The sequence below is a fragment of the Streptomyces sp. NPDC052236 genome (assembly GCF_044548015.1).
Classification (GTDB): domain Bacteria; phylum Actinomycetota; class Actinomycetes; order Streptomycetales; family Streptomycetaceae; genus Streptomyces.
The window spans coordinates 282,933-328,620 of sequence record NZ_JBIUBL010000008.1 but is presented as its reverse complement, the minus strand read 5'-3'; the positions used below and the strand labels follow the sequence as shown (position 1 = coordinate 328,620).

Below are 45,688 nucleotides of genomic sequence, written 5' to 3'. Positions count from 1 at the left end.
GCCCTTCTGGTAACGAGGTTACGCAAAGTGGCCGCGGGCGCCGACAGCACCATTACCCAAACGGCCTCTATCGAGATGCCGCACAGCACAGACCACCCGAAGAGACCAGCCATCTTGCCTGGAGAAGCACTCCGTCCTTCCCCTTCGCTGGTAGGGCGTCGTGCCATGTCCCATTGACATCTGCAGCAGTGCCGAGCCAGAGGAATCGACTGAATAGGCCCCGGCGACCACACACGGTCACCAACCCGGGTGGACCCTCGAAAAACGGGCGACCGTTGAATAGGCGAGCTCACCAGAAACGCGGCTCCGGCGGCGGCCGTCCGCCGAAGTTCGACAAGGCCGACCACCGCGAGCGCCACGCGGTCGAGTGCGGCATCAATCGCCTCAAAAGGCACCGCGCCGTGGCCACCCGCTACGAGAAACTCGCCGTGCGCCACGAAACGACCGTCCTCGTCGCGGCCATCAACGAGTGGCTGTGACAAGCACATTCGATCCATGTCCCTGTGCGGTACGGGTAGTGGTGGCGCGGCACGAGGCCCCAAGTCAGTCGATAAGCGGGTCCTCGAGCACGTGGACGAGAACCCGGCCCTGAAAGCCTTCGGGGTCGGGGCTGGACAGGCCGGCCGTGGTCGCCAGCGCTTTCCACAGCGCCCACCCGCGTGCGCGTCGCCAGGCGTCGTCGGGAAGGCCGACGGTCTCCCGGAAAATCTTCCGCTCGTCACCGACGAAGTAAGTCCAGGCCATGACGAGGTCGCAGGCGGGGTCACCGATGCCGCAGGTGCCGAAGTCGATGACCGCGGACAGCCTTTTGTTGGTGGTGAGCAGGTTGCCGACGGCGACGTCGCCATGGAACCACGTCGACGGGAACGGCCAGGCCGAGGTCAGCGCGCTCGCCCAGATGGCCTGGCAGGCAGCGACATCGACGACATCCTTGAGCTTGTCGAGGGCGTGCTCGACCTGGTCGCTGTAGACGCTGGGGTGGCAGCCTCGGAAGTAGGAATGACGGCCGCTGGCCGGTCCCTGCCGCGTGGGCACCTTTCGGAGGGCGGTCAGAAAGGTCCCGAGGTCGCGTGCCAGCTGAGTGCGGTCGACGGCCGTGGCGGCCTCAACAGTGTCTCCGGGCAGCCAGTGGCGTACCGACCACGGAAACGGATAGCCCGCCGCCGGGCGACCGGTTGCGACCGGGGCCGGAACAGGTATCTGCAGATGCTTGGCCAGGGTGGGCAGGCAGCGGTCTTCCTTTTCGATGCCGGCTACGTAGCCTTCGGCGCTGGGCAGGCGTACGGCCAGCCGGTCGCCGAGTCTGAAGGTCCGGTTGTCCCAGCCTTGGCGGGCCACGGACTGGACCGGGAGATCGCCCCACTCGGGGAACTGCTCGGAGACCAGTGCGCGTACGAGGTCGACGGTGATGTCAGTCACGGGCTCAGTCTGCGTGATCTTCTGGACGACGCCCACCACGCGTGGTGCCTGCAGTAAATCAAGCTGACAAACACGAATGGTAGCCCCGAGCAAACTCTGGACGGTATTACGCCGGAATGGCCCCCACGAACCAAGATCATTCCACGTCTGAGATCCACTTTCGACACACGCCCTGGTTCCTCGCCGAGGCGGAGGCGGGGCCGTGGCTACTGCGTGAAGAGGAGGGGTTATCGTCTGCACGTCACCCGCATATCTGGGCTGACCTGTGAAGATGTATGTGGGAGGGGCGAGTCGTCGATGGGCAAGAAGACCGAGGAACTCGAAGTGGAAGTTGACGAGTTGGCTCTGTCACTCGTCGGATGGCAGGTCGAGAACGTGCGGGCGCGGCTTGTCACGGACAGCTTCGACGACACGCACTTCCAGGAGATCGTCGTATCGGGCACGGCGCGGTTCCTGCGTGAGGACTGGTCCGACCGTTTCCAGCGGGGCGAGGACGACGACTACCCGCCCACCCTTCTGCTGGGGCTGAGCCCGGCGGACCGGCCCGAGTTGGTCAGCTACACGCACGCCCTGCTGGAGAGGATCAAGAAGGTCGGCAAGCGGCCGGTGCGGTTCTCCAAGTCCAGCAGCACCTGGGAGTGCTCGAAGCGCGTCAAGCCCGACAAGATCAAGCTCCAGGTCACCTCCTTCGACCTGGGCGAAACCGACCTTGATCTGATCTGGCCCTCGTCGAAGACGAAGCCGGTGCCCGTCGAGCTGATCGACGAGACGGTTCATGAGGCCGTGCGGCTCAAGCCCACCGCCTGTGACGCCACGATCGTCGGCAAGGGGCACGAGGGCTCGTTGCAGGTACGTCTCGGTGGGTTCGCCGAGTTCGGATCGGCCAGGGAGCTGCTGGCCGACTTCATCGCCATGGAGTCGTGGCGGGGCGACGACATCGAGGGCGAATACGACATCCAGGCCGAGTGCCCCTTCGAGGTCTCCATGCCCGGACTCGCCGTCGAGGTGCTGGATGGAACCGACTTCCTGCTCGACAAGCGCGAGGTGTCGCTGTACGGGAGGGTTCCCGTGGGGGAGGGCGCCGCGCTGCCGTCGCGTCAGCCGCGCTGGATCGCCCAGTGCTCGTTCGACCTGGACGACTTGTCCGGCGATCCGACCCGCGTCGTGGTGCGCATGCTGGACGCGGACGACCTGTGACCGGCCTGATGGCAGCCGTCGCCGCCCTGCAGGAGACCCTCGTACGCGAGCATGTGCAGGCACCGGGGCTCTTCCGCGAGATCTCGCGGATGGAGGAGCTGCTCGCCGACACCTACCGCGACCGGGTGCCGTACGAACTGCTCCAGAACTCCGACGACGCCGGCTCCACGTCCGTGGTGGTCGAGGACCTGGGGCAGGGCCGGTTCCGCTGGAGCAACGACGGCCGGCCCCTGGACGCGGCGGACGTGGAGGCGCTGTGCCGCAGCGCCAACTCCACCAAGTCGCGCGGCGGTGACTCGATCGGGTACCGGGGCATCGGCTTCAAATCACTCGCGGCGATCGCCTCCCGGATCGAAGTCCGCTCGGCGGACGTGCGTTTCGCGTTCGACAGGACGGCCGCCGCGGCGCTGCTCGGCGACCCGGACGAGAAGGCGGTGCCGCTGATCCGGATACCCACCGAGGTGCACACGGACGCGCCCGCCGACGGCGTGGCCTTCACCGTCATGTGCCGGCCCGACGCCACGGGAGCACCCGGCGTGCTCGACCCGCTCAGCGTGCTGTTTCTGCGGAACGTGACGCGGATCCGGACGTCAACCGCGACCGCACGTCAGGACATCCTCATCGAACGGGACACCTCGCGGGTCGTGCTGCGCCTGGGCGAGGACGAAGCGGCGTTCGGTCTGCTGCGGCACGGTGTGGCGACCGTGGCAGTGCCGCTCGACGCACGCGCTCTCGCCATGACCGGCGTACGCGGCCGTCTGGCATGCTTCCTGCCGCTCCAGGACGAAGTGGGCCTGCCCGTCATCATCTCAGGCGACATCCTCACCGATCCGTCCCGCACCCACGCGGTGACGGCGGACGAGTCGACCCGCCGGGTCCTCGCCGACGCCGCCCGGGCGATCGCGGAGCGGCTGCGCTCGCCCGGCGACCCCGCGTTCGAGCGACTGTGGCAGTTGGTCCTGGACGGCGAGGACCTGCGCAGCGTGATGGTCTCGACCACCGCATCCGCCGGCAAGCTGCTCGTGACGTCGCTGAGAGAGGAGATGACCGCTCGGCGGCCGTCGTTCGCCCACTCGCCACTCCCGCTGGAGCCGCAGGACGTGGCCGTCATCTTTCCCGGCGGCGCCCCTTCGGCGCTGTACGAGCCGCGCAGTCAGGCCGCCGCCCGGACGCTGAAGGCGGTACTGGGCCTGCGCAGCATCGACTTCGCCGCCGCCCTGGCCGAGACGGACCCCACCATGCTGTCCGACGCGCTGCGCTCGCGACTCAGTGAGTATTTCAAGGAACTCGCCCGCACACACGGCCGGAAGCTCACCGAGGCGGAGAGCAGGCTCGTGCACAAGACCGCCTCGCAGGAGGAGACGCCCGCCGTCCCGGACCCGGCCGAAGGAATCTGTGTGACGAAGGCGGCCCCTCGCTCTGACGGCTCCCTGGCGTCCGTACTGAAGCGATGGAGGGTGGCAGAGCTCGCGGCGAAGGAATACCTCAACCAGCTCGGTTGGACGCTGCGCGATGTCAGTGGACAGAACGTCGGCTATGACCTTGAGGGAACGGATCCGCAGGGCAAGCCCGTACGGATCGAGGTCAAGAAGGTGGACCGGCCCGATGCGCGGTTCGCCATGACCAACAACGAAATGTCTCTCATGCTGATGGAACCGGGCGGCTATCTGCTCGCCATCGTTGTCGGCGACGGCCGTCACGCCCAGCTGATGCTGCTCGACCCCTCGCGGGACGACCTCCCCAAGGAGCGCGTCTGCCGCCGCTGGGACTGGGAGTTCACCGACTGGTCACGGTTCGCCGAGACGATCGGCAGCGCGTGACGTCTTCGCGGCCGGAGACCGGGCAGCGGCCCGGACCACGCCCTCCTCGTTGCGGCTGGTGATCACCCTGCAGGTGACGTTCGGGTCGGTCTCACCGCCGCCTTCAGCTCGTTGAGGAAGTCGGAGCCGGTGCGCGGCGACCAGGAGCTCGACCCCAAGGTGCGGGAAGCAGTCATGCAGCGTGCTGCGGCGGCGCGCGGAATCACCGAAGACCACACGTCCACCTGGCTAGTGCCATGACGGGGGAGGTTCTCCGCGCCGGCAGTACTGTCTGCGCATGACTGAGCTGCCCTGTAGTTCGGATGCGCTGGTTGTACGTACCGACTTCTCCCGTGACGCCGCGTGGGAAGCTCTGAGGGTGGCGCTGTCCTTGCCGAGCGACGACGGCTTCATGGCCTGTGTCGAACTCGTCGACGACCGTCAGTTCGCAGGGGTGACTGCTGAGGAGGCGCTCGGTCTGCTTCCGGTTGGGTATCGGCCTCCGCTCCTGATCCTGGCGGATGCGATGGCCCTGGCCTCAAAGGAGCTGCCACTGCTCGTCCTGGATCTGTGGGAAGAACACGGGCGTTGCATCCGTGTCGTGGCAAGGGAGCTGTGGGGTATCGAAAACAACCTGTCGATCTCGAACATGGACTTCAAGGACTTCGCCGCGGCCGTCGATGAGGACGGGGTGTTCCGAGGCTTCTGACCTTCGGCCGTCACTCCGCTTCGGCGAGGGGGCGTCCGCCCCGCCGATGCCCTTCTCACTGCGGATGCGCGTGCGTTCGCGGCGTTGGGCGGCGAGGACGACGGGATAGCGGACATTGACGTGGCACCGGTGCAGCTACGTGTGCAGGGCCCTGGTCTGCACCGAGTGGTTCGAGTGGTTTGAGTGGTTTGAGTTGGCGATGGTGAACTGCCGCAGTGGCCCGAAGTAGGCCTCGATCAGGTTGGCCCAGGACGCGTCGGTCGGAGTGAAGCACAGCTCGACCGGCGCTTCTTTACCCAGGCGCGGATCTTCTGGCCCCGGTAAGCGGACAGCCAGATCACGTAGATGGGGCCGTCCGGGCAGGCAGCGCGGATCGACTTCAGTGGGGCCAGTGTATTGACGGCAGCCGGCGGCCGGCGCCGCGAGCGGGCGGACGGGCGTCTGGTCCGGCATTCCTTGCCGAGCCGGTTGGTGAGTCGTCGGCACCGGTCCTCACCGACGACCTGGCAGTGCTCGACATGCTGACCGGGGCAGCACTGCGCACCTCGCTGCTCACCCCTCGCCAGAATCCATTCGCCCAGCCGACCAAGATCCGGGCCATTCACGGGCCAACGTCCCATGGACAGCCGCCACGGTGCACCCAAGTTCGGCTCGGCCCAGCGCCTGGTGTGCAAGTACCCGATCCATGCCGAATGTCGAGGTTCAACGCTGCGTAGTCAGCACCAAACCAGCACGGGAGTCAGCACCGGGCCCCCAAACCATGCCGAACAGCGCAACTCAGACAGGCGTCTGTTGGCCTTCCCTGCGCCCCTCAGAGCAACGTCGACGCGCCTCGCATGTTGGCCCCGCGCACACCGGGCCCAAGAACTATGGTGTCCCGCCACATGGGCCGCTGACCTGCGCGTTTCTACGGTGTGGCAACACGGAAACGTCCCCGCCAACTGTCCGGAAGTGGTGTTCATGGCCGCCCCCGCATCCGCTCCCCCAGCGCCCAGTTCCCTCAAGCGCATCGTCGCCGCGAGCCTCGTCGGGACCACTATCGAGTGGTACGACTTCTTTCTGTACGGATCGGCCGCCGCGCTGGTCTTCAACAAGCTGTTCTTTCCCGGCTCCGATCCGCTCGTCGGAACTCTGCTCTCCTTCCTCACCTACGCCGTCGGGTTCGCCGCACGACCGCTCGGGGCGCTCGTCTTCGGGCATTACGGCGACCGCCTCGGCCGTAAAAAGCTCCTGGTGCTCAGTCTGCTGCTGATGGGCGGGGCGACCTTTGCCATCGGGTTGCTGCCGACGCATGCCACCATCGGCAGCGCCGCGCCCGTGCTGCTCACGGTGTTGCGGCTGGTGCAGGGGTTCGCCCTCGGTGGTGAGTGGGGCGGAGCCGTCCTGCTGGTGTCGGAGCACGGCGATGCCGAACGGCGCGGGTTCTGGGCGTCCTGGCCGCAGACCGGCGCGCCCGCCGGGCAGTTGCTCGCGACGGGGGTGCTCTCCGCGCTCACCGCTCTGATGTCGGACGGCGCGTTCATCTCCTGGGGCTGGCGTATACCGTTCCTCCTCTCCGGGGTGCTGGTGTTCATAGGCTTGTGGATTCGTCTCTCTGTCGATGAATCGCCAGTCTTCAAAGCCGCGCTGGCGCAGGCCGCGGAGCGCAAGGCGGCGGGGCGGGAGGAGAAGCTGCCGCTCGTCACCGTGGTCCGCCATCACTGGCGTGAGGTGCTGGTGGCCATGGGCGCGCGGATGGCCGAGAACATCAGCTACTACGTCATCACCGCCTTCATCCTCGTGTACGCGACGACCGCCGTTCAGCTGAGCAGGCAGACCGCGCTCAATGCCGTACTCATCGCCTCCGCCGTGCACTTCGTGGTGATCCCCGCATGGGGCGCACTCTCGGACCGGATCGGGCGCAGGCCGGTGTATCTCATCGGTGCCATCGGTGTCGGCGCCTGGATGTTCCCCTTCTTCGCACTCATCGACTCCGGGAGCTTCGGCAGTCTGCTGCTCGCCGTCACGGTGGGACTCGTCCTGCACGGGGCTATGTACGCCCCGCAGGCCGCCTTCTTCTCCGAGATGTTCTCGACGCGCGTGCGCTACTCCGGGGCCTCCATCGGCGCACAGTTCTCCTCGGTCGCGGCCGGGGCGCCCGCGCCGTTGATCGCGACCGCACTGCTCGCCGACTACGGCTCATCGACACCGATCGCCCTGTACGTCATCGCCGCGGCGCTGCTCACCGTCGTAGCCGTCGGCTGCGCGAAGGAGACACGTCACCGGGATCTGACGGCCGTCGAGGAGGAGGGGGGAGAGCCGGTGGTGCACCCGCCCGTGGTCAGCCCCACTCGGCCGACGGACGCGCCGGCGGACGCGCGGACCGGAACTGCCTGAGGCTGCGACAGCAGGGTCGCACTCGTCGACACCGCACCGCGCGGGCCCGGCCGGGTCTGCGCGGCGCCCGCGTTCAGTGCGCGACGGCCGTGGACATCGCATGCAGACGCAGCGCCAACTGGATCTCCAGCGATCTGGCCGGTGACTGCCAGTCAGAGCCGAGCAACCGGCCTATTCGCTCCAGCCGCTGGGCCACGGTGTTCACATGGACGTGCAGGTCGTCCTTCGTACGGGCCGGGCTCATCCCGCTCGCGAAGTACGCGTCGAGCGTGTGGACCAGGTCGGTGCCGCGGCGACGGTCGTAGTCAATGACCTCGCCCATCGTGCGCCGGACGAAACCGTCGATGTCGCCGGGATCGGCGAGCAGCAGGCCGAGGAACCCCAAGTCCGGTGGAGCGGCGCCCTGACCGGAGCGGCCCAGCAGACGCAGGGCGTCCAGGCAGCGCCGCGCCTGCGCGTACGCGTCCGCTATCGGGCTCGGGTCGCCGACAGGGGCGGGGACCGGCAGGGACGCGCCGACGGTGACCAACTCCCGCAGCGTGCCGCCCAGTTGTCTCGCGGTCTGGCGGGCTAGGTCTGCCGCGCTGTCGTCGGGGCCCAGTGGCAGCAGCAGTACGGCACCGCCGTCACGGGCCGCGGCCAGGCCCGAGTGAGTCGCGGCCAGGTGTGAAGCGGCGGACCACAGGCGCTGCCGGTCCGCGATCCGGCGGTCCGCCGTCTCCTGTCGGCCTGTCTCCCGGTCGGTGGCGTTGGCGGCGTTGGTGGCATTGGTGGCGGGGCCGTCGATCCGGGCCGCCAGCACCACATGCGGGGCGTCGAGGTCCGCCCGCAACCGCGCCGCCCGTTCGCGCAGCAGCCGGGGGTCCCGGTCGGGCGCGTCCAGGAGATCATCGAGCAGTTCTCCCCGTACGCGCTGTTCGGCGTCGTGGGCGGAGCGACGGGCGAGCAGCAGCAGTGAGGTGACCATGGCGGCGCGCTCCAGGGTGCGCTGGTCGACGGGGTCGAGGTCGGGATGGCCGCGCAGCACCAGAGCCCCCAGCAGCTCGCCACCAGCCGACACGGCTGCCACCCACTCGCCTCCGTGCCGTATCGCGCGGCCGTCCGCGCCTGCCGCCTCAAGATCGGTGTCCGTGAACTCGACTCTTCCTTCGAGGACTTCGGAGAGCGCGGCGGCCACATCATGGACACCGCCGCCGCGCAGCACCACCTCGGTCAGCCGGTCGTGGACCTCCGCGGCCCGTTCGATGACGCCGCTGTGGTCCCGGATGATCTCATTGGCCCGCTCCAGCTCGGCGAGCGCCGAGCGGGTCTCCGCCAGCAGGTTCGCGGTGTCGATCGCGACGGCGGCGTGGGCGGCGAAGGAGCCGAGCAGCGCGACCTGTTCGCGTTCGAAGACTCTGACGCGGCGGTCGGCGGCGAAGAGCACGCCGATGACCTGGCTGCCGAGCAGCAGCGGCACTCCGAGGATGGCCACCAGGCCCTCGTCCTTCACGGCCGTGTCGATCGTCCTGGTGTGCTCGAAGCGGGCATCGTCGAAATAGCTGTCGGTGACATACGGACGGGCAGTCTGGGCGACAAGGCCGCCGAGCCCCTCGCCCATGCCCAGCCGCAGCTGCTGGAAGCGCGCTGATACCGAGCCCTCGGTGACCCGCATATAGGTGTCGCCCGCGGCCGGGTCATGAGGCTCAAATAGGCGACCTCCGAGCCCAGCAGCGAGCGGGCGCGCTGCACTATCGCCCGCAGGACGGCGTCCAGATCGCGCAGACCCGCCAGGTCGTGCGCGGTCTCGAAGAGCGCGGACAGTTCGGCCTCGCGCCGGCGCCGGCCCTCCAGCTCGGCGCGCACCCGCAGTGCGAGCTGCTTGGCGTGCTCCAGCGAGGTGAGCGTCTCGGGTCCGGCGCCGCTCGCGCGGGCGAGCAGCACCGGCCGGTCGTACGCCTCCGAGGCGGCGCCGTGTGCGAGGAGCTCCAGGTAGGAGGCTTGATCGAGGGACATGGACACAGGATTCCTGCCGTACGGGTGCTCGCGCCAGCCCTGTGGACGACGCAGCCGTTGTGGACAACTGCGTCACTCCTGAGGGCCTGGTGGTCGGGCCGTCCAGACCTAGTGGGCTGTCCTGACCTAGTGGGCCGTCCAGCCGCCGTCGAGGGCGAGTGAGGTGCCGGTGATGAAGGATGCCTGCGGCGTGCACAGATACAGCACCGCTTCGGCGACCTCCTCGGGCTCGATGAGCCGCTTGATCGCGGAGTCCTTCAGCAGCACTTCGGCGAGTACCCGGTCCTCGGCAACGGAGTGGGCCTCCGCCTGATCGGCGAGCTGCCTCTCCAACAGTGGCGTACGCACATAGCCGGGGTTCACGCAGACTGATGTCACCCCATGCGGAGCGCCCTCAAGGGCCGCGGTTTTGGAGAGCCCCTCAAGACCGTGTTTGGCGGACACATACGCGGACTTGAAAGCAGAGGCGCGCAGCCCATGCACGGAGGAGATATTGACGATCCGCCCCCAACCCTGCGCGTACATGTGCGGCAGCGCGCCTCTGATCAGCCGGAACGGCGCTTCCAGCATCACGGTGAGCACGGTGTGGAAGACGTCCGGCGGAAACTCCTCGATGGGCCGGACCAGTTGCAGCCCCGCGTTGTTGACCAGGATGTCCGCCCCCGCCGCCACCGCCTCCGCCGCGTCGAGATCCGTGAGATCCAGGACCTCCGGTTCGACGGCCCCGGCCAGCCCCAGTCCGGCCGAGTGCGCGGCAAGCGCGTCGAGTCCCTCGCCGTCCCGGTCCACGGCCCTGACCTTCGCTCCGGCAGCCGCGAGCCGCACCGCGCAGGCGCGGCCGATGCCGCCGGCCGCGCCCGTGACCAACGCGGTACGGCCGCCGAGATCGAGAGCGACGGGAGAGGGGCGCGGCCGGGGCAAGGGAGAGGGCCGGGGGATGGGACGGGAGACGGAACGGGGGGCGGAACCTGGTGTGGTGGTGGCGGCGGTCATGCCTCGCACCCTAGGCAGGGATCACTCGCCACCCGATATGGTCACCACCCATACTTCACAGCTCAGGGGTGGGTTCGAACCATGCTGGTTCCTCGTTCAGCGCCTGCTTGATCCGGAACAGCGCGAATTCCTCGAGCTCCGGCAGCGCGTCCAGGGCGAACCACCCCACCTCGAGCGACTCGTCGTCGTTGACCCGCGCCTCGCCGCCCACCGCCCGGCAGCGGAAGGCGATGTCCATGTACTGGCAATTGTCGCCGTTGGGGTAGATGACCGGCCGCAGCGCCTGGACGAGTACGACCCGCTCGGCCACACAGTGGACCGCGGTCTCCTCGTACACCTCGCGCACGGCCGTCACGGCCGGCTGCTCCCCCGGCTCCGGAATCCCGCCGACGATCGACCAGCCGCCGGTATCCGCCCGCCTCGCCAGCAGCACTCGCTCCTCGTCGTCGAAGACGACCGCGCTGACGCCCGGCAGAAGAAGCAGCTGATGGCCCGCACTGGCCCGGAGCTCGCGAATGAAGTCAGGAGTTGCCATGACCTCGACCCTAACCGCCCTCGGGCGCGGCGCCCCGCTCCTCCTGCCGCTGCGGCTCCTCGCGCCGCTGCCCCCGAGCCCGTACGGCCTGGGCGGCGACCCAGCCCGCACCGCCGGCGGCGAGCAGCACCAGGATCCCTTCCGGCCAGCTCCCCAGCCGGGTCGCCGGAGTGAGCGACGAGCGCAGCGGGACCTCCGCGACCAGGGCGTCCGGGGTGAACATCTTCGTCTTCTGGACGATCTTCCCGTCCGGCATGATCACCGCGCTGACCCCGCTGGTCACCGGGACGACGACGGAACGCCCGTGCTCCACGGCCCGCACCCGCGACATCGCCAGCTGCTGATACGTCATCTCGCTGCGCCCGAAGGTGGCGTTGTTGCTGGGTACGGAGATGAGCTGGGCGCCGTTCGTGACGGTGTCCCGCACCGCCCCGTCGAACGCCGCCTCGAAGCAGGTGACCAGCCCGACCTTGGTCCCCGCCAGATCGAAGACGCCCACCTTGTCCCCCGGCCCGAAGTCGCGGCTCACCCGGTCCACGTCCGAGTTGAAGAGCCGTACGACGGGCCGCATCGGGATGTACTCACCGAACGGCTGGACATGCCGCTTGTCGTAGGTCTCGACGGGGCCGCGCACGGGATCCCACTTGATCAGGGTGTTGCGGAGCGTGCCTGTCTCGGGGGTCACGACCGCGCCGACCACGGTCGGCACACCTATGGCCTTCACCGCCTGGTCGATGACCAGGCGGGCATCGGCATTGCGGTACGGGTCGAGGTCCGAGGAGTTCTCCGGCCACAGGACGAAGTCCGGCCGGGCCACCTTGCCCGCCTTCACATCCGCGGCAAGTTCCTCGGTGCGGCGGGCGTGGTTGTCGAGGACCGCGCGCCTCTGGGAGTTGAAGTCGAGCCCGAGGCGCGGCACGTTGCCCTGGATCGCGGCGACGTTGGCGGTGCCGTCCTCGGCGGAGGCGTCGACGAGCGGCAGCGCGGCGAGGGCCCCGGTGACCGGCAGGAGCAGCGTGAGCAGCGCGGCGGCAAGGGGGCCGCGTGGCAGCTCGCCGGTACGCCGGTACGCGCGGGCCCTGCGGACGGTCTCGTACAGGCCGAAACCGCACAGGACGACCGCGAAACTGAGCAGCGGTGTCCCGCCGACCGCCGCGAGCGGCAGGAAGACGCCGTCCGCCTGCCCGAAGGCGATCTTGCCCCAGGGGAAGCCGCCGAAGGGGGCACGCGCGCGTGCCGCCTCGCCCACGATCCAGACGGCCGCGCCCCACAGCGGCCATACCGGGAGCCTGGAGAGGGCCGCGATCCCCATGCAGGCGAATGCGATGAAGACGGACTCCAGCGCGACCAGCGCCACCCATGGCACCGGGCCGACCTCCTCGCCGGTCCACATGAGGAGGGGCAGCAGAAACCCGAGTCCGGCGAGGTAGCCGAGGCCGAACGCGGGCTTCAGGCGGCGTCCGTACAGCGTCCAGCCGAGCAGGGCGAAGGCCGGCAGCGCCAGCCACCACAGGGGGCGTGGCGGGAAGCTCGCGAAGAGCAGCACCCCGGACAGCACGGCAACACCGGGCCGCAGCAGCCGTCGCTGCAGCGGTCGGCCGGCGGAGGCGGCGGGCTGGGGGGTGTCGACGGTGGTGATGGTGGCGCTCACCTGCCGGAGTCTACGGCGGCGAGCTGTGCCACGGCAGTCCGGTCCCGTGTGCGGTCCGCAGCCCGCCCGAAAGTCGGGTCCGCATCAAGTCCACGTCGGGTCCGCATCGGTCCGCACCGGTCCGCATCGACTGCCGTAACGTTCCTGCGCATTCCATCCACAAACCCCTGTCACTGCCGTTAGCGTGTGCGCCAGTCCCTGCTACCCGACTCTGTGATCTGTGTGATCTGTTCGGCTGTCGGCGGGGCCCGTCACAGGTCGGGGGGGCGACGGGATGGCTGCACCGGACGGCCGGTCCACCGCGCGGGAGCGCGGCAGCGCGACCGATGTCGCCGGCGTTGTCATCCTCAGTGGCTGCGCCGTGTGGTCGCTGATCAGCGCGGTGGGCCGTGAGGCACGGCCCGAGGGTGCGCTGCTCGCCGTGTTCGCCGTCGCCGCGGGCTACGCCTGCGGCCGTATCTGCGGCACCCTCCTGCCGGTCGCCGCCGCGTCGGCCACCGCACTCGCCGCACTCGCTCTGGCCATCGCCTCACGCCAGGGAGTGCCGGGCGCGGCGGTCGGCTCGCCCATCCAGCCAGGCCACACAGCGGCTGCCGCCGCGCTGCTGGTCCTCTCCGCGGGCGCGGCCTGCTGCGCGGCTGCCGCCGCCCGTTCGGTAGCCCTGGCGCTCGGACTGCGGATGCTCGCTCTCGCAGTCGCCTGTACCGCGCTGGCGCTGGGTTCCGGCCCCGCCTTCGCGGCTGCCATCGGCATACTGCTCTGCTCGCTCGCGGCGGTCCGGATGCGTCAGCGTGGGGTAGCGCTCACCGGTCTCGCCCTCGCGACCGGGCTGGTGGTCGCCACGTCGTGGGGTGTGGCCGAGAACGCTCTCCCGGACGGGCTGACGGTCTCCCTGGAGGGTCAGCTGACGCAGAACCGGGTGGCGCTGTGGCAGGACGCGGTCGCTCTCGCCAGGGAGGATCCGGTACGGGGCGTGGGCCCCCACCGTTTCGGCGTGCTGAGCACCACCGCACAGCAGTCGGCCGGCTCCGACGGAAAGCCGCATTCCGCCCCCTTCCAGCAGGCGGCCGAACAGGGCGTGGTGGGCGTGACGCTGCTGGGCGCGGCGTTCGGCTGGATCTTGTACGGATTGTGGCGCTCGCCCCGCTCCACGCCCGTGGTGCTCAGCGCGGGAGCCGCGCTCACCGCGCTGGCGGTCCTGGCGGGCATCGGCAACTCACTCAGCTTTGCCCCGGTGACGGCGGGGACGGGGCTGCTCGCGGGGCTCGCGACGGCTCGTGTCGCGAGCGACAGCTCCACGGCTCGCGGTACGCACATCGCCCGGCCGACGGACGAGGCGAAGGCGGACAACCGGACGACGCTCTGACTTCGAGAACGCCAGCGGGTCCCGGGCCCTCAGGCTTTGAAGGTCTTGCCGGTCGCCGTCTCCGTGCCGGTCGTCCCGGTCGTCCCGGTCGTGCCGGTCGTGCCAGCCTTGCCGGTCGTGCCAGCCTTGCCGGTCGTGCCGGTCGTGCCAGCCTTGCCGGCCGTGCCAGCCTTGCCGGCCGTGCCCGTCTTGCCGGCCGTGCCCGTCTTGCCGGTCGTGCCCGTCTTGCTGATCTTGACGGGTCTGCCGATCCCCGCGCGCCGGAGCCGTTCGCGGATGACTCGTACCGCGTCTTCCGCCTCGTCCACGGTGACGGTGAAGATCCGGCCGTCGCCCAGCGTGACGACGACGCCCTCACCACGGCGTACCACCACGGCGGTGCCCTTCTCGGGCCGCCAGCGGTAGCCCCAGCCGCCCCACTGCCTCGGGGTGACCTTCGGAGCGAACTCCGCGCCCACCACATGGGCCAGCGGGATCCGCCGACGCGGCAGGCCGATATGGCCGCAGCGCACCTCGACCGCATCGCTGTCCACCTTTACCGCCACATGGACGAATGCGAGGGTCCCGTAGAGGATCAGCAGCCCCGCCGCCACACACCCGATCACGGACATCAGCAGGGGGACGATGCCGGAGGTCCAGTTGGAGTCGACGGCCAGCTCGATGCCGAGCGCCATGCAGCCCGCGCCCGCTGCGGCAAGCAGCCACTGCGCACGGTTGGTCGCACGGCCGGTCCAGACGGCGGGCGGGGGTTCTTGGGGATGGTCCTCGGCACGGGATGGGTCCCTCATGGCTAGCAGCGTACCCAGATTCCCGACGCGCGCCTGTGGCTCGGCAGAAGGATCAGATACGGAGCGTCAGTGGCGACCAGCGGTACGGAGCCGCGCGCCGAGGGCCTACGGGAGCGGTCCAGAGCCGTACGAAGCGGACCGGAGGCTATCGGCGGGCGGGGCTTACGGCCTGGAGCAGGCGGCCTTCGGCGTAGGCGAGGGCGTGGTCGGGCAGCGCGGATTCGCGCCCGCTGAGCACTACCGTGAGAAGTGAGCTCGGCGGCGCGTCGGGCGTGGGCAGCTCGCCGAGACGACGCAGCGCCTGGGCGGCGACCGCTCCGGCCGATCCGTGCAGGACCACCGGCGGCAGGCCGCGGGGCTGTACCGCTGCCCGGATGCGTTCCGCGACCAGCTCGTAATGGGTGCAGCCCAGGACGACGGCCCTTACATCGCGGGGCGTGAGGGCAGCCGCTACGGCCACCGCCCGGTCGATGGCGTCCTCGTCCGCCTGCTGCACAGCGTCCGCGAGTCCGGGGCAGGGCACCTCAGTGACGGCGACCGAGCCGGCGAAGTCCCGGATGAGGCCACGCTGATACGCGCTGCCGGTGGTGGCGGGCGTGGCCCAGATGGCGACGGGTCCGCCGCCGGCCGAGGCAGGCTTGATCGCGGGGACGGTGCCGATGACCGGGATCCCCGGCTCCAGCTCCGTACGGACGGTGGCGAGCGCGTGCACTGAGGCGGTGTTGCAGGCAATGATCAGCGCGTCGGGGCCGTGCGCGGCGGCGGCGCGGGCCACGGCGAGGGCGCGCACGGTGAGATCGTCCGGTGTACGGGGGCCCCAGGGCATGCCGTCGGGGTCGGAGGAGAGGACGAGATCCGCGTCCGGCCGCAGCCTGCGCACGGCGGCGGCAGCGGCGAGAAGGCCGAATCCGGAGTCCATGAGCGCGATCTTCACTCGGTCACCATAGTCGACCGCCCTCGCGACCCCGCGTCATGGGGCAGACTGCGGCGAATGAGCGCCCTTGCCTGGATCTCCGTGGCCTCGCTGACCGCATGGGGATGGCTGCTGCTCGGGCAGGGCTTCTTCTGGCGTACGGATCAGCGGCTGCCCCGGCGTCAAACCCCTGACCAGTGGCCGGATGTCGCCATTGTCGTGCCCGCCAGGGACGAGGCGGAGGTGCTGCCGGTCAGCCTGCCGTCACTGCTGGCGCAGGACTACCCCGGTCGTGCGGAGATCGTTCTCGTTGACGACGGCAGTACGGACGGCACCGGGGAACTGGCCCGCGCACTGGCCGAGCACCACGGCGGTCTGCCACTGCGGGTGGTCTCCCCCGGCGAACCGGAGCCCGGCTGGACGGGAAAGCTGTGGGCGCTGCGGCACGGCATCACGCTCGCGCGGGCGCAGGGGCGAGAGCCGGAGTATCTGCTGCTCACCGATGCCGACATCGCGCACCGCCCGGAGAGCCTGCGCGAGCTGGTGGCCGCGGCCCGTACGAACGGTCTTGACCTCGTCTCGCTGATGGCGCGGCTGCGGGTCGCGACCGGGTGGGAACGGCTTGTGGTGCCCGCCTTCGTCTACTTCTTCTCGCAGCTCTATCCCTTCCGCCGGGTCAACCGACCGGGGGCGCGGACGGCTGCCGCGGCGGGCGGCTGTGTGCTGCTGCGTACGGATGCGGCCGAGCGGGCGGGTGTACCGGCGTCGATCCGGCAGGCGGTGATCGACGATGTGTCGCTGGCACGCGCGGTCCAGAACTCCGGCGGCCGGATCTGGCTGGGGCTGGCCGACGAGGTAGACAGTGTGCGCGCCTATCCAAAGCTCGCGCATCTGTGGCGGATGGTGTCGCGCAGCGCGTACGCGCAACTGCTGCACAGCCCTCTGCTGCTGGCGGGCACGGTGGTGGGGCTCGCGCTGGTGTATCTCGTGCCGCCCGTCGCGCTGTGCGTCGGTGTGCTGACGCGGGACGCGGTCGCCGCCTGGGCCGGAGGTCTGGCGTGGGCGGTGATGACAGGGACGTATCTGCCGATGCTGCGCTACTACCGGCAGCCGCCGGCGCTCGCGGCTCTGCTGCCGTTCACCGCGCTGCTCTATCTCCTAATGACCGTCGACTCGGCGGTGCTCCACCACCGGGGTCGCGGCGCGGCATGGAAGGGGCGCACATACGTCCGTCCAGAGGCCGCGCCGGACCGGTGACGCCCTCATCGCGGGCGGCGTCGCCCGCCGGTGGCGTCACTTGCCGTTGGCTTCATTTGCCGTTGGCCTCATTTGCGGCCGGGTGTCCAGTTCATGCCCCAGCCGTAGGTGTAGTCGATGGTGCGCTGCGGGCTCACGCCGCGTTCGGGGACCAGGAAGCGGGCCTCGCGCTGGACGACGAGGTCGGAGCCGGTGTTGGTGATCAGCGCGAGCGCGCAGACGGTCGACGGTACGGTGCACTCGCCGAGCGAGAAGTCGATGGCGGCGCCGTGCTGCGGCTGGAGTGTGACGGTCGCGTCCAGGTCGGCGAAGCTCCGTGCGCCTTCGTAGATGGTCACGAAGATGACGACCCGGCGGAGCATGTCCTTGTGGTCGAGGTTGATGGTGAGGTTCTCGCCGGATGTGCCGCCGGTGCGGTCGTCGCCGTCGAGATGAATGAACGGCGGCTGGTGGAGCGCGCCATAGGCGTTGCCGAGCGCCTGAACGACACCCTTGCGGCCGTCGGTGAGTTCGTAGAGAGCGCACAGGTCGAGGTCGAGGTCGCCATGCATGGCGATGGCGCGGCCGAGCTTGGCGCCCCAGCCCTTGAACTGCTTGCGCACCTGCCAGCTGAGGTTGACCCGCATGGCACCGGAGGTGCCGCCCTGTTTGGTGAGGGAGACGGAAGGCGTGTCCTTCGTCAGGGTGACCTTGGTGAGGCGTACGGGAGCGGAAGCAGGCGCGGCGGGCGCGGGCGCGGACGGCGGCGAGGCGGGCCGCGATACGGGCGCCGAGGGCGTCACCGGAGCCGCGACGGGCACCTCGGCAGGCCCCGCCTGCTGCGTTTCGTCGACCGTGATGCCGAAGTCCGTCGCGAGACCCTGAAGGCCGGAGGAGTAGCCCTGCCCCACCGCCCGGAACTTCCACGCACCCTGTCGCCGGTAGAGCTCGCCGAGCACGAAGGCCGTTTCGACGGTCGCGTCCTCGCTGTCGTACCGGGCGATCTCGGCGCCGGACGCCGCGTCAAGAACTCTGATGTACAGCCCGGGAACCTGTCCGAAGCTGCCGCTGTCGGCGGAAGCCGCCAGTACGATCCGCTCGATCTCGGGCTCCACGCGCGCGAGGTCGACCGCGACTTCGTCGGTCACGCTGCCCGCCGCGGTCCGCTTTCCCTCGTGGCGTACGGCCCCGGATCCATGCGTCGGCTGGTTGTAGAAGACAAAGTCCGCGTCGGAACGGACCTTCGCGGAAGCGAGCAGGAGTGCCGAGGCGTCGACATCAGGCACTCCCGGCCCTGAGCGCCACCCCAATTCGACGCGTACCTGCTGCGCCGACACCGGACTATTGGATCCTTTTAGCATGGACATGCTCGCCCCCATCGCGAGTCGGCGTGTTCGGAACATTCACCGTGCCGCCAAACCTATGCCCGAAGAGCCTTCCTCTGTGCCGACCGGTCGGTAACCCTCGCTCAGCTCGCCCTTTACACGATCCGCACGTCGCCGGGCGACCGTTTTCCCCAGATTCGCTCGTATTAGGGACACGCAGTCACTCACATCTGCCGAAACAACCCTCTTATCGGGCTCCCCAACCAGCACATCGTGGGCTTAACTTATGTGCCATGACCTCCCCCCGCGCCACCTACGGCGGCGGTTACTATTCCGCACCGTCGTTCCCCGACACCCCCATCTACGACTCCCTGGTCGCGGAGCGGGGCACACCTCAGATCGCCCCGATCCGGGTGCCTGCCGCGTATGACACCGGCAGCAGTTACAACAGCTACCTACCCGCGCTTCCTTCGGCGCTGCCCGCCCTTCCGCCGGGCCCTTCGCAGTCCGCTCCCGCCTACGGCTATCCGCAGCAGATGCAGCAGCCGGTACCGCTGCAGCAGGCGCCCGCGCCGTACCTCCCTCAGCAGGCTCCCGTACCGCCCCGCGGCTATCCGGGCCCGCAGGGCCAGGTTCAGGGCCAGGGTCTGGGTCCGGGTCAGCCTCAGCAGCAGCGGCCTCAGCCTCAGCGCCCTCAGCAGCCGCGTCCGGCGGGCACCGGCTACGAGGCGATGCGCCCCGCGGCGGCTCGTCCGGCACCGGCGCCCGCTTCTTATGACGACCCGTACAACCGCCCGTACCAGAGCCGGGGATATTGAGACGCCGGATGTCAGTGGGGGCTGGCAGGATTGGGGCATGCCGAACCCACTGGTTCATTCCATCCACGTCCACCCGGTCAAATCAGTGGCGGGGTGCGCACCGGGCGAGGCGGCCGTGGAGCCATGGGGACTTGCCGGGGACCGCAGGTGGACACTGATCGACCCGTCGGCGAAGGTGGTCACTCAGCGCCAGCGGCCACGCCTGGCACTGGCCGCCGCAGAGTCGCTGCCCGGCGGGGCAATCCGGCTGAGCGCGCCCGGGACCGAGCCGCTGACGGTGGCCGTCCCCGAGCCCGTGTCCACCACGGCCGTGGACGTCTTCGGGGACAAGGTTGAAGCGGTGCCCGTCGGGGGGCCGGTGGACGCCTGGTTCAGCGACTACCTCGGCACAGAGGTGCGGCTCGTCCATCTCGACGATCCGGCGCGCCGGCGTCCGGTTGCTCCTGAGTACGCCCTCCCGGGAGAGACCGTCAATTTCAGTGACTCCTCTCCGCTGCTCGTCGTCACACTCGCCTCGTTCAACGCACTGAACTCCCTCATCGCTCAGGGCGATCACGCCGACGAGGGCCCGCTGCTCATGAACCGGTTCCGGCCGAATATCGTCGTGGACGGCACCGCCCCCTGGGCCGAGGACGGCTGGAAGCGAATAGCGATTGGCGAGGTCGCCTTCCGGGTGACCAAGCCGTGCGGCCGGTGTGTCATCGTCACCACCGACCAGCGCACCGCTGAGCGCGGCAAGGAGCCGCTGCATACGCTCGCCCGCCACCATCGTTTCGGCAACCGGCTGGTGTTCGGGCAGTGCCTCGTGCCGGAGCGCCGGACCGGGTCCACCGGGTCCACCGGGTCTCCAGCCGCCATCGGTACCGTCCGCGTCGGTGACGCCGTGACTGTCCTCGCGTAACGCCCTGGCAGGACCGGTCCGGCCAGTTCGGCTCGTCTCACGGGAACCTGACACGCGGACAGACGCGTTGAAGGAGTGGGGCCGAAGGGGGGTGAGGGCGAGTGCGAGCAGCTACCGGAACCTGGCGCTGGCGGCACAATCCCCTGTGCCGTGCCACCGATCTCCTGGAAGCGTGGGTGGCGCTTGTCGCCGCGCTGCTGCTCCTGGCCGCCGCTCCGGCGGTGGGCTGGGTCACCGGGACCTTGACGGACGAGGCGCTGCGGCAGTCGATACGTGTCCAGCGCCAGCAGCGTCATCCGGTCACCGCGACGGTGGTCAGACCGGCGCCGGCGCCGAAACCCTCCCCGTACGACTCCGAGTCCGCCGGAGGCGGCAAGCGCAGGGCGGTCGTCGCCAAGTGGACCGCGGTGGACGGCAGCAGGCACACCGGCACGATCACTACCGTGGGGCGGGCCATGCCCGCGGGCGACACTTTCACCCTCTGGACCGACCGCGCGGGCCGGATCGTCAATCGCCCCATGGATGCGGCGACCGTTCGGGTGCATGCCGTGCTGGCGGGGATCGGGGCGTCGCTCACCACCGCGGGGCTTGTCGAAGGCACCAGGCGACTGCTCGTATGGCGGCTGATACGTAACAGATACGCGCGCCTGGACCGGGCCTGGGCCGCGGCGGGCCCGGACTGGGGGCGTACGGGCGCGGGAAACTGACCCGTACCGGCCGCCGGTCACATCGGGCGGGGGCGTACAGGACCCGGGCCGGTCCCGGCCGGGTCTGTCCATGGTCCGGGCTCTGGGTCTGACGTCCGGGCATCCAGGCATCCAGGCATCCGGGCATCCGGGTATCCGGGCATCCGGGCATCCGGGGGTCGGGGGCCGGCGGCTGAGGTCCGCCCCCGGCCCCGCCCGGTCTCGGTCAGTCCGGGTCCGGGTCCGGGTCCGGGTCCGCCCGGTCTCGCCCCGGTCCCGTCCCGTCAACTGCCGCCGCTCGCGCGCGCTACGGTTGTGCGACCCCCTCGGGGGTAAGGGGGCGTCCCTTTACGAGACGCGGCGGCGCAGAATCACGAGGTGGGGGCAGAGCAGCACGATGGCACAGGGCACGGTCGTCCAGGTGACGCACACCGGCACATCGCGGTGGCGGCGCCGCACAGGCGAGTACTTCACCCTCGCCGCAGCCCTGGAGGCCGCGGGCGACGGCGACATCCTCACCGTCGCCCCGGGCACGTACCGCGAGAACCTCATCGTCCAGCACGCGATCATCCTGCGCGGCTCGGAGGCCGCGGTCGGCTCGGTGCGGATCGCGCCCGCCGACGGGGTGGCGATCACCGTGCGCGCCTCCGCCACCATCCAGGATCTCCAGGTGGAGGGGCAGGACACCACTGCCCCCGCGCTCCTGGTCGAGGAGGGCACTCCCGAGCTGATCGATCTGCGGATAGTCACCCGCTCCGCCGCCGGGCTCGAGGTGCGCGGCGCGGCCCGCCCCACCGTCCGCCGCTGCACCGTCGACAACCCCGCAGGCGTCGGCATCGGCGTGCTGGACGGCGCGGGCGGGCTGTTCGAGGAGTGTGAGGTCGTCGCGGCCGGCCAGTCGGGCATCTCCGTGCGCGGCGGCGGGCATCCGCGGCTGGAGCGCTGCCGGGTGCACCACGCCTCGGGCGCGGGCCTGAGCGTCACCGGCGAGGGCAGCGGCCTTGAGGCCATCGGCTGCGAGGTGTACGAGATCAAGGGCACCGGCGTCCTGATCGCCTCGCGCGCCTCGGCGCATCTGACCGACTCCATCGTGCACCGCACCTCCGCCGACGGCATCACCCTCGACACCGACGCCGCACTCACCCTCTCCGACTGCGATATCTACGAGATCCCCGAGAACGCGATCGATCTGCGCTCCCGCTCCGTGCTGACGCTGACCCGGTCCACGGTGCGCCGCTTCGGCCGCAACGGCCTGTCCGTCTGGGACCCGGGCACGCGCGTGGACGCCAACCAGTGCGAGATCCACGACAGTACGGGCGACTATCCGGCCGTCTGGGTCAGTGATGGAGCGACCGTCGTCCTCGACTCCTGCCGGGTCCACGACGTACCGGACGCGATCTTCGTTCTCGACCGCGGCTCGCGCGCCGATGTCGTCGACAGCGATCTGTCCCAGATCCGCAATACCGCGGTGTCGGTGAGCGACGGCGCGACCGCGCAGCTCGACGACTGCCGGATACGGGAGGCCTCCACCGGCGCCTGGTTCCGCGACCACGGCAGCGGCGGCACGCTCAACGGCTGCACCATCGACGCGGCGCAGACCGGCGTGATTGTCACCAAGGGCGCCGATCCGCTGATCGAGCGCTGCACGGTCGTCTCGCCCGCCGAGGCCGGTTTCTATGTGTCGGCGGAGGGGCGTGGCACGTTCCGCGGCTGCCGGGTCACGGGCAGCGGCGGCTACGGCTTCCATGTGATGGAGGGCTGTCGTACGACGCTGAGCCGCTGCCGCACCGAGCGGAGCGCGCGCGGGGGCTACGAGATCCCGGAGAACGACGGTCCGCTCATGGAGGACTGTACGAGCGACGAGAGCGGCGTCCGGCCCGGGGAGGATCAGACCACGACCGCGCCGACGGTGCTCACCGCGACCCAGTCCTCCCCCGGGCTGCTCTCGGCGGTCCCCGATCAGCGTGCGGCGGAGGCGGCGGCGCCCGCTCCCGCCGCGGAGCCCGTACGTTCCTCCGGCGCCGTCCTGGGCGAACTGGACGCGCTGGTCGGCCTGGACAGCGTCAAGCGCGAGGTCCGTACGCTCACGAACATGATCGAGGTGGGCAGGCGCCGCCAGGCGGCGGGCCTCAAGGCCGCATCCGCCCGCCGCCACCTGGTCTTCACCGGCTCCCCCGGCACCGGCAAGACGACCGTGGCCCGGCTGTACGGCGAGATCCTGGCCTCCCTCGGCGTGCTGGAGCGCGGTCATCTCGTCGAGGTCTCCCGGGTGGACCTGGTGGGCGAGCACATCGGCTCCACCGCGATCCGCACCCAGGAGGCGTTCGACCGGGCGCGCGGCGGAGTGCTCTTCATCGATGAGGCGTACGCGCTCTCCCCCGAGGACTCCGGGCGGGACTTCGGCAAGGAGGCCATCGACACGCTGGTGAAGCTGATGGAGGACCACCGGGACGCGGTCGTGGTGATCGTCGCCGGGTACACCTCGGAGATGGAGCGGTTCCTCGCGGTCAACCCGGGCGTCGCCTCGCGCTTCTCGCGCACCATCACCTTCAGCGACTATGTGCCTGAGGAGCTGCTGCGGATCGTGGAGCAGCAGGCCGAGGACCACGAGTACCGGCTCGGCACAGGCACGGGCGAGGCGCTGGTGAAGTACTTCACCGCGCTGCCGAAGGGGCCCGCGTTCGGCAATGGCCGTACCGCGCGCCAGACGTTCGAGTCGATGGTGGAGCGGCACGCGGGCCGGGTCGCCGAGCTCACGGAGATGGACACCGACGACCTGACCCTGCTCTACCCGGAGGACCTGCCGGAACTGCCCTGAAGCGCAACTCAAGCGCCCCCGGCCGCTACCCCACAGCGCCCTCCGTCCGCTGCTGCTGATGGGGAAGGGGTGCCGGGGCGATCTGGTCGAGCAGGTCGAGCAGGTCCCGGCGTTCGATGGCGAACGCCGGGTCGGCCTGGTACTCGGAGTGGCCCAGTATCGGTTCGGGCAGCGGATTGCGGTCCGAACGCCCGTACGCCACCGGGTCCTTGAGTGCCTCCCGGTCCACCCGGGGCTCCTCGCCCTCCGCGGCGACCCGCACCGGCCCGCCGATCGGGTCGGTGCGCCGCCACAGATTGCGCCAGCAGTGCACATCGCCGCGGAACTCGCGCAGGGCGGCGGGTCCGAAGTAGGCGGGGAACCAGCGGCCGTACAGCCGCTCCAGCGGGCTTCCGTACGTCAGCAGAGCCACCCGGCGGCGGGTGGCCGCGGGCAGCTGCCAGACGGCGGCCGCGGCCAGCACGCTGCCCTGCGAGTGACCGGAGATGACGAGCCGTCCGCTGGTGCTCCGGGTCCAGGCGTACATCCGCCAGGTCAGGTCTGGAACGGCGCGCTCCGCATAGCAGGGCGGTGCGAAAGGGTGCGCGGCACGCGGCCAGAAGGTGCCGACGTCCCAGAGGATGCCGATGGTGCGCCGGGCCGAGGCGTCGCGGTAGGCGCGGCGGCCCCAGGTGACAAACAGTATGAAGCCGAAGCCGATCAGCCAGGAGCCCATCGCCTGCGCCGCGTCCGCCGCGGACTCGACGAAGCGCGGGCTGCCGCTGAACGCCTCGCCCGGCACCTCACCGCTCGCCCACGCACCGGCGACCGCGCCCGCGCCGAGCAGCAGCGTCGCGCCGGCGACGATGCCGATGAGCCGGGGGGCCACGTCGGTGAGGGCGGCGCGGGCCCACGTGCCCGCGATGCGCTTGCTACGGGCGGAATCCGGGCGCCGCACCTCGTAGTCGGCCTCGATCCGGCCCGCGAGCCGACGGCTGGACCGCCAGGTGTTCACGGCCAGACCAAGGCCCGGGACGAGCACGACGATCAGCAGCACCGGGATGACCGAGGCCTGCCAGCTGAGCAGCACCGGCGGCCCCGCGATGGTGCCTTCCCCGTCCATGCCCGGGGTGCCCGGACCGTCCAGCCAGTCCGCGACGCGCTGGGCGAGGCCGCCGCTCATCACTCCGCCCAGGGCGCAGGCGACCATCGCGACGGCGGGCCCGCCCAGTCCGGACAGTGCGGCGCGCGTGTGGCACGCGCGACGCTGGAGGACGTACGCGGCGACAGCGAGGGCGCTGACCAGCGCGCCCTGGGTGAGGGCGATGACGCGGAAGGTGACATCGCCGGGGAGGTGGGCGCCGGAGGCCCAGCCGGGGCGGGACCAGGCCGCGTACAGCACCGACACGGCGAGCAGCGCCAGGGCGGCGCCGGGCAGACAACGGACGGCGAGGCGATCGAGCCGGGCGTCCAGCAGCGTCTCGCTGCGGCCACGGCGCAGGACCACCCAGAGGACGGCCGCCGCGCCCAGGACGAGTGTCGACTCCAGGACCCTGCCGCAGATCTCCAGCAGTGTGCTGGACGCGCCGCGGTCGTGGCGGGCGGCGGCCCCGCCGACCGCGGCGGCGACGGTCAGGAACCCGGCGGCGGTGTGGGCGGCACGCAGCCGGGCGACGAGCCGGCGGCCGTACCAGAACCCCGGCCTGCCGAGGGCGGACCGCACGGTCTGCTGCTGCTGTTTCTTCTCCTCGTCGTCCTCCGCTCCGATGTCGCCGATGCCGCCGTTCTCGCCGTTCTCGCCGTTGTAGTCGTCCGTCCCGTACTCGCCGGTCGGTGGCCGCTGGGATTCGTACGCGCTCCAGGTGCGGTTGGAGAGGTACCAGAGCAAACCGACCACCGCTGTGGGCGCTGCCGAGGCCAGCGCCAGCCGCCTGCCCGGCTGTGACCACCAGCCGCCCTGATCGCTCGACAGGAAGCCGAGCCACGATCTGCCCCGGCTGCATTCGGGCGAGCCCGCGCACTGCCATGCCACCAGATCCAGCGCGACCTCGCAGGCGGCGGCCGTGAGCAGCACGGTGAGGCTGAGCGCGACGAGCCGCACCAGCACTCCGTACAGGCGGGTGGTGCCACTGAGGCCCTTTGCCTTGGGCCGCATCCAGTGCGCGAGGTTGACGACCATGAAGGGAACCAGCAGCAGCCACAGAGCCCGCGCGCCATTGCCCGAGGTGAGGTTGGACCAGCAGTACGCCTCCGGGATCGGCCGGTCCCGGTATCGCTCGGGGTGGAGTTCTGCCTCCGCGTCGTCCGTACGCCGGTAGATGGCGGCCTTCTCGTCGCCGGTGATCCGTACCGTACGGGGGTCGCGGAGCATCTCCTGCGGGGTGGCCCCGCCGACGCCGTGGACCAATAACTCCAGGGCAGGTTGTCCGCTCCGCGGGACCGGTGTGTCAAGGGACACTTCTGTTGCTCGCTCTCTCAATGGGAAGATTGATCAGCGCGTGGTCGCGCGGCGGTTCATAACCAGAGTCCCGGATCGTGGCAGTTCGCCGCGCGGGTCTCACGGAATCTCCCCGAGCCCGGGCCGCCTTGCCCGTGCAAGGATGAGAAACCTTGCCCACCGACGGTGGGCCACAGACGACAGACGACGTACGAATACGTACGGCGATGTACGACGAGAGGACCGGCCCCGGCGGTGAGCGACAACCAGAACCTGCTCGCGGAGCAGCGGCGCGCGCTGATCCTCGATGAGGTGCGCAGGCGCGGCGGGGTACGGGTCAATGAGCTCACCCGCAAGCTCAATGTCTCCGACATGACAGTGCGCCGGGATCTGGACGCCCTGGCCCGGCAGGGGGTCGTCGAAAAGGTCCACGGCGGCGCGGTGCCGGTGGTGGAGGCCACGGCGCACGAACCCGGCTTTGAGGCGAAGTCGGCGCTGGAGCTGAGCGCGAAGCAGGACATCGCGCGGGAGGCGGCCAAGCTGGCGGTGCCGGGCAGCGCGATCGCGATCGCGGGAGGCACGACCGCGTACGCGCTGGCGCAGCAGCTGGTGGATGTGCCCGAGCTGACCGTGGTGACGAACTCGGTCCAGGTCGCGGACGTGTTCTACGGCGCACAGAGGTCACCGGCCGGTACGGGGCCGCGCCCCGGGGCCGCGACAGTGGTGCTGACCGGCGGCGTCCGGACGCTGTCGGACACCTTGGTCGGGCCGGTCGCCGACGCGGCGATCCGTTCGCTCCACTTCGACGTGCTCTTCATCGGTACGCACGGCATATCGGTGGAGGCGGGCCTGTCCACGCCCAACCTCGCCGAGGCGGAGACCAATCGCCACTTCGTACGGTCGGCGCGGCGGGTCGTGTTGATCGCGGATCACACCAAGTGGGGGACGGTGGGGCTGAGTTCCTTCGCCTCGCTGGATGAGGTCGACACTCTGGTGACGGACTCGGGGCTGTCGCCCGAGGCCCGCGCGGAGGTGGCGGAGTATGTGCCGGGGCTGGTGGTGGCGGGCCGGACGAGCGAGTCGAGGTGACCGCCTTCAGGATCACGCGTGCCGTCACACTGCCGGCCGACGAGGTCTGGGCGCGGGTCACCGACTGGTCGGCGCACGCCGCTCAGGTGCCGCTGACGGCGGTGTCCGTGGTGACGCCGCCGCCCACCGGAGTGGGGACGGTGTTCGTCGCGCGCTCCGGGATCAGCCGCTTCGGCGTGCGCGTCGGCTTCGACGATCCGATGGAGGTCGTCCACTGGGAGCCGCCTGAAGCGGGCGGCAGGGACAGCGGGCGTGGCGGGGACGGCCGCTGCCGCCTGGAGAAGCGCGGCCGGGTGATCACGGGCTGGGCCGAGATCGAGGTGTGCCCGCGGGGTTCCGGGGCCGTGGTGGTCTGGGCGGAGGAACTCCGTATCAGCGTGCTGCCGCGGCTGTTCGACCGGCTGGTCCGCCGGGTGGCGCGGCGGGTGTTCGGCCGCGCGCTGGACGGACTCCTCACCGGCCGGGGCGTGCCGGGGAGTCCAGCGGAGCACTCGGGCGACTCCGACAACATCGCGTAGGGCGCTGGAATAAAGCCCAGGCACGCCGTTGCGTAAAGGTGGACGTCTACGGACAACTGACGGCTCGCCAGCTATGGTGTGCGAGCCCTGCTGCCCCCTCTCAGCCGGAGGTACGGTCCGTGACACGCCGACTGCGCCCGGTGGAGCTCGACTTCGCCGCATCCGCCCCACTGCGCCTGGTCTTCTCGGTCGAGGTGACGGCCTCGCCCCGGGCCGTGTACCGGGCGCTCGCCGAAGATGTCACGGGCTGGCCCTCCTGGTTCACCGCCGTCGCCAGGGCCACACCCACCGACGGTGGCGCGGGCCGCGAGATCAGGCTCAGAGGCGGTGTGCGCCTCGCCGAGACCATCGTCGCGACGCAGCCCGGTGAGCTCTACGCGTACCGCGTGGACGAGACCAACGTCCCCGGTCTGCGGGCGCTCCTGGAGGAGTGGCGGATCACCGCCACCGCGACCGGCACCCGCGTGCGGTGGACCTTCGCGGTGGACGCCCCCGCCCCGATGCGCGGCGTCATGCGGCTGGGCAGGCCGGGCATGGGTGTCTCGTTCCGGGGCGCGGTGCGTCGTCTCGACCGGATCCTCGCCCGCTCCACCGCACCGTGAGACCCATGGATCAGCAGGGCCAGACGCCGGTGGCCAGGACATGCTCGATCGCCGCGGTGTACGGGACGATGTCGAGGCCCTGCTCGTCCAGCCAGGCATCGGAGTAGTACTTGTCGAGGTAGCGGTCGCCCGGGTCGCAGAGCAGCGTCACCACGCTGCCCTTCCGCCCCTCGGCCACCATCTCGGCGATGATCTTCAGCGCGCTCCACAGTCCGGTCCCGGTCGAGCCGCCCGCCTTACGGCCGATGGCCGCGTCCAGCGCCCGTACGGCAGCGACGCTCGCCGCGTCCGGCACCTTCATCATCCGGTCGATGGCGCCGGGCACAAAGCTCGGCTCCATGCGCGGGCGGCCTATGCCCTCGATACGGGAGCCGCAGTCGCTGCTGGCGAGGGGATCGCCCCGGGTCCATCCGTCAAAGAAGCAGGAGTTCTCGGGGTCGGGGACACAGATACGGGTGTCGTACTGCATGTAGTGCACATAGCGGGCGATCGTCGCCGAGGTGCCGCCGGTCCCGGCCGTCGCGACGATCCACGCGGGCTCGGGGTAGCGCTCCAGCCTCAGCTGCTGGTAGATCGACTCGGCGATGTTGTTGTTGCCGCGCCAGTCGGTGGCCCGTTCCGCGTAGGTGAACTGGTCCATGTAGTGGCCGCCGGTCCGCTCGGCAAACGCGGCGGACTCCTCGTATATCTTCCGCGAGTCGTCGACGAAGTGGCACTGTCCGCCGTGGAATTCGATCAGCCGGATCTTCTCGGCGCTCGTCGTGGCGGGCATCACCGCCACAAAGGGGACGCCGATCAGCTTGGCGAAGTACGCCTCGGAGACGGCCGTCGAGCCGCTCGACGCCTCGATGACCGGCTTGCCCGGCCGGATCCAGCCATTGCACAGGCCGTAGAGGAACAGCGACCGGGCGAGCCGGTGTTTGAGACTGCCCGTGGGATGGGTGGACTCGTCCTTGAGGTAGAGGTCGATGCCCCACTCCTCGGGCAAGGGAAACCGCAGCAGATGGGTGTCGGCCGAACGGTTGGCGTCGGCCTGGACCTTGCGTACCGCCTCCTTCAGCCATGCCCGGTAATCCGGATCGCTGCGGTCCACATCGACGGTCGGCGTAGCGAATGCCTCGCCCGCCGCCGGTGTCTCGGTGGTGGTCATGCGCACGCCGTCCTTTTCCTGCGGATTTCCCGCGGACCCCCACTGAGTCCTGCTGAGTCCTGCTGAGTCCTGCTGAGTCCTGCTGAGTCGGCCAAATGGGGCCCACTCGCAACGGTATCCCCCTCACCTGCGCAAATGTTCGCTTTGGGCATCCATAGGAGTCGCTTGTGGGCCGGGAGTCGCTCATGAACGCCGCAGGCCACCAGCCACGTACTGGTGCATGCGCCCGTAGTTGTGCAGACTGCCAGCAGGAAACAGTGCGGAGGGGCGGAGACACGATGGGGATGGCAGAGCCGGAATTCAGTGCCACAGGCGTACGGATCGAGCGCTGGCCGCGTTCGCTCACGAATGCCGGACAGGTGCTCATCAAGGACGGCAGGCTGGCGCTCCTGACCAGCTACGGCAAGGTGATCGAGAGCGCCCCGGTGCGCGCCGTCAGGGCCGCCAAGCCCTGGTTCGCCGACGATACGAGCACCGTGGCGACACTCAACGGCAAGCGGTACCGCCTGACCATGGGACAGCGCGGCCACCGGCCGGAAGCACGGGTCATGGCCGGGCGTTTCCTGGCGGCGGTGCGCGGGTCGGGCAACGCAAACGCGTAAGGAACTGAGCGCACCTACCCGAGTCGAGCGAGTTGCGGGACCGTAAGCGATGGTTCACGCTGATCTCACATCACTCAGGGTACACCGGCGGTTACGCTGAGACCCAGCCCGCCGGTCACATCAGCAGCCAGCCAACTGCTGGATCCGATCTTCGTCTTCTTCCGGACCTCATTCGGGGAGTCGCAGCCGTGATCAGCAAGCCAAGCAGGCACTGCACGGTGGAGCTCCAGGCCCTGCCGTCGCGGATCCGCCAGGTCCGCAGAATCGTCTCCGCGCAATTGCGCTACTGGCATCTCGATCCTCTGATCGACCATGCGGCGCTCGGAGTCACCGAGCTGCTGACCAATGTTCACCGCCACGCCGAGCCGGACAAACTGTGCACGGTGGAGATCGAGCTGCTGCTCGACAGGCTCACGGTCTCGGTCCACGACCACGACCCACGTCTGCCGACCGTCCAGGAAGCCGGTCTCTCCGCCACCGCCGGACGCGGGCTCGCGCTGATAGCGGCGGTGAGCGAGAGCTGGGGCGTACGGCCGCAGGGCGAGTCGGGCAAAATCGTCTGGTTCACCCTCTCCGCGCTCCCGCCCGTCCTGCCCCTCCCGCCCTATCCGGCGGTCTACGCGGCCACGGCCGACGAGCCCTTCCCGGCGGCGGCCGTCACGGCGGACGCCCAGAACGGCACCCGTGAACGGACGGCCGCCCGGTCGGCCGTCGCGGGCTGACCGGGCGGGCCCACTCGCTCCCGGGTGAACCGCTCGGGGGAGCACTCCGTGGCGATGGCGCGCAGTACGTCGAGACGTGCGGCGCGCCGCGCGGGCCGCCAGCCCGCGGTCGCGCCGGCCACCGGGCCGACCAGCGCCACCACCAGCAGCTGTACGGGCGCCACGGGGCGAAGGGGAAGGCGGTGTCACCCGCGCCCTCGGACGCCTTGACGAGCACTCAGCCAAGCAGACCGCCGAGCAGACCGACCGTGGGCGCCGCCGCGGCTACGACGGCCACCTCGGCCGGCGTCGAGCCGACGACCTGGCGGCGGGACGCGCCGAGCGCGCACAACAGCGCGTTCTCGCGGGTGCGCTGGGCGATGGTGACCTGCGCCATGCCGTCCTCGCCCCCTTGTCGCGGCGCCGCGGTTGATCATGACCTCGCCGGTCCGCTCCGGGGCGCGGCCATGCGGCGGCCACGGCCGGCGGGTGCCCTGGCTCTCGCCGGGGACGGTGACGACGCCGGGCAGTACGGCGGTGAACGTCCCGGCGAAGCGCCGCTTGTGGGCGCGCAGCGAGTTGACGCTGATACGGCGGGAGGCACGGCCGCCGCTCGTGTCGCCACCCGCGTGGTATCCGTTGTGCCGTCGGGCGGCTTCAGGCAGTCGAGGACGCGCTCGGCGGTCGGTGCTTCCACCCGGTCGACAAGCCGTCCGTCCGCGAGGAAGACCACCTCGTCGGCGTGGGCGGCGGCGACCGGGTCACGGGTGACCATCACGACCATACGGCCAGATCCATGGGAGCCCGACGGTACGGGTCTGGCTCGCAGCGGCAAGGGCGGTGGCGATCATGCGGCGCCGTCTTTGCTCATGCTCGTACGGCCGAACTGCTCGTCCAGGACGGACAGCCGCCGCCAGTACTCGTCCTCGTCGATCTCACCGGTGGCGAAGCGGCGGCCGAGCAGCGCGATTGGCGAGTTCTCGCCATGGGCGGCGGCCCGGGGACCCTGCCAGGGGCCAGGGCCGCGCCTGCCGAAGGCGCGCCCCGCGCCGGTGCGGCGCAGGAGGGTGACGACGCTGAAGATCACCGCCGCCCAGATCAGCGGGAAGAAGAGAACCCACGGGCCGGGTCCGTCTGCGTGCGCGAGAGTGTTCATCTTGGTCAGCTCCTCGGTGGCGCTGGTGATGCGTGGTTCTGTCGCTTCCGAGACTCGCGCCGACAGGGGGTCGCAGTCGTCGTACGGCCAGCGGCAGTCCGCGTACCACTGCGGGAGTACGCGGGAGATCCGCGGCTGCTTCCGCCGCGCGGGTGGACCAGATCCTGGGCGCGTGGAGGGCGTGTTCGAGAAGCGACGCCGTCTGCCCGTAGGGGCACTCCCCCGGCTTCGGCCTGGGCGAGGTAACTGGGAGCAGTGCGCGCCAGGCGCCGCAGGGCCGGAGGCCCCCGGGCGAAGCCCAGGGGAAGGGACTCCTCAAGCACGCCCCTACGCCGTCGGCCGGTCCAGCTCGCGGCGCAGCCTGCGGTGAGTGAGCCCCTCGTGGATCAGGCGTCCCACCAGCGCGCCGCCGTAGACCACCACGCCGACGCCCACGAGCCAGGACTGAATGACCAGGACGGTCCCGAACGGTCCATAGGTGACGGCGTTCGAGGCGATCAGCGGTGAGAAGACGAACTGCGAGAAGATCCGCAGGCCGAGCAGGCATACGGACGTGGCCACCGCCCCCGGCAGCAGCGCCCGCCAGCGGACCCGGCCGCCGAGCAGCAGCCGCTGGGACCACCAGAAGAAGAGGCAGGTCCCGACCAGGTCGGCCACCGTGCCGACGACGGTTCCGCCGACGGAGTCGGCGGGGGTGGGGGTGTTGACGAAGAGGAGAAGCGCCAAAATCAGCAGCGCGAGCCAGACAACGTGCCGCCACATGGTGTGCCAGCGGGCTGTCGGCAGGTCCCAGACCTTCTCGTAACCGGTCTGCACAACCGATCCGAAGGTCAGGCCGAACACAGTGAGCGCCGCGAGACCGAAAGCCGTCGTGCGTTGCAGCGCCTGCCCCGGCACGCCGAACAGCCGCTCGACGTCGTCCTGTGAGGACGGGGAGACTCCCAGCGCCTGGGTCAGCCAGCGGGCGAAGCCCTGTCCGCTCGCCGGGTCGGCCGCGGCGATGACGATCAGCAGAGGGACGAGCGTCAGGAAGGCGAGTGCGGCGAAACCCATGGCACGGTGCATCAGTTCCATCTGATGGGCCCGGTCCCAGCCGAGCCCGATGGGTGACGCGAGAATCCGCCGGCTGAGGTGATCGAGCCGGTAGTAGAGCCGGTGCGGCCGGCGGCGCGGAGGGCGAGGACGGTGCGGAGGCTCCGCCGAGCCCAGGGGCCTCTGGGTCATACGTCGTCGCCTACCCGGCGCACCCGGAGGTGCACCGGCAACCGTCCATCGTGGACCCGGACGGGTGTGACCGGTGTGGCCGGTGTGTCGTCAGCCGAGCGCGACCAGAGGATCGTCAAGGACCGGCTGCCACGCCAACTCGGCCGCGCCCACCAGGCTGTTGTGATCGAGTGCGCAGGCCAGGATCGGCACACCCCCGCTGCGCCCCCACAGACTGCGGTCGGCCACCACCGCGCGCAACCGCTCCGGATCCGCGTCGAGCAGTTCGCGGTGCAGCCCGCCGAGGATGATGCGGTCGGGGTTGAGGATGTTCACGAGCCCGGCGAGCCCGAGGCCGAGCCGGTCGATGAGCTCCTCGCCCGCGTGCCGTACGGCCGGGTCGTCGTACTCCGTACGCAGCAGCTCCCGGGACTGCTGCAAGAGCGAGACCTCCGGTCCCGGCTCGCGGCCCGCGGCGGTGAGGAAGGCGAGCGGGTCGGCCTCGACGTCGAGGCAGCCGCGGCTGCCGCAGTGGCAGGGGCGGCCCTCGGGGTTGACGGTGAGATGGCCGACCTCCAGGGCGAGGCCGGCACTGCCGGTGTGCAGTCGGCCGTCGAGGACGAGGGCGCCGCCTACGCCGCGGTGTCCGGTGGCGACGCACAGCAGATGCTTGGCGCCGCGGCCCGCGCCGTGCCGGTGCTCGGCCAGCGCCGCGAGGTTGACGTCGTTGCCGGTGAAGGCGGGGCCGTGGATGCCCGCCGCGCGTACCCGCTCGGCGAAGATGTCCCGTACGGGGGCCCCGGCAGGCCAGGCCAGGTGCAGCGGATTGAGGGCCGTGCCCTCCGGTTCGGCCACCGCGGACGGTACGGCGAGTCCCGCGCCCACGCACCGCCGCCCGCTTGCACGCAGCAGGACGGCGCCCGCCTCGACCACTTCGCCCAGCACCTGCGCCGGGTCCGCCGAGACCGTGACGCAGCCGGGAGCGGTGGCCACGGTCCGGCCGCCCAGTCCGACGAGCGCGGCCCGGAATCCGTCGGCGTGCACCTGCGCGGCGAGGACGACCGGGCCCGTGTCGTCGACGGCGAGGCGGTGCGAGGGCCGCCCCTGGGAGCCCGCGGCGGCGGGCCGGGAGTCGACCCGGATCAGGCCGAGCGCTTCGAGTTCGGCGGCCACGGCGCCGGCGGTGGCGCGGGTGACTCCGAGCTCGGCGGTGAGCACGGCGCGGGTGGGCGCTCGGCCCGTATGCACCAGTTCCAGCGCGGGGCCGAGGGCGCCGCGGCCCCTCTCCAGCCTCGTCCGGATCGTTGTCGCCTTCCCGTTCATGGAGGCGAGTCTCCCATGATCCGGGGGGTTGGTCGGCGGTCCGTACGTGACGGACTGTTTCGGCAGGTGGTGGTGGGGTACTGCGGGCAGCGGCACCCTGAAACCAACGGTGTGGGAGGTGCCCCGTGGCACGCCCCGACAGTAGAGCGACGGTTCGGACCCTGCTCGCCGACCACAGGCGTACGTACGCCCAGGACGCCGGCATCCGGCTCAAGGACACCCCGCAGCCGCTGTACCAGCTGCTGGTTCTGGCCTGCCTGCTCAGCGCGCGGATCCGGGCCACCATAGCTGTCGCGGCGGCCCGCGCCCTGTTCGGCGCGGGGATGCGGAGCGCGCGGAGCATGGCCGACGCCACCTGGCAGCTGGGGGTCCCCCCGCCGAAGGTAGGGGGAGGGTCGACGCTCGGCGAGGGCGGCTATCGGCGTTACGACGAGCGGACGTCCACCATGCTCGGCGAGGGCGCTGAGCAGGTGATCGACGCGTACGGCGGTGATCTGCGGCGGCTGCGCAAGGAGGCCGACGGAGACCTGGACGAGCTGCGCGGGCTGCTGCGCAAGGTGCCCGGGATCGGTCCGGCCGGCGCGGACATCTTTCTGCGTGAGGCGCAGGGGGTGTGGCCGGAGGTGGCGCCGTACTTCGACCAGAAGACGCTCGACGGGGCGGAGCGGCTGGGGCTTCCGCGGGATCCCGGGAAGCCGGCGGATCTGGTCGGGAAGGAGGAGTTGCCCGCGCTCGCGGCGGCGTTGGTGCGAGCCGCGCTGGACCGCGATGTCGTCGACGAAGTCCTCGCGGCGGCCGACAAGTCCGATCGATAAGTCGACCCTGGCAACCGACCCAGCCAACCCGGCCGACTCATAAGTGACCTTCCGAGGGAGGATCAGGATGACCACCCATGACAGCGGCGGCCTTCCGCTGCCTGATTTCGAGCACCTGCCGGTCGGCGCCCTGGAGCACCGCATCCGGTCGCTGGGGGTCGAAGACATCGACCGCCTGCTGCGCCACGAACAGCAGCACGCCGACCGCGTCCGGGTTGTCGAGCTCCTGAAGTCCCGTAAACAGCAGCTGGAAGCCGGGGCCACGCCCTCGGGCGGCGACCCCGAGGCGTTCCGCCCCGAAACGCCGAGCCCCGCGGCCGGCGGCTCGCCGGTCTCCCCCGCCACGTCGCCGGAGCCCAGCAGCCCACCGCCGCACGGCACCCCGGACCAGACCGGTAAGCCCAAGGGCAACCGGACGATCTGACGGCGGCGGACGCGCGCAAACAGCTTGTACGGGGGTGGGTGCGGTACCTATGGTTACTTTGTGCCGAAGCTGAACAAACTAGGGTCGACCGCCGCTCCGGGGAGTCCCGGCGGGAACACCGCCCCGCACTCCCTGAGCCACCTCCGTACCACGCTGACCGTGTTCTTCGCCCTGGACGGCTTCGTCTTCGCCGGCTGGGTGGTCCGTATCCCCGCCATCAAAGAGCAGACCGGCTCCTCCACCAGCGATCTGGGCCTGGCCCTGCTCGGGGTCTCGGCAGGCGCGGTGGTGACGATGACGCTCACCGGCCGACTCTGCCGCCGCTTCGGCAGCCATCCGGTGACGGTCGCCAGCGCCACACTGCTGGCGCTGAGCGTCGCGCTCCCGCCGCTGACGCATTCGGCGCTCGCCCTCGGCCTGGTGCTGCTGATCTTCGGGGTGGGATACGGCGCGACCAACGTCGCGATAAACAGCGCGGCGGTCGACCTGGTCGCGGCCCTGCGGCGGCCCGTGATGCCCAGCTTCCACGCGGCGTTCAGCCTCGGGGGCATGCTCGGCGCGGGCCTCGGCGGCCTGGTCGCGGGCCGCCTCTCCCCCACCACGCATCTCCTCGCGCTCACGGGCATCGGCCTGCTGGTCACCGTCATGGCCGGGCGCGCCCTGCTGCGCCGGCCGTCGCCCGTCACGGAGCACACGGGACCCGCCGGCCCCACCCAGTCCGCCGGCTCCGCCCCGTCCGCCGGCTCCGCCTCGGCGCCGCGCCGCCTTCAAGGCCGTACGCGTCAACTCGTCGTCCTCTTCGGCGTGATCGCGCTGTGCACGGCGTACGGAGAAGGGGCCATGGCCGACTGGGGCGCGCTCCATCTCGAAGAGGACCTGCAGGCGCACCCGGGCCTCGCCGCCGCCGGATACTCCCTCTTCGCCCTCACCATGACGATCGGCCGGCTCTCCGGCACGGCCCTGCTGGAGCGGCTCGGCCAGACCCGTACGCTCGTCGCGGGCGGCACGACCGCCGCGGCAGGCATGCTGCTCGGCTCGCTCGCACCCACCCTATGGCTCGCGCTGGCCGGCTTCGCCGTGACCGGCCTGGGGCTCGCGAACATCTTCCCGGTGGCGGTGGCCAGGGCGGGCGCGCTCGCCGGTCCGGACGGCGTCGCCGCCGCGTCCACCCTCGGCTACGGCGGGATGCTGCTCGGGCCGCCCGCCATCGGCTTCCTCGCCGACTGGTTCTCGCTGCCGGTGGCGCTGACGACCGTGGCAGCCCTGGCGGCGGGTGCGGCGCTGATCGGGTACGCGGCCCGGAACGCGTCAGCACCCACGCACCCGCCCGTCCGCCAGACCTGAGTCCCTGGAGTGCGCTTCCAGTGGCACAATCTCCGGCATGGAGACCGCCGAGCTGATCAAGTCCCTCGTTCGCGACGGTCAGTTGCTGGCTTTCGCCGCCGCCGACGCCGGTCCCGACGCGGCTGTCCCGAACTGCCCCGACTGGCGAGTACGTGACCTGCTCCGGCACACCAGCATGATCCACCGCTGGGCGACCGCCTTCATCACCGAGGGCTACACCGACCCCCGACCCCCCGCCCCGGAGTCCACCCTCGACGGTGACGAACTGCTGGAGTGGTTCCGGGAGGGCCACGGTCTGCTGGTGGCCGCGCTGAGCGAGGCGCCCGCGGACGTGGAGTGCTGGACCTTTCTGCCCGCGCCGCCCTCGCCGCTCGCCTTCTGGGCCCGGCGGCACGCACGAGACGGCGATCCACCGCACGGACGCCGAGTCGGCGCTGAGCGGAAAACCGGGGCCGGTGGCCGCCCTCTTCGCCGCGGACGGTGTCGATGAACTGCTGACCGGCTTCCACGCTCGCGCCAAGAGCCGGGTACGTACCGAGGAGCCGCGCGTCCTTCGCGTACGGGCCATCGACACCGACGACGTGTGGACCGTACGGCTGTCGACGGATCATCCGCACACGGAGCGCACCGACGAGGGGCCCGCGGACTGCGAGCTGAGCGGTACGGCCGAGCAGCTCTACCTGATGCTCTGGAACCGGCTGCCGCTCACCGCCGTGTCCATCACGGGCGAGCAGGATCTCGCACACCTGTGGCGCGAGCGGTCCGCCGTAGACCCGTAGGCCTTGGCTGAGCTTCGGGGCTGCCCCGGAGTTACGCGGAAGAGCGCGGCGGCAGCATCCTGGAGAGCACCTCGCGCTGAAGGGGCTGCACCTCGGCATGCCGGGCGCGCCCGGCCTCGGTGAGCGACACCCGCACGCCCCGCCGGTCCTCGCTGCACATTCCGCGGGTGACCAGGCCGTCCTTCTCCAGGCGCGCGACCAGCCGGGACAGGGCACTCTGGCTGAGGTGCACCCGGCCCGCGAGCTCTTGGACGCGGAACGAACACTCGCCGTCGGCAGCCGTCTCTTCGGCGAGCACATCGAGGACCTCGAAGTCGCTGGCGCCCAGTCCGTGCTGATGCAGCTCGCGGTCGAGCTCGCAGATCGTACGGGCGTGGAGCGAGAGGACGTCCCGCCACTCCTCCACGAGCATGCGCTCGGACTTCTTCGCCACCATGGCCGCACGTTACCAGAAATACCCACTTTGTTGCATCGGAATTAAATGCGCTTGCATTCAATGCATGCGCATGTACTGTCCTCCTCATGACCTCTCCGATCAACTCCCCCGTCGTGCAGGAGCGCTGGAGCCCGCGACTGTGGGGCACGCTGCTCGTGCTCTGCGGCGCGATGTTCCTGGACGCGCTCGACGTCTCCATGGTCGGCGTCGCCCTGCCCTCGATCGCCACCGACCTGGACCTGTCCACCTCGTCCCTCCAGTGGATCGTCAGCGGCTACATCCTCGGATACGGCGGCCTGCTGCTGCTCGGCGGTCGCGCGGCCGACCTCCTGGGCCGGCGCCGTGTCTTCCTGATCGCGCTCGCGGTCTTCGCGGTCGCCTCCCTGCTCGGCGGACTCGTCGACTCCGGACCGCTGCTGATCGCCAGCCGCTTCATCAAGGGCCTGAGCGCCGCGTTCACCGCGCCGGCGGGGCTCTCCATCATCACCACCACCTTCAAGGAAGGCCCGCAGCGCAACCGCGCGCTGGCCATCTACACCACCTGCGCCGCCACCGGCTTCTCCATGGGTCTGGTGCTCTCCGGTCTGCTGACCGAGGTGAGCTGGCGGCTGACAATGCTGCTGCCCGCGCCCATCGCCCTGCTCCTGCTTGTGTTCGGCATCAAGCTGATACCGCGCAGCGCCCGTGAGGACTCGGGCAAGGGGTACGACCTGCCGGGCGCCGTCACCGGCACGGCGTCGATGCTGCTGCTCGTCTTCACCGTCGTCCAGGCGCCCGAGGTCGGCTGGACCTCGGCGCGCACCCTGCTGTCCTTCCTCGCCACCGCCGTCCTGCTCACCGCGTTCGTCACGATCGAACGGCGCTCCACGCACCCGCTGATCCGGCTGGGTGTGCTGCGCTCGGGCAGCCAGATCCGCGCCAACCTCGGCGCCGCCACCTTCTTCGGCTCGTACGTCGGTTTCCAGTTCCTCGTCACGCAGTACATGCAGTCCCTGCTCGGCTGGTCGGCGCTCCAGACGGCGCTCGCCTTCCTGCCGGCGGGCGCGCTGGTGGCGCTCTGCGCCACGAAGATCGGCTCGGTCGTGGACCGGTTCGGCACACCCCGTGTGATCGCCGTCGGCTTCACGCTCCTGGTCATCTCGTACGCGCTCTTCCTCCAGATCGACCTCTCGCCGAACTACGCCTTGGTGATCCTGCCGTCGATGATTCTGCTCGGCCTGGCCTGCGCGCTGGTCTTCCCCTCACTCAACATCCAGGCCACCAACGGGGTCGAGGACCACGAACAGGGCATGGTCTCCGGCCTGCTGAACACCTCGGTCCAGGTCGGCGGCGCGATATTCCTGGCCGTGGTCACCGCGGTGATCACGGCGGGCGACGCCGAGGGCGGCTCGCCGCAGGAGGTACTCGACAGCTTCCGGCCGGGGCTGGTCGTGGTGACCGTGGTCGCGCTCGCCGGACTGCTCCTCACGCTGCCCGGGCTGCGTACGCGCCGGGGCAAGGACAGCGTCCTGGTGGCGAAGTCCGTGCCGGCGCCCGAGCCGGAGCGGGTGACGGTCGGCGACTGACCACCACCCCACCCACAGCCGGGGAACGCGGCGGCCGACGGGAACTCTTGCCCGTCGGCCGCCGCCCCTGTGACACTGCGGGGATGAGCCCACGCACCCAGGCCGAACGGGACGCCATGACGGTCGAGATCGGATACGCGCTGCTCAGCGCGGTCCTGGTGGCCGCGATCGTTTTCGGCGTGATCGCGGGACCGAAGCTGATGTTCGCGCTGCCGTACGCCGCCGAGCGGGGACTGCTCATCGCGGGCGGCGCGGCGGCCGCGGTCACCTTTGTGTTGCGCGTCGTGACCGTCCTGCGGCGCTTTGCGCGTACGCCCCGGCCTACGCCCGCTCAGCCGAGCCAGCCGGGCCGCACCAGCCCCGACTCATAGGCCAGCACCACGAGTTGCGCCCGGTCGCGGGCGCCCAGCTTGACCATCGTGCGGCTCACATGCGTCTTCGCGGTGAGCGGGCTGACAACCAGCCGGCGGGCGATCTCCTCGTTGGACAGGCCGATGCCGACGAGCGCCATCACCTCCCGCTCGCGTTCGGTGAGCAGCCGCAGCCCCTCCGTGTCCGCGGGTGCCTTGGAGCGCGCGGCGAACTCCGCGATGAGACGGCGCGTCACTCCCGGGGACAGCAGCGCGTCGCCCTCCACCACCGCCCGTACCGCGCGCAGCAGTTCCTCCGGCTCGGTGTCCTTGACCAGGAACCCCGACGCGCCGGAGCGGATCGCCTCGAAGACGTACTCGTCCAGCTCGAAGGTGGTGAGCATGACCACCTTCACGCCATGCAGCCGTTCGTCCTCGGTGATCCGGCGGGTGGCGGCGAGGCCGTCGAGCAGCGGCATACGGATGTCCATCAGCACCACATCGGGGCGCAGTTCGCGCACCAGCCGCACCGCTTCCTCACCGTCGGCGGCCTCGCCCGCCACCTCGATGTCCGGCTGGGCGTCGAGCAGCGCCCGGAACCCTGCCCTGACCAGCAGCTGGTCATCGGCGAGCAGTACGCGGATCACGCGGGTCACTTCGTCTCCTTGGGCTGGACGGGAAGGTCGGCCAGGACCCGGAAGCCGCCGTCCGGTCTCGGACCCGCCTCGATCGTGCCACCGAGGCCGGCGGCCCGCTCCCGCATGCCGGCCAGGCCATTGCCGCTGCCGCCCGCGTCGGTGCCGGTGGCCGGTCCTTCGTCGTCGATCCGCAGGCGGAGGCGGCCGGGCGCGTAGGTGAGCCGTACGCGCGCGGTGCGCGAGCCCGAGTGCCGTACGACATTCGTCAGCGCTTCCTGGACGATCCGGAAGGCGGCGAGGTCGGTCCCGGGCGAGAGCGCTGCCCGCTCGCCTTCTGTCTCGACCTCGACGTTCAGCCCGGCGCTTGCGGCCTGCTCGACCAGCTCGGGGAGCCGGTCGAGGCCGGGCGCGGGCGCCCGGGGCGCCTCTCCCGGCGTACGCAGGGTGTCGAGGACCTGACGGACCTCGCCCAGCGCCTCCTTGCTCGCCCCCTTGATGGTGGTGAGCGCGGTACGGGCCTGTTCGGGGTCGCTGTCCAGCAGGGCGAGGCCCACGCCCGCCTGGACGTTGATGACCGAGATGGAGTGCGCGAGGACGTCGTGCAGTTCGCGGGCGATCCGCAGCCGCTCCTCGTCGGCGCGGCGCTTCTCGGCGGCGGCGCGCTCGGCGCGCTCGCGGGCCCAGACCTCGCGTCGTACGCGTACGAGCTCGGCGGCCGCGAGGATCGCGGCCACCCAGGCGGCGACGGGCAGCTCGTGTGTCCAGGGCAGGGCCGCGTCCCCTTCGGGTGGCAGATGGCGGTAGAGCCAGTGCGCGATCAGCGCGTGTCCCGCCCAGAGCCCGCCGACGGCGCACCAGGCGGCGCGCCGGTGCCCGGCGACGACGGCGGCGAACACGCCGACCGCGACGGTGACCAAGACCGGCCCGTAGGGATAGCCCCCGCCGATGTAGACGAGCGTCGTCGCGCAGACGCCGAAGACGGAGAGGACCGGCAGACGGTTGCGCAGCAGGAGAAACGCCGGGCCCACGAGCAGCAGCACGCGCGCGAGGGCATCGAGCTGCTCGCGGTCGCCGCCCTGGTTCCTGGCGGCGAAACTCGTGCCGATCATGACGAAGGCGGCCAGGGCGAGAGTCGATGGCCAGGGCAGCCTGGCGGCGTGCCGCCGGGCCTCCCAGTGACGCATCAGCGGCGGTCCGCCGCCGCCCTGTTCCCAGGCCGGTTCCCAGGGCCGTTCCCAGGGCCGCGGTGGTCCACCGTGCCGTGCCCAGGGAGGACCACCGCGGGGGCGGCGGGTGCGCTGCTGTTCCATACGGCAACGCTAGACCGGCGACGGGTGCGCGGGCGTCAGCCGGGCGTGGTGATCACGCGTACTCCGCGGGGAGTACGCGGTCGGGCACCCCGGCCTCGTACGGCTTGGCCTCGGAAAGACCGAAGCGGGCATGCAGCCGCCGCAGCGGCCGGGGCGCCCACCAGTTGGCGCGGCCCGCCAGACGCATCGCGACCGGCAGCAGGACCACCCGGATGAGGGTCGCGTCGACGAGGATCGTCAGTGCCGTGCCGATGCCGAGCTCCTTGAGGAAGACGACGCCCCCGGTCGCGTACGAGGCGAAGGTGAGGGCGAGGATCCCGGCCGCCGCGGTGATCAGCGGGGCGCTGCGCCGGATGCCCTCCGACACGGCCTGTTCGGTGTCGCCGGTACGGTCGTACTCCTCCTTGATGCGGGCCAGCAGGAACACCTCGTAGTCCATGGACAGTCCGTACGCGACACAGAACATCAGCACAGGGATGCTCGGCTCGATCGACCCGGTGGGGGTGAAACCGAGCAGGCCGGCGAAGTGGCCGTCCTGGAAGACGTAGACGAGGCAGCCGAACATCACGGAGAGGCTGAGCAGATTGAGGACCGTCGCCTTGGCGGGCAGCAGCAGGCTGCCGGTCATCAGAAAGAGGATGACGAAGGTGGCGGTGAGAACGAGGGCGACGACGATGGGGAGCCGCTCCAGGAGGGTGGCGCGGAAGTCGGTGGTCTCGGCCGGATAGCCGCCTACGAGAACGCCGGATGGACCGGGTGTGGCACGGATCCGCTCGACCAGGGCGGGCACATCGCCGCGCATCGCGTCCTGGGTTGGCACGACGGCCAGCAGGGCTCCGTAGCGGGCGGATTTGGGTGGGTCGACCTGGAAGACGCCGGCGATGCGGGCGAGCGCGTCGGCGTAGGAAGCCAGCTCTGTACGGTCGGCGGGTGCGGGAACAAGTACCTGGACGGTGTCGGTGGGCTCGGCGGCGAACTCACGGTGGATCGTTTCGGAGACCGTACGCGAGGAGGTGCCCGCGGGCAGGGCGCGTTCGTCCGGCAGCCCGAATCGCAGGCCGAGCAGCGGGGAACCGGCGAGCAGCAGCACGCCGAGAACCGCGGCGCCACTGAGCAGCGGCCGGCGCATGGCGCCCAGCGCTGCCCGGTGCCACAGTCCGCTCGCGGCGGGCTCGGTGGCGCGCTCCATCCGGTGTCCCCAACGGGCGAGGGCGGCGGGCAGGACGAGGACCGCTCCGGCCATGGCCGGCGCGACGACCAGGATTCCGGCGTACCCGAACGAGCTGAGGAAGAAGAACGGGAAGACGAGCAGAGCCGAGACCGAGGACGAGCGCGATATTGGCGGCGAAGGTCGAGACCGGGGTGAGCTGGGAGAGCGCGCGCAGGCCCGCGAGCGTGGAGACGACGGAGAGCAGACCGACACCGACGGTGACGAGGGCCGCGGCGGTGCGCCGGTAGACCAGGATCAGCAGGAGTACGACGGCGGGCAGGACGAGGATCTCGGCGGTGAGGAAGTCCTGGCGTGCCTGTTCGCCGACCTGGCGGGAGATCTCCTCCTGGCCGCCGACACGGACGGTCAGCTGGTCGGTCGTACGGGTCAGGCGGGGGGAGAGCGTGGCGAGTTCCTCCCGTGTCTCGGTGGCACTGCCTTCGAGGCGGGCGAGGATCAGGGCGTGGCGGCCGTCCTTGCCGCGCAGGGCCGCGTTGTGGTCGTTACCGCCGTCGCCGTCGCCGTCGCTCCAGTACGAGGAGACGTCGGTGACCATGGGCAGCTTCTCGACCTCGGCTGCGAGCGCGCGGGCAGCACGAGCGGTGTCCGGTGCGTCGATGTCACCGCCGCGTGCGGTGACCAGCAGGGCGAGGTTGGGGTTTCCCGTGGAGAACTCCTCGCGCAGGATGCCGGCCGCCGCGACGGACTCGGTACCGGGCGCGTCCCAGCGGGAAAGGTCCAGGTCGGACTGGGCGCCCGCGCCGTAGGCGCCGAGCCCGAGGAAGAGCAGGAGAGCGGTGATCAGCACCGCTCCACTGCGGCGTACTGCGAAGAGGCCGAGCCGCGTGAGCGGACCGGGCCTGTGCGGCTGTTCGTCTGTCATGCGGCAACGGTCGCGGCCGTCACTGACCGACCGCTGGAAGATCCACTGGAAGGCGGTGGCGGTCATCGGGTTAGGCTCGGGGCATGGCTGAGGCGGCGGCGCACGGAAACGGAATGCGGTTCGAACTGCTCGGCCCGCTACGGGCCTTGCGCGCCGACGGCGACGAGATCGAGCTGGGCCCGCCCAAGCAGCGGGCGGTGCTCGCGGTCCTCCTCCACCAGGACGGCCGGTCGATGTCGTACGACGCGCTGGTGGACGCGGTGTGGGGTGTTGATACGCCCACGCATGTACGGAACTTGGTGCAGAAGTACGTCTCCGGGCTGCGGCGCGCCTTCACCGGCGGTCCTGCGCCCGAACTGGTGTGGACCGGGAGCGGCTACCGGCTGTCCGGCGCGGCGATCGACGATATGCGGGAGCGGCACGCTCTGCTGCGCGCGGCGCTGGCGGCGAGGGACTCGGGAGATCTGCGCCGGGCAGGCGAACTGGCGGCGCGGGGTGAGGCGCTGTGGCGCGGGGAGTTCGCCGAAGGTCTTACGGGGCCGTACCTCCAAGCCGAACGGCGTCGCTGGGCGGAGAAGCGCTTGCTGGTGCTGGAATCCCGGCTTGAGGGCGACATCCAGCTCGGGCGGTATCACGAATGCGTCCATGAGCTGATGCGTCAGGTGGCGGCGCATCCGCTACGGGAGCGGCTGGTGTGGCTGCTGATGCTCGCGCTGTACCGCAGCGGGCGCTCCTCGGACGCGCTGCTGGCGTACGAGGAGGCCCGCGGCCGGATCGCGGAGGTGATGGGCGCGGATCCGGGACCCGAGCTGCGGGCGCTTCATCAGCGGCTGCTGCGTCAGGATCCGGCGCTGTCGCCGGGGAGCGTGCCGGGAAGTGTGCCGGGGGATGTGCCCCGGGGTGTGCCCGCGGCGTGACGGTGCCGCAGGCCGACCTCGTGCGCGAGGCGGGCCGCGGCCTGGGCGAAGAACAGGTCCCGCGCCTCCACCACGCGGTTGAACTGGCCGAAGATCTCGAAGGAGATGAGGCCGAAGAGCTCGGCCCAGGCGGCGACCAGGGCGGCGACGACGGCGGGGGGCAGGTCGGGGGCGACATCGGCGGTGAGCCGATGTGCTTCGGGGCGCAGTTCCTCGGCGAGCGGCGGCAGGGCGATGCCGCCCGAGCGGTGGGCGTCGCGGGCGATGGTGATCAGAGCCTGGCCGACGCGCGAGGCGGGCTGGACGGTGTCCTGGGGCGCGGTGTAGCCGGGAACCGGGGAGCCGAAGATCAGGGCGTACTCATGGGGGTGGGCGAGGGCCCAGGTGCGTACCGCCGAGCAGAGCGCGGTCCAGCGGGCGACGTGGTCGTCGGGTTTCGCAGTGGTGGCGGTGGTGGCGGTGGCGAGCCCGGTCTCGGCGGCGGCGCCGACCGCGTCGTAGGCGTCGATGATGAGGGCGGTCAGCAGATCGTCGCGGCTGGGGAAGTAGCGGTAGAGGGCGGAGGAGACCATGCCCAGTTCGCGGGCGACGGCGCGCAGGGAGAGCTTCGCGGCGCCTTCGGCCGCGAGCTGTTTGCGGGCCTCGTCCTTGATGGCTGCGGTGACTTCGATACGGGCCCGATGCCTGGCCCCTCGGATGGTGCTCATGCGGTGCAGTCTTTCACGTTTCGGA

40 protein-coding genes and 5 pseudogenes are annotated in these 45,688 nt (G+C 70.8%); 23 read left to right on the top strand and 22 right to left on the bottom strand.

The window, feature by feature from the left end; translation table 11 throughout:
• Positions 1–275: 275 nt before the first annotated feature.
• Positions 276–479 carry a hypothetical protein gene (locus ACIHCQ_RS16775; protein ID WP_399662568.1) on the top strand — a complete coding sequence of 68 codons (204 nt, stop codon included), beginning with the start codon at positions 276–278 and terminating at the stop codon, positions 477–479.
• Positions 480–543: 64 nt separating this feature from the next.
• Here the strand turns inward: ACIHCQ_RS16775 and ACIHCQ_RS16770 are convergent, their stop codons facing one another.
• Positions 544–1,419 (bottom strand): aminoglycoside phosphotransferase family protein, encoded by an 876-nt coding sequence (locus tag ACIHCQ_RS16770; RefSeq protein WP_399662566.1) that lies wholly within the window; start codon positions 1,417–1,419, stop codon positions 544–546.
• 297 nt (positions 1,420–1,716) lie between these two features.
• On the opposite strand from ACIHCQ_RS16770, the gene ACIHCQ_RS16765 reads away from it, so the two are divergent.
• The 3 genes from ACIHCQ_RS16765 (at position 1,717) to ACIHCQ_RS16755 (ending at position 5,124) form a co-directional block, all read left to right on the top strand.
• Positions 1,717–2,616 carry a hypothetical protein gene (locus tag ACIHCQ_RS16765; RefSeq protein ID WP_399662564.1) on the top strand — a complete coding sequence of 300 codons (900 nt, stop codon included), beginning with the start codon at positions 1,717–1,719 and terminating at the stop codon, positions 2,614–2,616.
• Positions 2,613–4,436, top strand: a complete 1,824-nt coding sequence (locus ACIHCQ_RS16760; protein ID WP_399662562.1) for a sacsin N-terminal ATP-binding-like domain-containing protein — start codon at positions 2,613–2,615, stop codon at positions 4,434–4,436. Before ACIHCQ_RS16765 ends, ACIHCQ_RS16760 begins: the two co-directional genes overlap by 4 nt.
• 277 nt (positions 4,437–4,713) lie before the next feature.
• Positions 4,714–5,124, top strand: coding sequence for a DUF6924 domain-containing protein (locus tag ACIHCQ_RS16755; RefSeq protein WP_399662560.1), 411 nt, complete (start codon positions 4,714–4,716; stop codon positions 5,122–5,124).
• A gap of 10 nt (positions 5,125–5,134) precedes the next feature.
• Here ACIHCQ_RS16755 and ACIHCQ_RS16750 read toward each other — a convergent pair.
• Positions 5,135–5,543: pseudogene (locus ACIHCQ_RS16750) on the bottom strand (IS630 family transposase); the annotation flags it as partial.
• Positions 5,544–6,084: 541 nt separating this feature from the next.
• Between ACIHCQ_RS16750 and ACIHCQ_RS16745 the strand changes: the two are divergent.
• Entirely contained in the window at positions 6,085–7,500 is a 1,416-nt protein-coding gene (locus ACIHCQ_RS16745; protein WP_399662558.1) for an MFS transporter, read from the top strand.
• A gap of 73 nt (positions 7,501–7,573) precedes the next feature.
• Here ACIHCQ_RS16745 and ACIHCQ_RS16740 read toward each other — a convergent pair.
• The 4 genes and pseudogenes from ACIHCQ_RS16740 to lnt all read right to left on the bottom strand — a co-directional run bounded on the left by ACIHCQ_RS16740 (position 7,574) and on the right by lnt (position 12,674).
• A pseudogene (locus ACIHCQ_RS16740) lies at positions 7,574–9,495 on the bottom strand (helix-turn-helix domain-containing protein).
• Positions 9,496–9,621: 126 nt separating this feature from the next.
• Positions 9,622–10,488, bottom strand: a complete 867-nt coding sequence (locus tag ACIHCQ_RS16735) for a 3-hydroxybutyrate dehydrogenase (protein WP_399662556.1) — start codon at positions 10,486–10,488, stop codon at positions 9,622–9,624.
• Positions 10,489–10,543: 55 nt separating this feature from the next.
• Positions 10,544–11,023 carry an NUDIX hydrolase gene (locus ACIHCQ_RS16730; protein WP_399662554.1) on the bottom strand — a complete coding sequence of 160 codons (480 nt, stop codon included), beginning with the start codon at positions 11,021–11,023 and terminating at the stop codon, positions 10,544–10,546.
• Between the two features lie 10 nt (positions 11,024–11,033).
• Positions 11,034–12,674, bottom strand: coding sequence for an apolipoprotein N-acyltransferase (lnt, locus tag ACIHCQ_RS16725; protein ID WP_399662552.1), 1,641 nt, complete (start codon positions 12,672–12,674; stop codon positions 11,034–11,036).
• A 274-nt stretch (positions 12,675–12,948) separates the two neighbouring features.
• Between lnt and ACIHCQ_RS16720 the strand changes: the two genes are divergently transcribed.
• Positions 12,949–14,040, top strand: a complete 1,092-nt coding sequence (locus ACIHCQ_RS16720) for an O-antigen ligase family protein (RefSeq protein WP_399662551.1) — start codon at positions 12,949–12,951, stop codon at positions 14,038–14,040.
• A gap of 260 nt (positions 14,041–14,300) precedes the next feature.
• Here ACIHCQ_RS16720 and ACIHCQ_RS16715 read toward each other — a convergent pair.
• Together ACIHCQ_RS16715 and ACIHCQ_RS16710 are read right to left on the bottom strand one after the other, a co-directional pair.
• A pseudogene (locus tag ACIHCQ_RS16715) lies at positions 14,301–14,828 on the bottom strand (hypothetical protein); the annotation flags it as partial.
• A gap of 145 nt (positions 14,829–14,973) precedes the next feature.
• Positions 14,974–15,762, bottom strand: a complete 789-nt coding sequence (locus tag ACIHCQ_RS16710; protein ID WP_399662550.1) for a glutamate racemase — start codon at positions 15,760–15,762, stop codon at positions 14,974–14,976.
• 57 nt (positions 15,763–15,819) lie between these two features.
• Between ACIHCQ_RS16710 and ACIHCQ_RS16705 the strand changes: the two genes are divergently transcribed.
• Positions 15,820–16,998, top strand: coding sequence for a glycosyltransferase (locus ACIHCQ_RS16705; RefSeq protein ID WP_399662549.1), 1,179 nt, complete (start codon positions 15,820–15,822; stop codon positions 16,996–16,998).
• A 68-nt stretch (positions 16,999–17,066) separates the two neighbouring features.
• Here ACIHCQ_RS16705 and ACIHCQ_RS16700 read toward each other — a convergent pair whose 3' ends face one another.
• Positions 17,067–18,344: a TerD family protein gene (locus ACIHCQ_RS16700; protein ID WP_399662547.1), complete on the bottom strand. Its 1,278-nt coding sequence runs from the start codon at positions 18,342–18,344 to the stop codon at positions 17,067–17,069.
• 251 nt (positions 18,345–18,595) lie between these two features.
• On the opposite strand from ACIHCQ_RS16700, the gene ACIHCQ_RS16695 reads away from it, so the two are divergent.
• The 4 genes from ACIHCQ_RS16695 (at position 18,596) to ACIHCQ_RS16680 (ending at position 23,525) form a co-directional block, all read left to right on the top strand.
• Positions 18,596–19,120, top strand: coding sequence for a DUF6643 family protein (locus tag ACIHCQ_RS16695; protein WP_399662545.1), 525 nt, complete (start codon positions 18,596–18,598; stop codon positions 19,118–19,120).
• A 37-nt stretch (positions 19,121–19,157) separates the two neighbouring features.
• Positions 19,158–20,021: an MOSC domain-containing protein gene (locus ACIHCQ_RS16690; protein ID WP_399662543.1), complete on the top strand. Its 864-nt coding sequence runs from the start codon at positions 19,158–19,160 to the stop codon at positions 20,019–20,021.
• A gap of 101 nt (positions 20,022–20,122) precedes the next feature.
• Positions 20,123–20,728 (top strand): hypothetical protein, encoded by a 606-nt coding sequence (locus ACIHCQ_RS16685; protein ID WP_399662541.1) that lies wholly within the window; start codon positions 20,123–20,125, stop codon positions 20,726–20,728.
• 376 nt (positions 20,729–21,104) lie between these two features.
• Positions 21,105–23,525: a right-handed parallel beta-helix repeat-containing protein gene (locus ACIHCQ_RS16680; protein WP_399662539.1), complete on the top strand. Its 2,421-nt coding sequence runs from the start codon at positions 21,105–21,107 to the stop codon at positions 23,523–23,525.
• A gap of 25 nt (positions 23,526–23,550) precedes the next feature.
• On the opposite strand, the gene ACIHCQ_RS16675 is transcribed toward ACIHCQ_RS16680, so the two are convergent.
• Positions 23,551–25,962 (bottom strand): hypothetical protein, encoded by a 2,412-nt coding sequence (locus tag ACIHCQ_RS16675; protein ID WP_399662538.1) that lies wholly within the window; start codon positions 25,960–25,962, stop codon positions 23,551–23,553.
• 234 nt (positions 25,963–26,196) lie between these two features.
• Here ACIHCQ_RS16675 and ACIHCQ_RS16670 point away from each other — a divergent pair, with 234 nt between their 5' ends.
• The 3 genes from ACIHCQ_RS16670 (at position 26,197) to ACIHCQ_RS16660 (ending at position 28,150) form a co-directional block, all read left to right on the top strand.
• Positions 26,197–27,030 carry a DeoR/GlpR family DNA-binding transcription regulator gene (locus tag ACIHCQ_RS16670; RefSeq protein WP_399662536.1) on the top strand — a complete coding sequence of 278 codons (834 nt, stop codon included), beginning with the start codon at positions 26,197–26,199 and terminating at the stop codon, positions 27,028–27,030.
• Entirely contained in the window at positions 27,027–27,548 is a 522-nt protein-coding gene (locus ACIHCQ_RS16665) for an SRPBCC family protein (protein ID WP_399662534.1), read from the top strand. Before ACIHCQ_RS16670 ends, ACIHCQ_RS16665 begins: the two co-directional genes overlap by 4 nt.
• A 119-nt stretch (positions 27,549–27,667) precedes the next feature.
• Positions 27,668–28,150 (top strand): SRPBCC family protein, encoded by a 483-nt coding sequence (locus ACIHCQ_RS16660; protein WP_399662532.1) that lies wholly within the window; start codon positions 27,668–27,670, stop codon positions 28,148–28,150.
• Between the two features lie 10 nt (positions 28,151–28,160).
• On the opposite strand, the gene ACIHCQ_RS16655 is transcribed toward ACIHCQ_RS16660, so the two are convergent.
• Entirely contained in the window at positions 28,161–29,300 is a 1,140-nt protein-coding gene (locus ACIHCQ_RS16655; protein ID WP_399662530.1) for a PLP-dependent cysteine synthase family protein, read from the bottom strand.
• A 278-nt stretch (positions 29,301–29,578) separates the two neighbouring features.
• Between ACIHCQ_RS16655 and ACIHCQ_RS16650 the strand changes: the two genes are divergently transcribed.
• Together ACIHCQ_RS16650 and ACIHCQ_RS16645 are read left to right on the top strand one after the other, a co-directional pair.
• The gene (locus ACIHCQ_RS16650; RefSeq protein WP_399662528.1) at positions 29,579–29,902 is read left to right on the top strand and encodes a hypothetical protein; all 324 of its coding nucleotides are present in this window, start codon (positions 29,579–29,581) and stop codon (positions 29,900–29,902) included.
• A 188-nt stretch (positions 29,903–30,090) separates the two neighbouring features.
• Positions 30,091–30,624, top strand: coding sequence for an ATP-binding protein (locus ACIHCQ_RS16645; RefSeq protein WP_399662526.1), 534 nt, complete (start codon positions 30,091–30,093; stop codon positions 30,622–30,624).
• Between the two features lie 217 nt (positions 30,625–30,841).
• On the opposite strand, the gene ACIHCQ_RS16640 is transcribed toward ACIHCQ_RS16645, so the two are convergent.
• The 5 genes and pseudogenes from ACIHCQ_RS16640 to ACIHCQ_RS16620 form a co-directional block, all read right to left on the bottom strand.
• On the bottom strand, positions 30,842–31,000 hold the full coding sequence (locus ACIHCQ_RS16640) for an FtsX-like permease family protein (RefSeq protein WP_399662524.1): 159 nt from the start codon (positions 30,998–31,000) through the stop codon (positions 30,842–30,844).
• A 258-nt stretch (positions 31,001–31,258) separates the two neighbouring features.
• Positions 31,259–31,396: pseudogene (locus ACIHCQ_RS16635) on the bottom strand (ABC transporter ATP-binding protein); the annotation flags it as partial.
• A gap of 54 nt (positions 31,397–31,450) precedes the next feature.
• Positions 31,451–31,759, bottom strand: a complete 309-nt coding sequence (locus ACIHCQ_RS16630) for an SHOCT domain-containing protein (RefSeq protein ID WP_399662522.1) — start codon at positions 31,757–31,759, stop codon at positions 31,451–31,453.
• Between the two features lie 327 nt (positions 31,760–32,086).
• Positions 32,087–32,833 carry a YhjD/YihY/BrkB family envelope integrity protein gene (locus ACIHCQ_RS16625; RefSeq protein WP_399662600.1) on the bottom strand — a complete coding sequence of 249 codons (747 nt, stop codon included), beginning with the start codon at positions 32,831–32,833 and terminating at the stop codon, positions 32,087–32,089.
• Positions 32,834–33,073: 240 nt separating this feature from the next.
• Positions 33,074–34,285 carry an ROK family protein gene (locus ACIHCQ_RS16620; RefSeq protein ID WP_399662520.1) on the bottom strand — a complete coding sequence of 404 codons (1,212 nt, stop codon included), beginning with the start codon at positions 34,283–34,285 and terminating at the stop codon, positions 33,074–33,076.
• Between the two features lie 125 nt (positions 34,286–34,410).
• Between ACIHCQ_RS16620 and ACIHCQ_RS16615 the strand changes: the two genes are divergently transcribed.
• The 4 genes and pseudogenes from ACIHCQ_RS16615 (at position 34,411) to ACIHCQ_RS16600 (ending at position 37,647) form a co-directional block, all read left to right on the top strand.
• Positions 34,411–35,100, top strand: coding sequence for an endonuclease (locus tag ACIHCQ_RS16615; protein ID WP_399662518.1), 690 nt, complete (start codon positions 34,411–34,413; stop codon positions 35,098–35,100).
• Positions 35,101–35,167: 67 nt separating this feature from the next.
• Positions 35,168–35,524 (top strand): hypothetical protein, encoded by a 357-nt coding sequence (locus ACIHCQ_RS16610; RefSeq protein WP_399662516.1) that lies wholly within the window; start codon positions 35,168–35,170, stop codon positions 35,522–35,524.
• A 60-nt stretch (positions 35,525–35,584) separates the two neighbouring features.
• On the top strand, positions 35,585–36,868 hold the full coding sequence (locus tag ACIHCQ_RS16605; RefSeq protein ID WP_399662515.1) for an MFS transporter: 1,284 nt from the start codon (positions 35,585–35,587) through the stop codon (positions 36,866–36,868).
• Positions 36,869–36,905: 37 nt separating this feature from the next.
• Positions 36,906–37,647: pseudogene (locus tag ACIHCQ_RS16600) on the top strand (maleylpyruvate isomerase family mycothiol-dependent enzyme).
• 31 nt (positions 37,648–37,678) lie between these two features.
• Here the strand turns inward: ACIHCQ_RS16600 and ACIHCQ_RS16595 are convergent.
• Positions 37,679–38,083, bottom strand: a complete 405-nt coding sequence (locus tag ACIHCQ_RS16595; protein ID WP_399662513.1) for a MarR family winged helix-turn-helix transcriptional regulator — start codon at positions 38,081–38,083, stop codon at positions 37,679–37,681.
• A gap of 86 nt (positions 38,084–38,169) precedes the next feature.
• On the opposite strand from ACIHCQ_RS16595, the gene ACIHCQ_RS16590 reads away from it, so the two are divergent.
• Positions 38,170–39,648, top strand: coding sequence for an MFS transporter (locus tag ACIHCQ_RS16590; protein WP_399662511.1), 1,479 nt, complete (start codon positions 38,170–38,172; stop codon positions 39,646–39,648).
• 83 nt (positions 39,649–39,731) lie between these two features.
• A complete protein-coding gene (locus ACIHCQ_RS16585; RefSeq protein WP_399662509.1) occupies positions 39,732–40,019 on the top strand; it encodes a DUF6332 family protein in 288 nt (95 codons plus the stop codon).
• Here the strand turns inward: ACIHCQ_RS16585 and ACIHCQ_RS16580 are convergent.
• The 4 genes from ACIHCQ_RS16580 to ACIHCQ_RS16565 are packed head-to-tail and all read right to left on the bottom strand — an operon-like array spanning position 39,980 to position 44,105.
• The gene (locus ACIHCQ_RS16580) at positions 39,980–40,645 is read right to left on the bottom strand and encodes a response regulator (RefSeq protein WP_399662599.1); all 666 of its coding nucleotides are present in this window, start codon (positions 40,643–40,645) and stop codon (positions 39,980–39,982) included. The genes ACIHCQ_RS16585 and ACIHCQ_RS16580 overlap by 40 nt on opposite strands.
• A gap of 5 nt (positions 40,646–40,650) precedes the next feature.
• On the bottom strand, positions 40,651–41,946 hold the full coding sequence (locus ACIHCQ_RS16575; protein ID WP_399662507.1) for a sensor histidine kinase: 1,296 nt from the start codon (positions 41,944–41,946) through the stop codon (positions 40,651–40,653).
• A 52-nt stretch (positions 41,947–41,998) separates the two neighbouring features.
• Positions 41,999–43,036, bottom strand: a complete 1,038-nt coding sequence (locus tag ACIHCQ_RS16570) for an MMPL family transporter (RefSeq protein ID WP_399662598.1) — start codon at positions 43,034–43,036, stop codon at positions 41,999–42,001.
• Positions 42,924–44,105 (bottom strand): MMPL family transporter, encoded by a 1,182-nt coding sequence (locus tag ACIHCQ_RS16565; protein WP_399662505.1) that lies wholly within the window; start codon positions 44,103–44,105, stop codon positions 42,924–42,926. Before ACIHCQ_RS16565 ends, ACIHCQ_RS16570 begins: the two co-directional genes overlap by 113 nt.
• 17 nt (positions 44,106–44,122) lie before the next feature.
• Here ACIHCQ_RS16565 and ACIHCQ_RS16560 point away from each other — a divergent pair, with 17 nt between their 5' ends.
• A complete protein-coding gene (locus ACIHCQ_RS16560; RefSeq protein ID WP_399662504.1) occupies positions 44,123–44,956 on the top strand; it encodes a BTAD domain-containing putative transcriptional regulator in 834 nt (277 codons plus the stop codon).
• Here ACIHCQ_RS16560 and ACIHCQ_RS16555 read toward each other — a convergent pair.
• Positions 44,878–45,663: a TetR/AcrR family transcriptional regulator gene (locus ACIHCQ_RS16555; RefSeq protein ID WP_399662502.1), complete on the bottom strand. Its 786-nt coding sequence runs from the start codon at positions 45,661–45,663 to the stop codon at positions 44,878–44,880. The two genes, ACIHCQ_RS16560 and ACIHCQ_RS16555, sit on opposite strands and share 79 nt — an antisense overlap.
• Between the last annotated feature and the right edge of the window lie 25 nt (positions 45,664–45,688).

Bases quoted from the DNA above. Each gene is read 5' to 3' on its own strand.
- ACIHCQ_RS16765 (WP_399662564.1), top strand. From the start codon at position 1,717: ATGGGCAAGAAGACCGAGGAACTCGAAGTGGAAGTTGACGAGTTGGCT.
- ACIHCQ_RS16755 (WP_399662560.1), top strand. From the start codon at position 4,714: ATGACTGAGCTGCCCTGTAGTTCGGATGCGCTGGTTGTACGTACCGAC.
- ACIHCQ_RS16745 (WP_399662558.1), top strand. From the start codon at position 6,085: ATGGCCGCCCCCGCATCCGCTCCCCCAGCGCCCAGTTCCCTCAAGCGC.
- ACIHCQ_RS16735 (WP_399662556.1), bottom strand. From the start codon at position 10,488: ATGACCGCCGCCACCACCACACCAGGTTCCGCCCCCCGTTCCGTCTCC.
- ACIHCQ_RS16730 (WP_399662554.1), bottom strand. From the start codon at position 11,023: ATGGCAACTCCTGACTTCATTCGCGAGCTCCGGGCCAGTGCGGGCCAT.
- ACIHCQ_RS16720 (WP_399662551.1), top strand. From the start codon at position 12,949: ATGGCTGCACCGGACGGCCGGTCCACCGCGCGGGAGCGCGGCAGCGCG.
- ACIHCQ_RS16705 (WP_399662549.1), top strand. From the start codon at position 15,820: ATGAGCGCCCTTGCCTGGATCTCCGTGGCCTCGCTGACCGCATGGGGA.
- ACIHCQ_RS16700 (WP_399662547.1), bottom strand. From the start codon at position 18,344: ATGTCCATGCTAAAAGGATCCAATAGTCCGGTGTCGGCGCAGCAGGTA.
- ACIHCQ_RS16695 (WP_399662545.1), top strand. From the start codon at position 18,596: ATGACCTCCCCCCGCGCCACCTACGGCGGCGGTTACTATTCCGCACCG.
- ACIHCQ_RS16690 (WP_399662543.1), top strand. From the start codon at position 19,158: ATGCCGAACCCACTGGTTCATTCCATCCACGTCCACCCGGTCAAATCA.
- ACIHCQ_RS16680 (WP_399662539.1), top strand. From the start codon at position 21,105: ATGGCACAGGGCACGGTCGTCCAGGTGACGCACACCGGCACATCGCGG.
- ACIHCQ_RS16655 (WP_399662530.1), bottom strand. From the start codon at position 29,300: ATGACCACCACCGAGACACCGGCGGCGGGCGAGGCATTCGCTACGCCG.
- ACIHCQ_RS16650 (WP_399662528.1), top strand. From the start codon at position 29,579: ATGGGGATGGCAGAGCCGGAATTCAGTGCCACAGGCGTACGGATCGAG.
- ACIHCQ_RS16640 (WP_399662524.1), bottom strand. From the start codon at position 31,000: ATGGCGCAGGTCACCATCGCCCAGCGCACCCGCGAGAACGCGCTGTTG.
- ACIHCQ_RS16630 (WP_399662522.1), bottom strand. From the start codon at position 31,759: ATGAACACTCTCGCGCACGCAGACGGACCCGGCCCGTGGGTTCTCTTC.
- ACIHCQ_RS16625 (WP_399662600.1), bottom strand. From the start codon at position 32,833: ATGGAACTGATGCACCGTGCCATGGGTTTCGCCGCACTCGCCTTCCTG.
- ACIHCQ_RS16620 (WP_399662520.1), bottom strand. From the start codon at position 34,285: ATGAACGGGAAGGCGACAACGATCCGGACGAGGCTGGAGAGGGGCCGC.
- ACIHCQ_RS16610 (WP_399662516.1), top strand. From the start codon at position 35,168: ATGACCACCCATGACAGCGGCGGCCTTCCGCTGCCTGATTTCGAGCAC.
- ACIHCQ_RS16595 (WP_399662513.1), bottom strand. From the start codon at position 38,083: ATGGTGGCGAAGAAGTCCGAGCGCATGCTCGTGGAGGAGTGGCGGGAC.
- ACIHCQ_RS16590 (WP_399662511.1), top strand. From the start codon at position 38,170: ATGACCTCTCCGATCAACTCCCCCGTCGTGCAGGAGCGCTGGAGCCCG.
- ACIHCQ_RS16585 (WP_399662509.1), top strand. From the start codon at position 39,732: ATGAGCCCACGCACCCAGGCCGAACGGGACGCCATGACGGTCGAGATC.
- ACIHCQ_RS16575 (WP_399662507.1), bottom strand. From the start codon at position 41,946: ATGGAACAGCAGCGCACCCGCCGCCCCCGCGGTGGTCCTCCCTGGGCA.
- ACIHCQ_RS16565 (WP_399662505.1), bottom strand. From the start codon at position 44,105: ATGACCGCCACCGCCTTCCAGTGGATCTTCCAGCGGTCGGTCAGTGAC.
- ACIHCQ_RS16560 (WP_399662504.1), top strand. From the start codon at position 44,123: ATGGCTGAGGCGGCGGCGCACGGAAACGGAATGCGGTTCGAACTGCTC.
- ACIHCQ_RS16555 (WP_399662502.1), bottom strand. From the start codon at position 45,663: ATGAGCACCATCCGAGGGGCCAGGCATCGGGCCCGTATCGAAGTCACC.